At 74.3% G+C, this 53,913-nt stretch carries 51 protein-coding genes and 1 pseudogene; 18 read left to right on the plus strand and 34 right to left on the minus strand.

Annotated features, from left to right (window positions below):
- Window positions 1-95 precede the first annotated feature (95 nt).
- Window positions 96-1,649 (minus strand): methyl-accepting chemotaxis protein, encoded by a 1,554-nt coding sequence (locus ACK586_RS14735; protein WP_409331241.1) that lies wholly within the window; start codon window positions 1,647-1,649, stop codon window positions 96-98.
- 101 nt (window positions 1,650-1,750) lie between these two features.
- Window positions 1,751-2,773 (minus strand): iron-containing redox enzyme family protein, encoded by a 1,023-nt coding sequence (locus tag ACK586_RS14740; protein ID WP_409331242.1) that lies wholly within the window; start codon window positions 2,771-2,773, stop codon window positions 1,751-1,753.
- 84 nt (window positions 2,774-2,857) lie between these two features.
- On the opposite strand from ACK586_RS14740, the pseudogene ACK586_RS14745 reads away from it, so the two are divergent.
- Window positions 2,858-3,727 (plus strand): annotated as a pseudogene (locus ACK586_RS14745) (SDR family NAD(P)-dependent oxidoreductase).
- Between the two features lie 106 nt (window positions 3,728-3,833).
- Window positions 3,834-4,427, plus strand: a complete 594-nt coding sequence (locus ACK586_RS14750) for a hypothetical protein (protein WP_409331243.1) — start codon at window positions 3,834-3,836, stop codon at window positions 4,425-4,427.
- A gap of 77 nt (window positions 4,428-4,504) precedes the next feature.
- Here the strand turns inward: ACK586_RS14750 and ACK586_RS14755 are convergent, their stop codons facing one another.
- A complete protein-coding gene (locus tag ACK586_RS14755) occupies window positions 4,505-4,810 on the minus strand; it encodes a hypothetical protein (protein ID WP_409331244.1) in 306 nt (101 codons plus the stop codon).
- Between the two features lie 268 nt (window positions 4,811-5,078).
- Between ACK586_RS14755 and ACK586_RS14760 the strand changes: the two genes are divergently transcribed.
- On the plus strand, window positions 5,079-5,396 hold the full coding sequence (locus tag ACK586_RS14760) for a hypothetical protein (protein WP_409331245.1): 318 nt from the start codon (window positions 5,079-5,081) through the stop codon (window positions 5,394-5,396).
- Window positions 5,397-5,414: 18 nt separating this feature from the next.
- On the opposite strand, the gene ACK586_RS14765 is transcribed toward ACK586_RS14760, so the two are convergent.
- From ACK586_RS14765 to ACK586_RS14785, 5 genes are all read right to left on the minus strand, one after another.
- Window positions 5,415-7,544 (minus strand): MMPL family transporter, encoded by a 2,130-nt coding sequence (locus ACK586_RS14765; protein WP_409331246.1) that lies wholly within the window; start codon window positions 7,542-7,544, stop codon window positions 5,415-5,417.
- 167 nt (window positions 7,545-7,711) lie between these two features.
- Window positions 7,712-8,353, minus strand: a complete 642-nt coding sequence (locus ACK586_RS14770; protein ID WP_409331247.1) for a hypothetical protein — start codon at window positions 8,351-8,353, stop codon at window positions 7,712-7,714.
- Window positions 8,354-8,457: 104 nt separating this feature from the next.
- Window positions 8,458-9,234, minus strand: a complete 777-nt coding sequence (locus ACK586_RS14775) for a CPBP family intramembrane glutamic endopeptidase (protein ID WP_409331248.1) — start codon at window positions 9,232-9,234, stop codon at window positions 8,458-8,460.
- Between the two features lie 174 nt (window positions 9,235-9,408).
- Window positions 9,409-10,986, minus strand: coding sequence for a LuxR C-terminal-related transcriptional regulator (locus ACK586_RS14780; RefSeq protein ID WP_409331249.1), 1,578 nt, complete (start codon window positions 10,984-10,986; stop codon window positions 9,409-9,411).
- Between the two features lie 172 nt (window positions 10,987-11,158).
- On the minus strand, window positions 11,159-11,500 hold the full coding sequence (locus ACK586_RS14785) for a response regulator transcription factor (RefSeq protein WP_409331250.1): 342 nt from the start codon (window positions 11,498-11,500) through the stop codon (window positions 11,159-11,161).
- A 202-nt stretch (window positions 11,501-11,702) separates the two neighbouring features.
- Here ACK586_RS14785 and ACK586_RS14790 point away from each other — a divergent pair, with 202 nt between their 5' ends.
- The 3 genes from ACK586_RS14790 to ACK586_RS14800 are packed head-to-tail and all read left to right on the plus strand — an operon-like array spanning window position 11,703 to window position 14,040.
- Window positions 11,703-12,752, plus strand: a complete 1,050-nt coding sequence (locus ACK586_RS14790; protein ID WP_409331251.1) for an AraC family transcriptional regulator — start codon at window positions 11,703-11,705, stop codon at window positions 12,750-12,752.
- Window positions 12,745-13,467, plus strand: coding sequence for an MFS transporter (locus tag ACK586_RS14795; RefSeq protein WP_409331252.1), 723 nt, complete (start codon window positions 12,745-12,747; stop codon window positions 13,465-13,467). The genes ACK586_RS14790 and ACK586_RS14795 overlap by 8 nt, the downstream gene beginning before the upstream one ends.
- 21 nt (window positions 13,468-13,488) lie before the next feature.
- Window positions 13,489-14,040: an MFS transporter gene (locus ACK586_RS14800; protein ID WP_409331291.1), complete on the plus strand. Its 552-nt coding sequence runs from the start codon at window positions 13,489-13,491 to the stop codon at window positions 14,038-14,040.
- Window positions 14,041-14,209: 169 nt separating this feature from the next.
- Here the strand turns inward: ACK586_RS14800 and glnA are convergent, their stop codons facing one another.
- A complete protein-coding gene (glnA, locus tag ACK586_RS14805) occupies window positions 14,210-15,643 on the minus strand; it encodes a type I glutamate--ammonia ligase (protein ID WP_409331253.1) in 1,434 nt (477 codons plus the stop codon).
- Between the two features lie 163 nt (window positions 15,644-15,806).
- Here glnA and ACK586_RS14810 point away from each other — a divergent pair, with 163 nt between their 5' ends.
- Window positions 15,807-16,226 carry an RDD family protein gene (locus ACK586_RS14810; RefSeq protein WP_409331254.1) on the plus strand — a complete coding sequence of 140 codons (420 nt, stop codon included), beginning with the start codon at window positions 15,807-15,809 and terminating at the stop codon, window positions 16,224-16,226.
- On the opposite strand, the gene ACK586_RS14815 is transcribed toward ACK586_RS14810, so the two are convergent.
- From ACK586_RS14815 to ACK586_RS14825, 3 genes are all read right to left on the minus strand, one after another.
- A complete protein-coding gene (locus ACK586_RS14815; protein ID WP_409331255.1) occupies window positions 16,227-17,075 on the minus strand; it encodes a DUF4191 domain-containing protein in 849 nt (282 codons plus the stop codon). It abuts the gene before it with no gap.
- Between the two features lie 50 nt (window positions 17,076-17,125).
- Entirely contained in the window at window positions 17,126-18,097 is a 972-nt protein-coding gene (gene lipA / locus ACK586_RS14820) for a lipoyl synthase (RefSeq protein ID WP_409331256.1), read from the minus strand.
- A gap of 110 nt (window positions 18,098-18,207) precedes the next feature.
- Window positions 18,208-19,407, minus strand: coding sequence for a hypothetical protein (locus ACK586_RS14825; protein WP_409331257.1), 1,200 nt, complete (start codon window positions 19,405-19,407; stop codon window positions 18,208-18,210).
- 83 nt (window positions 19,408-19,490) lie between these two features.
- On the opposite strand from ACK586_RS14825, the gene ACK586_RS14830 reads away from it, so the two are divergent.
- Both ACK586_RS14830 and leuS read left to right on the plus strand, forming a co-directional pair.
- The gene (locus ACK586_RS14830) at window positions 19,491-20,420 is read left to right on the plus strand and encodes an LLM class F420-dependent oxidoreductase (RefSeq protein ID WP_409331258.1); all 930 of its coding nucleotides are present in this window, start codon (window positions 19,491-19,493) and stop codon (window positions 20,418-20,420) included.
- A gap of 221 nt (window positions 20,421-20,641) precedes the next feature.
- Window positions 20,642-23,545 (plus strand): leucine--tRNA ligase, encoded by a 2,904-nt coding sequence (gene leuS / locus ACK586_RS14835; protein ID WP_409331259.1) that lies wholly within the window; start codon window positions 20,642-20,644, stop codon window positions 23,543-23,545.
- A gap of 164 nt (window positions 23,546-23,709) precedes the next feature.
- Here leuS and lipB read toward each other — a convergent pair whose 3' ends face one another.
- Genes lipB through ACK586_RS14850 form a run of 3 tightly spaced genes read right to left on the minus strand, consistent with a single transcriptional unit; the run spans window position 23,710 to window position 26,389 of the window.
- Complete coding sequence (lipB, locus tag ACK586_RS14840; protein WP_409331260.1) at window positions 23,710-24,357, minus strand: lipoyl(octanoyl) transferase LipB; 648 nt, start codon at window positions 24,355-24,357, stop codon at window positions 23,710-23,712.
- 56 nt (window positions 24,358-24,413) lie between these two features.
- Window positions 24,414-25,148 (minus strand): Type 1 glutamine amidotransferase-like domain-containing protein, encoded by a 735-nt coding sequence (locus ACK586_RS14845; RefSeq protein WP_409331261.1) that lies wholly within the window; start codon window positions 25,146-25,148, stop codon window positions 24,414-24,416.
- Window positions 25,148-26,389 (minus strand): protoporphyrinogen/coproporphyrinogen oxidase, encoded by a 1,242-nt coding sequence (locus tag ACK586_RS14850; RefSeq protein WP_409331262.1) that lies wholly within the window; start codon window positions 26,387-26,389, stop codon window positions 25,148-25,150. Before ACK586_RS14850 ends, ACK586_RS14845 begins: the two co-directional genes overlap by 1 nt.
- 122 nt (window positions 26,390-26,511) lie before the next feature.
- On the opposite strand from ACK586_RS14850, the gene ACK586_RS14855 reads away from it, so the two are divergent.
- Window positions 26,512-28,116 carry a serine/threonine-protein kinase gene (locus tag ACK586_RS14855; RefSeq protein WP_409331263.1) on the plus strand — a complete coding sequence of 535 codons (1,605 nt, stop codon included), beginning with the start codon at window positions 26,512-26,514 and terminating at the stop codon, window positions 28,114-28,116.
- 4 nt (window positions 28,117-28,120) lie between these two features.
- On the opposite strand, the gene ACK586_RS14860 is transcribed toward ACK586_RS14855, so the two are convergent.
- The 3 genes from ACK586_RS14860 to lpdA form a co-directional block, all read right to left on the minus strand.
- Complete coding sequence (locus ACK586_RS14860) at window positions 28,121-29,014, minus strand: TIGR01777 family oxidoreductase (RefSeq protein WP_409331264.1); 894 nt, start codon at window positions 29,012-29,014, stop codon at window positions 28,121-28,123.
- Window positions 29,015-29,096: 82 nt separating this feature from the next.
- Window positions 29,097-30,980, minus strand: a complete 1,884-nt coding sequence (gene sucB / locus ACK586_RS14865) for a 2-oxoglutarate dehydrogenase, E2 component, dihydrolipoamide succinyltransferase (RefSeq protein WP_409331265.1) — start codon at window positions 30,978-30,980, stop codon at window positions 29,097-29,099.
- Between the two features lie 60 nt (window positions 30,981-31,040).
- A complete protein-coding gene (gene lpdA, locus ACK586_RS14870; RefSeq protein ID WP_409331266.1) occupies window positions 31,041-32,420 on the minus strand; it encodes a dihydrolipoyl dehydrogenase in 1,380 nt (459 codons plus the stop codon).
- Between the two features lie 155 nt (window positions 32,421-32,575).
- Between lpdA and ACK586_RS14875 the strand changes: the two genes are divergently transcribed.
- Entirely contained in the window at window positions 32,576-32,926 is a 351-nt protein-coding gene (locus tag ACK586_RS14875; RefSeq protein ID WP_409331267.1) for an oxidoreductase, read from the plus strand.
- A gap of 52 nt (window positions 32,927-32,978) precedes the next feature.
- Here the strand turns inward: ACK586_RS14875 and ACK586_RS14880 are convergent, their stop codons facing one another.
- A complete protein-coding gene (locus ACK586_RS14880; protein ID WP_409331268.1) occupies window positions 32,979-34,493 on the minus strand; it encodes a leucyl aminopeptidase in 1,515 nt (504 codons plus the stop codon).
- 91 nt (window positions 34,494-34,584) lie between these two features.
- Between ACK586_RS14880 and gcvT the strand changes: the two genes are divergently transcribed.
- Window positions 34,585-35,703, plus strand: coding sequence for a glycine cleavage system aminomethyltransferase GcvT (gene gcvT / locus ACK586_RS14885; protein WP_409331269.1), 1,119 nt, complete (start codon window positions 34,585-34,587; stop codon window positions 35,701-35,703).
- Window positions 35,704-35,733: 30 nt separating this feature from the next.
- On the opposite strand, the gene ACK586_RS14890 is transcribed toward gcvT, so the two are convergent.
- The 4 genes from ACK586_RS14890 to ACK586_RS14905 are packed head-to-tail and all read right to left on the minus strand — an operon-like array spanning window position 35,734 to window position 38,013.
- A complete protein-coding gene (locus tag ACK586_RS14890) occupies window positions 35,734-36,858 on the minus strand; it encodes a YihY/virulence factor BrkB family protein (protein WP_409331270.1) in 1,125 nt (374 codons plus the stop codon).
- Entirely contained in the window at window positions 36,858-37,160 is a 303-nt protein-coding gene (locus ACK586_RS14895) for a DUF4235 domain-containing protein (RefSeq protein WP_409331271.1), read from the minus strand. Before ACK586_RS14895 ends, ACK586_RS14890 begins: the two co-directional genes overlap by 1 nt.
- Complete coding sequence (locus ACK586_RS14900) at window positions 37,157-37,576, minus strand: DUF3618 domain-containing protein (protein ID WP_409331272.1); 420 nt, start codon at window positions 37,574-37,576, stop codon at window positions 37,157-37,159. The genes ACK586_RS14895 and ACK586_RS14900 overlap by 4 nt, the downstream gene beginning before the upstream one ends.
- Complete coding sequence (locus ACK586_RS14905) at window positions 37,573-38,013, minus strand: phage holin family protein (protein ID WP_409331273.1); 441 nt, start codon at window positions 38,011-38,013, stop codon at window positions 37,573-37,575. Before ACK586_RS14905 ends, ACK586_RS14900 begins: the two co-directional genes overlap by 4 nt.
- Before the next feature lie 135 nt (window positions 38,014-38,148).
- On the opposite strand from ACK586_RS14905, the gene ACK586_RS14910 reads away from it, so the two are divergent.
- Window positions 38,149-38,361, plus strand: a complete 213-nt coding sequence (locus ACK586_RS14910; protein ID WP_409331274.1) for a hypothetical protein — start codon at window positions 38,149-38,151, stop codon at window positions 38,359-38,361.
- Here ACK586_RS14910 and ACK586_RS14915 read toward each other — a convergent pair.
- Window positions 38,358-39,341, minus strand: coding sequence for an aldo/keto reductase family protein (locus ACK586_RS14915; RefSeq protein ID WP_409331275.1), 984 nt, complete (start codon window positions 39,339-39,341; stop codon window positions 38,358-38,360). The two genes, ACK586_RS14910 and ACK586_RS14915, sit on opposite strands and share 4 nt — an antisense overlap.
- Before the next feature lie 65 nt (window positions 39,342-39,406).
- Window positions 39,407-40,015, minus strand: a complete 609-nt coding sequence (locus tag ACK586_RS14920; RefSeq protein ID WP_409331276.1) for a DUF3043 domain-containing protein — start codon at window positions 40,013-40,015, stop codon at window positions 39,407-39,409.
- Window positions 40,016-40,158: 143 nt separating this feature from the next.
- Between ACK586_RS14920 and ACK586_RS14925 the strand changes: the two genes are divergently transcribed.
- Entirely contained in the window at window positions 40,159-40,506 is a 348-nt protein-coding gene (locus ACK586_RS14925; protein ID WP_409331277.1) for a HesB/IscA family protein, read from the plus strand.
- 116 nt (window positions 40,507-40,622) lie between these two features.
- Here the strand turns inward: ACK586_RS14925 and asnB are convergent, their stop codons facing one another.
- Genes asnB through ACK586_RS14940 form a run of 3 tightly spaced genes read right to left on the minus strand, consistent with a single transcriptional unit; the run spans window position 40,623 to window position 43,334 of the window.
- Window positions 40,623-42,557: an asparagine synthase (glutamine-hydrolyzing) gene (gene asnB / locus ACK586_RS14930; RefSeq protein ID WP_409331278.1), complete on the minus strand. Its 1,935-nt coding sequence runs from the start codon at window positions 42,555-42,557 to the stop codon at window positions 40,623-40,625.
- A 47-nt stretch (window positions 42,558-42,604) separates the two neighbouring features.
- The gene (locus ACK586_RS14935) at window positions 42,605-42,979 is read right to left on the minus strand and encodes a DUF3817 domain-containing protein (protein ID WP_409331279.1); all 375 of its coding nucleotides are present in this window, start codon (window positions 42,977-42,979) and stop codon (window positions 42,605-42,607) included.
- The gene (locus ACK586_RS14940; protein ID WP_409331280.1) at window positions 42,969-43,334 is read right to left on the minus strand and encodes a metalloprotease; all 366 of its coding nucleotides are present in this window, start codon (window positions 43,332-43,334) and stop codon (window positions 42,969-42,971) included. The genes ACK586_RS14935 and ACK586_RS14940 overlap by 11 nt, the downstream gene beginning before the upstream one ends.
- Window positions 43,335-43,602: 268 nt before the next feature.
- Between ACK586_RS14940 and ctaC the strand changes: the two genes are divergently transcribed.
- Together ctaC and ACK586_RS14950 are read left to right on the plus strand one after the other, a co-directional pair.
- The gene (gene ctaC / locus ACK586_RS14945; RefSeq protein ID WP_409331281.1) at window positions 43,603-44,484 is read left to right on the plus strand and encodes an aa3-type cytochrome oxidase subunit II; all 882 of its coding nucleotides are present in this window, start codon (window positions 43,603-43,605) and stop codon (window positions 44,482-44,484) included.
- A gap of 51 nt (window positions 44,485-44,535) precedes the next feature.
- Complete coding sequence (locus tag ACK586_RS14950) at window positions 44,536-44,937, plus strand: cytochrome c oxidase subunit 4 (RefSeq protein ID WP_409331282.1); 402 nt, start codon at window positions 44,536-44,538, stop codon at window positions 44,935-44,937.
- 737 nt (window positions 44,938-45,674) lie between these two features.
- On the opposite strand, the gene qcrB is transcribed toward ACK586_RS14950, so the two are convergent.
- The 4 genes from qcrB to ctaE are packed head-to-tail and all read right to left on the minus strand — an operon-like array spanning window position 45,675 to window position 49,954.
- Window positions 45,675-47,354 (minus strand): cytochrome bc1 complex cytochrome b subunit, encoded by a 1,680-nt coding sequence (gene qcrB, locus ACK586_RS14955; protein ID WP_409331283.1) that lies wholly within the window; start codon window positions 47,352-47,354, stop codon window positions 45,675-45,677.
- Window positions 47,354-48,466 (minus strand): cytochrome bc1 complex Rieske iron-sulfur subunit, encoded by a 1,113-nt coding sequence (gene qcrA, locus ACK586_RS14960; RefSeq protein WP_409331284.1) that lies wholly within the window; start codon window positions 48,464-48,466, stop codon window positions 47,354-47,356. Before qcrA ends, qcrB begins: the two co-directional genes overlap by 1 nt.
- Entirely contained in the window at window positions 48,463-49,335 is an 873-nt protein-coding gene (gene qcrC / locus ACK586_RS14965; protein ID WP_409331285.1) for a cytochrome bc1 complex diheme cytochrome c subunit, read from the minus strand. Before qcrC ends, qcrA begins: the two co-directional genes overlap by 4 nt.
- A 7-nt stretch (window positions 49,336-49,342) precedes the next feature.
- Entirely contained in the window at window positions 49,343-49,954 is a 612-nt protein-coding gene (ctaE, locus tag ACK586_RS14970) for an aa3-type cytochrome oxidase subunit III (RefSeq protein WP_483409970.1), read from the minus strand.
- Window positions 49,955-50,083: 129 nt separating this feature from the next.
- Here ctaE and ACK586_RS14975 point away from each other — a divergent pair, with 129 nt between their 5' ends.
- Window positions 50,084-50,515 carry a response regulator gene (locus ACK586_RS14975; RefSeq protein ID WP_409331287.1) on the plus strand — a complete coding sequence of 144 codons (432 nt, stop codon included), beginning with the start codon at window positions 50,084-50,086 and terminating at the stop codon, window positions 50,513-50,515.
- A gap of 5 nt (window positions 50,516-50,520) precedes the next feature.
- Window positions 50,521-51,567: an anthranilate phosphoribosyltransferase gene (trpD, locus tag ACK586_RS14980; RefSeq protein WP_409331288.1), complete on the plus strand. Its 1,047-nt coding sequence runs from the start codon at window positions 50,521-50,523 to the stop codon at window positions 51,565-51,567.
- Window positions 51,568-51,628: 61 nt separating this feature from the next.
- On the opposite strand, the gene ACK586_RS14985 is transcribed toward trpD, so the two are convergent.
- Entirely contained in the window at window positions 51,629-51,916 is a 288-nt protein-coding gene (locus tag ACK586_RS14985) for an Lrp/AsnC family transcriptional regulator (protein ID WP_409331289.1), read from the minus strand.
- A complete protein-coding gene (locus ACK586_RS14990) occupies window positions 51,913-53,805 on the minus strand; it encodes a DEDD exonuclease domain-containing protein (protein WP_409331290.1) in 1,893 nt (630 codons plus the stop codon). Before ACK586_RS14990 ends, ACK586_RS14985 begins: the two co-directional genes overlap by 4 nt.
- Window positions 53,806-53,913 lie beyond the last annotated feature (108 nt).

Raw genomic sequence — 53,913 nt, forward strand, 5'->3', positions numbered from 1 at the left:
GTCTTCTTGGTCGTTGATCCCTCTACCGGAGGCCTCGCCTATTTCCCGGCACCAACACGCCGGATGGACCCTTCCGGTGACTTCTCAAACACGGCCTAGCTGCGGCCCTCGAACGCCCGCGCCATCCGGACCTGCTGCTCGAGCGCGTCACCCATCCGGCTCTGGACGGCGTCGAGCTGCCGGATGACCTCGCTCGTGGCGAGGATCCCGGCCGACACCTGCTGGCTGCTGGCCTGGATGCCGGCGACCTGGTCCGACACCCGCTTGGTGGCCGCGGCCGTCTCCCGCGCCAGGTCCTTGACCTCGCTGGCGACGACGGCGAAGCCGCGGCCCAGCTCGCCGGCCCGGGCGGCCTCGATCGTGGCGTTCAGGGCGAGGAGGTTCGTCTGGTCGGCGATGGCGGAGATGATCCGGATGACGTCGCCGACCGCGGCCGAGGCGGTGCCCAGCGCCTCGACCTCGGTGGTCATGGACGACGCCTGGGAGACGGCGCTCTCCGCGACCCGGCCGGCCTCGTCGGCCGCCTCGCGCAGCAACGACACCGTCTCCAGCAGCGCCCGGGAGTTGGCGGCGTCGGCCTCGGCGCGGCGCAGGACGTCGAGCCGCTGCGAGACCAGCTGCTGCACGTTGCGCAGGGCCGCGGTGCGCGACTCGGACAGGTCGATGGTGTCGGTGACGAAGAAGTCCATCGTCCCGATGACCCGGCCGTCGGACAGGATCGGGAAGCACACGCCGGACTTGACCCCGGCCCGCTGCGCGGCCGGGCGGCGCACGCAGTCGGTCACCTCGCCCAGATCGCGGACGAACACCAGGTCCCGCTTGCGCCAGGCGCGACCGGACAACCCGACGCCCTCGGCGAAGCTCGCGGCGAGGGTGACCTGCCGGAACTCCTCGCCCGCCGAGCCGGACTCGACGCTGAAGCGCAGGACGCCCGCCTCCTCGTCCAGCGCCCAGTAGGAGCCGTAGGCCCAGCCGAAGGCGGTGCGGACGGTGTCGAGCGCGATGCGCATGGCCGACTCGGCGTCCCGGGCGTCCCCGACCCGGCCGACGACGGTGGTGACGGCCTCGCGGTCGTGCAGGGTCTCCTGCAGCTGGGTGGCGGTCAGGGCGGCGCGCCGCGCGTGCCCCGCGACCCGGCTGATGGCCTGCCACTTCTCCGCTCGGCCGCCGAAGAACGGCAGCTCGCTGCGGGAGTAGTACTCCTGCAGGGCCACGACCCGGCCGTCCTCGAGGATCGGCAGCACGCAGCCGTGCCGGGCGCCGGCGGCAGCCGCGGTGGCCCAGCGCAGGCAGGTCCGGGTGTCGGTGGTCGGGTCCATGAGGACGGGACGGCGCTCGCGGATGGCCCGACCGCCGAGCCCGTCCTCGGGGGTCATCACGTCCTCCCCGCGCCACCGGGCGCCCATGGCCGGCGCCAGCTCACCCTGCTCGGCGACCAGCCGGAAGCCGCTCGCGGACGGCATCCAGATGCCGCCGTAGGCCAGGCGCAGGGCGCCGACCATCGTCGTCGTCACCCTGCCGTGCGCATCGGCCTCGCTGCTGACGCCCTCGTCCAGGGCGGCCAGCACCTGCTCCAGCGCCTCCACGTCCCGGGGCATCGGCGCCGCCCCCGACGAGGCGGGTGGTGCGGTGTCGGTGCGTCGCCACATGGGGGAGTCCTCCGGAGGGTCGAGAAGCGGCCCCCTCCTTTCGGCAGTGCACGACCCGTCTCCACCCGAGACGATCCCGTCCCGCGGCGGGGCAGCCCCGGTCAGGCAGCCAGCGGACGCTCCCCGCGCAGCGCGGACCGCCCGGCCTCCCAGGCGCCGAGCAGGTACCGCGCGGTCAGCCCGTCGAGCGCCAGCGAGCAGGCGGCGCCGAACAGGACGTCGCCGGTGAGCTCCGGCTCGGCGGCGACGAGCGAGCCGCACATGTCGACCGCGGCGATCTGCTCGTGCACCGCGTCGGCCTCGACGTGCTCGTCGTAGAACACCGTCGTGCGGGGCCCGAAGCCCAGCCGGCGCAGGCCTGCCGAGTAGCGGCGGCTCGGCTCGGACGACGTCATCTCCACGGCGGTCAGGTGGCCGAGCGCCGCGGCCCGCCAGCGCCGGTGCAGGCCGAACAGCGACATGGTGTTGACCGCGGTGAACGCCGGTGCCGGGGCGTCGTCCCACAGGGCGCCGTAGGCGTCGTCGAGCCCGAGGTCGCGCAGCAGCCCGGCGAACAGCTCGCTGTGCATCCGCGCCGGCGACCCGCCGCCGTACTCGTCGGCCTGGATCTCGACCATCGCCGACTTGGTCCGCCCGCTCAGCCGGGGGACGGCGAAGGTGTGCGGGTCGCCCTCCTTGAGGTGGTACACCGACCGCAGGGTCAGGTACTCCCGCCACTGCTCCGGCGAGCCCGAGCGCGCCAGGTACCGCGACAGCGACGGGCCGTCGTCGGCGGCGATCAGCGCGCCGAGCTGCCGGTCGACCGGCTCGTCGGTGACCTGCAGCGGCCCGACCAGCGCCCGCAGGGCCGCGGTGTGCGCCTGCTCGAGGCCGGCCCGCAGGGTGAGCAGGCCCGGGTCCCACTCCCACGTGTCGGCGACGCCGTCGAGGCCGCGGTAGTGCAACTCGTAGCAGGCGGCGAGGGAGATCTGCAGGTCCTCGTCGAGCAGCGGGTCGGTGCCGGCGGCCGCGACCTGCCCCGCCAGGTCCACGGTCGCCGGGGAGAGCTCCCCGGCGAGCAGGTCGGTGCGCAGCGCGTCGCTCAGGGGACCCCTGGGCTCGGGAAACTCCATGCGGTCGGCCATGCCCACTCCGATCGTGCTCGATGCACCCCGTGGGGAAACTCGATGCACCCCGTGAGGAAGGTCGCCCGAGGGTAGGGCCACCCCATGACCTCGACCGACCGCTCCGCTCCCGACGGACGTGCCCGCGTCGTCCTCGTCACCGGCGGCAGCGCCGGCATCGGACGTGCCACCGTGGCCCGGCTCGCGGCCGGCGGCGCCCGCGTCGTGACCTGCGCCCGGGACGCCGACCGGCTGGCCGGGGCGGTCGCCGGGCTGCCGGGGGTCACCTGCCTCCCCGCGGACGTCGCCGACGCGGGGGACCGGGCCCGGCTGGTGGAGGGGGTCCTGGAGCGGTACGGGCGGCTGGACGCGGTCGTCCTGAACGCGGGCCTCGGCTGAGCCGGCCTGGTCGAGGACATGCCGGCCGAGGCGGTGGCGGCCGTGGTGGGGGTGAACCTGACCGGTGCCGTCGACCTGACCCGCCTGGCGCTGCCGCACCTCCTCGCCGCCGCCGCCGCCGGTGGCGGCCGCGCCGACGTCGTCGCCGTCTCCTCGGTGGCGGCGTGGTCGCAGGTGCCGCCGCTCACCGTCTACTCGGCCACCAAGGCCGGGCTGCTGGGGTTCGTGCGCGGGCTGCGCCGCGAGGTCACCTCGCGCGGGGTGCGCGTGCACTCGGTCCACCCGGGGCCCGTCGCGAGCGAGTGGCTCGCCCGCGGGCACGGCTCCCCGCCGCGGTCGGACGCCGACGCCGGCCGCCGGCTGTCCCGCGGGATCCGCACCGAGCGCGTCGCCGCCGCGATCTGCGGCCTGCTGGAGGCGCCCCGGTCCCGCTCGGTGTCGGTGCCGCGCTGGACGGGCCTGGCCCGCCTGGGGGAGCTGCCGCCGGTCGACCGGGTGCTGGACGCCGTCCTGTCCTCGCAGCACGACCGGATCCGCCGGATCAGCGAGCGTGTGGTGGAGCGCCGCACCCGCTGACCGGCCGGGTGCGCACATGACGATCTGATGAGTTCCGGCACCGGCAGGTGCGGCGGCGCGCGCTCCGGGGCACGGCCGGGGACCGGGTCGACGACACGGAGGTCCCATGCGTTCCCCCCTGACCGCACCGGCGGTGCTGCTGTCCGCGCTGGTCGCGGTGCCCCTGGCCGCCTGCTCGGGCCCGGCCGCCCCCGGTGGCACGAGCGCGGGACCGGAGGAGTCCACACGGGCACCCGCGCCGGCGGGCATCGTGCTGGATGCGACGTGCACCGGGCCCGGTGGGATCACCGTCGCCCATCCGGCCGACTGGTCGGTCAACCCCGGCGACGTCGTCCCGGCCTGCACCCGCTTCGCGCCGGAGGAGTTCGAGGTGCGGCCGTACTCCGACGTCCGGGTCGCGGCGGTCGTCCTCGCCGTGGAGGACCTGCCCCTCGCCGTCCTCGCCGTGGCGGGACCGGACGAGGTGGCGCGCACCGACGTCGTGGTCGGCGGCCGTCCGGCGGTCCGCCAGGTCCTCGTGACCGGCCCCGGCCTGCACCCGGAGGGCACGAGCATCACGCGGTACCTGGTGGACCTCGGGCGGGAGCGGACCCTGGTCGCCGACGCCGTCCGGCCTCCCGGCCGGGGGACCGGGGAGACCGAGGCCGTGCTGGACGCGATGATGGCGGAACTGCAGATCGGCGGCTCCGCCTCGCGGTGACCGGCCGCGGAGTGGTCCACGGCGCGGTCGAGCGGATCGCCTCGCGACCGGGCGAGCGCTGATCGGCCGCGGCGAGATCACCGCCGGCGCAGCGCCAGGCCGATCGGGTACAGCAGGGCCAGGTGCCCGTCGCTGTTGTCCAGCAGCTCCTGCAGGGCGCGCACGGCGCGCAGGCCGGGCGGGTCGGCCGACTCGAGGTCGCGCAGGTCCAGCAGCAGCTCCCGGTGACCGTCGTGGTGCAGGGCGAGGACCGTGCCGACCAGCCCGTCGGCGGCCGCCGTCCCCAGGTGGCCCCGCGCCCGGACCCGACCGCGGCGCGCGTCCACCGTCTCGGTGAACGGCTGGTCGCCGGTGCGGCGCCGGCCGGCCTGCGTCGGGTCCATGGTCGGCAGGTACCCGGTCGCGTCGGGTCGACCGCTCCGTCCGGCCGGTCGTCACGCGACCGTCATGCGCCGCCACCGCGGCTGCGGCAGCGTCTCATCCGTCCCGCGCGTGCCCGGCCGGCGCAGGGGCCACACCGGTCGCCGGTGCCGGCCGGTGGACTGCCGACTCCTCTGTCAGCGACCCCGCCGTCGAGGAGCCCGCCATGCGCCTGCCCCGTCCCCGCCCCCGTCCCCGTCCCCGTCCCCGGACAGCGACCGGAGGTGCCCGGTGAGCCGGGACCGCCGGCGGGCCGAGCTGCGCGCCGGGGCCTCGCTGGTCGCCAGCGCGGGGGCCGACCTGGGCTGCGGCGAGGAGCCGGAGGTGCGCGCGCTGCCCGACGGCCGGCTGTGGCTGGCCGACGTGGGGGCCGCGGTGACGGCCGCCGAGCTCTACCGGGCCGCCCGCGGCGTGCTGGCGGCCCAGCTCGACGCCATGGCGCAGGTGAGCGACCAGTCGGTGGAGGAGGTCACCTTCGGCTGGCTGGTCGGGCTGCAGATGGACGACGTCCTGGCCGCCCTGGAGGACGGGTCGGCGGAGGCCGCCTGACTCCCGGCTGCCGGGCGGTCAGGTCCGGACGCTCGCTTCGGGAGCAGTCGCCGGCAGGACCTCCTCGCCCGACGGGAGCCGGGGCTCGTCCTCGCGCCGGGCCAGCCGGCTCGGCCACCACATCCGCCGGCCGACGTCGAGGGTGAGCGCGGTGACCAGCACCGACCGGACGATGATCGTGTCGAGCAGCACGCCGAGGGCCACCGCGATGCCCAGCTGGGTGAGGAACGTCAACGGCAGCGTCCCGAGGACGGCGAAGGTCGCGGCGAGCACGAGCCCGGCCGAGGTGATCACCCCGCCGGTGGCCGACAGGCCGATGAGGGCGGCCCGCCGGGTGCCGTGGTCGACCGCCTCCTCGCGGACCCGGGTCATCAGGAAGATGTTGTAGTCGATCCCCAGCGCCACCAGGAACACGAAGGCGAACAGCGGGAACGAGGCGTCGGTCGTGGTCACGCCGAGCACCCAGTCGAAGATCAGCGCGCTCAGCCCCAGCGCCGCTCCGTAGGACAGCACCACGGTGGCGATCAGGATCAGCGGCGCGACGAGGGCCCGCAGCAGGATGCAGAGCACCACCAGGACGACCAGCATGATCAGCGGGATCACCACGACGTCGTCCCGCTGCGAGGCGTTCTGCACGTCGAGGTTGAGCGCGGTGTTCCCGCCGACCAGCGCGTCGCCGTCCCCTACGCCGTCGAGGGTCTCCCGCAGGTCCTCGATCGTCGCGGCGGCGGCCTCGCTGTCGAACTCGTCGGCCAGCGTGGCCTCGATGAGCGCGGTGTCGCCCTCGACCTGCGGCTCGGCGACCTCGGCGATCCCGTCCTCGGCGCGGACGGCCGCGGCGACCGCCGTGGCGTCCGCGGCGCTGGTGACCACGTAGACGGGGTTGCCGGCGACGGCCGGGAAGTGCTGCGCCGCGACCTCCTGCCCGACGATCGACTCCGGTTCGCCCCGGAAGCTCTCGGCCTGCGTCAGGCCGACGGGCTCGAGCTTGACCACGCCGGCGCAAGCGACGAGCAGCAGCAGGCCGGTGACCACCCAGGTCGCGCGCGGCCGCGGACGGATCGCGTTCCCGACCCGCGCCCACAGCCCGGTGGAGCTCGGTTCGGGGCTGCCCAGCGCCGGGCGGACCGGCCAGAACACCCAGCGACCGAAGATCACCAGCAGCGCCGGCAGGAGCGTGAGCAGGACCAGGAGGGTGACCGCGACGCCGATCGCGGCGACCGGACCGAGGCCGGCCGTGGAGTTCATCTCCGCCGCGACCAGGCAGAGCATGCCGAGGACGACGGTGCCGCCGCTGGCGAGCACCGCGGGCCCGGCCCGGTGCACCGCCTCGGTCATGGCCTCGTGCCGGTCGGCGTGCAGCCGCAGTTCTTCCCGGTAGCGCGCCACGATCAGCAGCGCGTAGTCGGTCCCGGCGCCGACGATGAGGACGGTGAGGATGCTGGCGCTCTGCGCGTTGACCGTGAGGTCGCCGTAGCGGGCGAACAGGTAGACGACCGCCTGGGCGCACGACAGCGAGATGACCGCGCAGAAGATCGGCAGCACCCACAGCACCGGGCTGCGATAGGTGAACAGCAGGATGAGGACGACGACGCCGAGGGCGGCGAACAGCAGCGTCCCGTCGATGCCCTCGAAGGCCTCGGCGGAGTCGGCCGCGTTCCCCGCGGGGCCGGTCACGTAGGCGTCGAGCCCGTCGGGACCGTCGGCGACCTCGGCGCGCATCTCGTCGACGAGCGGGGCGATGGCCTCCCAGCCGTCGGGGCCCACGTTCAGCGGCACGATGACCTGCAGCGCCTGTCCGTCCTCGGACGGGATCGGGCCGGTGATCCCCCCGTCGAGGGCGTCCAGCCGGGCGAAGGACTCGACGTCCGCCGCGACGGCCTGCCGGTCCTCCGCGGTGAGCCCGCCGGCGCGCTCGTAGACGACGACGGCCGGGATGACGTCGGGGTCCGAGCCGAGCTCGGCCTGCGCGTCCAGCACGCGGGTCGACTCGGCTCCGCCGGGCAGCCAGGCCGCGATGTCGTTCTCCTGCTCGTCTGTCAGCTGCGCGGCCAGCGGCCCGGAGACCGCGGCCAGCACCAGCCAGCCGACGAGCACCACCCACTTCAGGCGAGGATGGCTGACGCGCGACGCGAACGACCTGCCCATGGGATGGCCCTCCGACGGCGCCGGCGCACCGGCGCGGGAACGGTGCGCGGGAACGCTAGCGACCGCCGCGGAGGTGTGTCACCGCATTTCGCGGCGGCGCGCGGGCCAGTTCCGGTTCCGGTCCGGGGTCGTCTCGCAGGTGGCTGGTCGCCGCCCGGCGGAGGAGGTCAGCGCGCCGCGGGAGGCGGGGGCGGCGGCAGGGTCGGCAGGCTCGGGGTGGTCAGCTCGCGGTAGGCGTCGGTGTGCGCCCGCAGCGCCGAGACGGCGTCGGCCACGTCGGTCGGCAACCGGCCGACCGCGGGCCGGACGCTCTCGGCCTGACGGACGGCGTCGGCGACGTCGGCCACCATGTCGAGGTGGGCGCGCGCCTCGGACAGGACGTCGGTGCAGCCCGGCGTCGGAGCCAGCGTCTGCTGCCGCAGGCACTGCTCGAGGCGGGCGCCCTCGGCCTCGAGGGCGGGCAGCAGGGCCGGCACCTCGCCCAGGTGCGCGCCGGCCGCGGCGGCCGCCCCCACCCGGCGGCGCAGCTCGGCGCGGCTGCGCTGGAGCTGGAGCTGCAGCTCGGCGGCGGTCCGGCGGTCGCCGGGAGGCAGCCGCCGCGCCGCCACGGCGGTGGCGCCCTGCGCACCGAGCTCACGGGCCTGCGCGGTGAGCTCCCGGCCGCGGGCGACCAGCGGGCTGCGGCGGACCCGGCGGACGACCAGCCAGCCGGCGAGGAGGGCGACCAGCAGCAGCACCAGGAACACGCCGCCGAGCACCGCGATCAGCGTCGGGTCCAGCGTGGCGATCCACGACAGGTCGTCGTCCATCGTGCTCCTCTCGCGCGGCGGGCGTGCTGCCGGGCGCTCGATGGTATTCCGCGCGGCTGGGAGATCGCTGGGAGCCGCCGCCTCGAGGCCGCCGGGGTGTCCGGCTAGGCCTCCCCTCCGAGGACCAGCGCGGTCAGCAGCACGAGGAAGACGGTGTTGATCAAGACGTGCGCCACGACGCCCAGGTAGACGCTGCGGGTGCGCCAGACCGCCCAGGTGATCGGGAGGAACCCGATGATCCGGGCGGGGTTCGTCCACGGTGTCCACAGGTGGTAGACGGAGAAGAGCACGGTGTTCAGCACCGGGGCCCAGCGTCCGAGGCGGGACAGCCGCGGGAGGAGGTGCCCGCGGAAGTACAGCTCCTCCACGATCGGGCCGAGGACGCCGTTGAAGGTGAAGGCCGCGGCGAGCACGAGGAGCAGGGCCGCGGTGGAGAGGGCTGCGTCGTCGTCGACGCGGGAGAACTGCAGCAGCGTCTCGGGCATCCAGCCGAAGAGGTTGTCGGCGATCCACTCGTCCAGCAGCAGCATGGACGCCGTCGAGAAGACGGTGAACCACAGGAACAGCGCGACGCCGCCCAGGACGTAGGTCCGTGGCCGCAATCGGCGCCGGTAGCCGACCGCGCCGAGGGGGGACCACGATCCGGTGGTCCGTCGCGCGGTCACCGCGAGGTAGCCGAGCTCCAGCGGGACGATGACGAGTCCGATGCCGACGAAGAAGGCGAAGAGCGCGGGCAGGCCGAGCTCCTCCACGACGGGGGCTGCGGCGAGCACGAAGGCGGTCAGCGCAGCGCCGGGCAGCAGGTGGAGGACGACCGACCGCAGCAGCCCGTGCGGCGGGACCGCCGGCTCCTCCTCGACCGGGATCTCCGGGGTGCGCACGTCGGCGCGCGCTATCGCGTCCTCCCGCGTGGATCCGGGCCGCCCCGACGACGGCCCGCCGCGCGACCGTCTCGCACCGGCCACCTCGGTGGCAGCCGTGCGGGCACCCCTCTTCGGAGTGGTGCGCGCACGACCCGGGCGAGCCGGCGGGCGGGCCGACCGGGGGGAGGGGACTCAGGTGGTGGCGCCCAGGTAGGACAGAGCGGCCAGCACCCGGCGTTCGTGCTCCGCGGTCGGCTCCAGGCCGAGCTTGCTGAAGATGCGGGAGATGTGCTTCTCCACCGCTCGTTTCGTGACCACGAGGCGGTCGGCGATGGCGTCGTTGCTGAGGCCGTCGGCGAGCAGCTCGAGCACCTCGCGCTCCCGCGGCGTGAGGTCGTCGAGGGGGAGCTCCCGCCAGGCCGGCCGGGCGAGCTCGGCGACGACGCGGGGGTCGACGGCGGTGCCGCCGGTGGCGACCGACCGCACGGCGGCGCAGAACTGGTCGATCTCGGCCAGCCGGTCCTTCAGCAGGTAGCCGACGCCGCTGTTGCCCTGCAGCAGCCTGCGGGCGTGGTCGGCGGCCACCTCCTCGGCCAGGACGAGCACGCCGGTCCCGGGGTGGGTCTCCCGGATCCGGGTGGCGACGTCGAGGGCCCGGGCGGTGTGGGCCTCGCGGAAGTCGAGGACGGCGATGTCGGGGCGGTAGGTGGCGACCCGGTTCAGGACGTCGTCGGGCGAGTCGCACTGGGCGACGACCTCGACGCCGTCCGCGGCCAGCGCCCGGCGCAGCGGCTCGCGGAGGAACACCGCGTCCTCGGCGAGGACGGCGCGCAGGCCGGCCGACCGGGTCGCGGCCGTGCGCTGGTCCCGTGTGCCGGCCCGTGGTCCCAGTTGGACGACGACGCGGCAGCGGGGGTCGCCGACGGCGATGCGTTGCGCCAGCCGGATCGTGGAGTCGCCGGTGTTGCGGGTGGCGATGCCGCCGAGGACGCCCGCGGTCATCCGGCACAGCGAGGGCGCCTGCCGGACCGCGTCGCCGAACGGGCAGCGGCGGTTGGTCAGCACGATCCGATCGCCGACCACCGACTCCACGGAGAAGTCGCCGCCGATGGCGTGCTCGAGGGTCACGAACAGCCCGGCGAGCTGGGGCGCGGTCAACGGGCCGGACAGTGCCCGGGCCCGCCGGTACTCCTCCTCCAGGCGGGTGCCCACGCGCTCGCCGACCGCGCTGACCGTCGCCTGCGCGGCGGCGGGCCCGGCGGTGTCCTCGTTCACCTGCGCCAGGTGGACGGCGACCGCACCGAGGAACGGCTCCCGCCCGAAGGTCCCGTCCGGCGCGGCCTGCTCCGGACTCGGGAGGCCGGCGCCGGAGTCGGGCGCGGGCACCACCGGGTGCTCCCGGGCGCGGTGGAGCGGCAGGACGACCGCCACGTCGGATCCGCCCGCCTCCCGGGCGCGGGCGTGCAGCGGTCCGGCCAGCTCGGCCAGCCTCCTCAGCCCACCGCCGGCACCCTCGGACACGGCGGTGGCCAGGTCGAAGCCGGGCCCCTCGTCCTGGACGCGGAGCACCGGTCGGACGTCGGTCCAGTCCAGGCCGACCCGCACCCGGCCGGGCGCGTGGCGGCAGGCGTTGCCGACGAGCTCGTCGAAGGCGAACTCGGCGGTCCCCCCGGGGGACTCCGGACGTCCGTGCCGTCGCAGGCACTCCAGATACCGGCCCCGGACGTCGCAGAGCACCGCGGCCTGGGACGTGTGGAACGACCACTCCATCGCTGCGCACCTCTCGTGGCCACGCTACCGCCGGCAACGGGGGGGCGAGTGCGACGGTCGTGTGACGACTGCGCCCGGTGCCGCGCGCCGCACAGGACCTCGCGGCGTCCGGAGGTGGAGCAGGCGCGGGTCGAGACGCGGCACGGCCCGTCGCCGGCGAGGCGCTGTGCGGTCAGCTCGAGCCCGACCCGTTCCCGGGTGAGGCAGGTGTGTGGCCCGGGGAGGGTGCTCCGGCTGGCCGCCGCCGGCGGCCGGCCCCGGCTCCGTCCAGACCGAGCAGGCCGAGGTCTCGTGCTCGCGGCACCACCTGCTGCCGGCTGCTCACGTCCAGCTTGGTGCGGAGGTGGTGGATCCGGGCACGGGCGGTGTTCCGGGAGATCGACATCGCCGCGGCCACCTGCGCGGTCGACCGGCCCTCGGCGAGCAGGCGGAGCGCGTCGAGCTCCCGGGCGGACAGGTGCGGCCGCCCGTCGTGGCGGACGCCGTCGGAGTCGGCCGAGTGCGGATCGGGCATGGCTGCGCTCCGTTCTCCACGGTCGCGCGGGACCGGCCGCTCCCGGTCCGGTGCGACGGATCCTCTGCAGCGACCCGGGACCGGCGCCCGACGCGGGCATTGCGGTTCCCGGTACCGCCACGCTAGGAAGCCCGTGGGCAACCCACTTCACCGCTGCGGCCGCTTTCCTTGCGCATCCGGGCCACCGTCGGAAGGAGTCGGCATGGACCGCCTCGTCCGCCTCGCGGCGCTGACGGGCTACCGGGAGGTGGCGCTCTCCCTGGGCCTGGACCCGGCGCGGCTGATGACCGACGAGGGGCTGGACATCGGCGCTCTGGCCGACCCGGACCACTGGGTTCCCGCGATCCCGGTGACCCGGCTGCTGGAGCGCTCGGCGGCCGAGTCCGGCTGCGAGGACTTCGCCCTGCGGATGGTGCGCTACCGCCGGCTGTCGGCGCTCGGGCCGCTGAGCGTGGTGGTGCGCGAGGAGCCCGACCTGCGCAGCGCCCTCGACCTGCTGATCCGCTACGAACGCGCGTACACGGGAGTCGTGGACCTGCGGCTGGTCGAGGCCGACGGGCTGGCGACGGTGCAGGTGTGGCTGGACTTCGGCGCGCCGGTGCCCGTGCGGCAGTTCCTCGACGGCACCGCCGCCGTGGTGGTCAACGTCATCCGCAGCCTGGCGCGTGCCGACTGGCAGCCGCTGTCTGTGTCCTTCGCCCATGGCCCACCGGCCGATGCCACCCTGTACCACCAGGTGTTCGGCCCTGGCCTCCGGTTCGAGCAGCCGTTCACCGGTGTGGTCTTCCCGGCTCACGACCTGGAGCTACCGTCGGCGACCGCCGACCCGAGGATGCGCGAGTACACCACCGGGCTGCTGGCGACCGTCCCCGCCCCCCGGCCGGTGACGCCCTCCGAGCAGGTCCGCTCGATCGTCGAGATCCTGCTGCCCACCGGCCGCTGCTCGCTGCTGCACGTCAGCCGCTCGCTCGACGTCCCGCCGCGGACGCTGCGGCGGCACCTGGCAGAGGACGGCGAGACCTTCTCGACGATCGTGCACGCCACCCGGGTCCGATGGGCCGAGCGGTATCTGGCCAACGACGCGTACTCGCTGACGCAGATCGCCCACCTGCTGGGCTTCGCCGCCTCCAGCGCCTTCTCCGTCTGGTTCCGCGGGCACTTCGGCACGACCGCCACCGAGTGGCGCCACCGCACGCGGTCCGCCCCGATACGGCGCCCGGTCCTGGAGGACGGGCTCGGCGACCGTGGCTGACGCCGTCGCCGGCCGGTCGCCCCCGAGCGGGGCCCCGTCGGCGTTCCCCTGGGTGGCCTTCGCGCTGGCATTCGCTCTGCTGCTCTCGGACTTCATGTGCCGGCAGGTGCTCGCGGCGGTGTTCCCGTACCTGAAGGCCGACTGGGCGCTGACCGACACGCAGCTCGGCGCGCTGGGCAGCGTCGTCGCGCTGACCGTCGCGGTGCTCACGGTGCCCCTGTCGCTGCTCGGCGACCGGTACGGCCGGCGCCGCGCCATCCTGGCGATGGCCGGGCTGTGGAGCCTGGCGACTCTGGGATCGGCGTTCGCCGCCGACTACGGACAGCTGCTCGCCGCCCGGGTGCTCGTCGGCGTCGGCGAGGCCGCCTACGGCAGCGTCGGTCTCGCCCTCGTGCTCGCGCTGTTCCCCACCGACCGCCGCGCGACGCTGTCCGGCGCGTTCACCGCCGGCGCCGCGTTCGGGGCGGTGTTCGGTATCGCCCTCGGGGGCGCCCTGGCCTCCCGGTTCGGCTGGCGGTGGGCCGTCGGGGCGATGGCCGTGCTCGGCCTCGTGCTGCTCGTCCTGTTCTGGATGCTGGTCACGGACGACGAGCTCGCCCGCCACGACGTTCCCGACGCCGGCGCCGCCGCGCCAGGGGCTCGGCTGCGTGCGCCGCTGTCGGCGGCGCTGTCCCCGCCCGCGGTGCTCTGCGCCTACCTCGGCAACGGCCTTTAACTGTTCGTCGCCGGGTCCCTGCTGGCCTGGCTGCCCAGCTACCTCAACCGCAGCTACGGGCTTCCCGCAGGTAGCGCCGCCACGCTCGCGGCCGGCCTGCTCCTGCTCCTGGGCATCGGGATGATCGGCTGCGGAGCTCTCACCGACCGGCTCGCCCGCACCCGGCCGCCACGTCGCTGGACCACCGCGATCGGCTACGCAGCGGCCTCGTCGACGCTGCTCGGCGCCGGCTTCGCCCTGCCCGCCGGGCCGGCGCAGCTGGCCCTCATCGGCGCGGGGGTCTTCTTCGTGGCCGGCACCAGTGGCCCGGCCGGTGCCCTGGTCGTGGAGCTGACGCCCGCGTCGATCCGGGCCAGCGCGCTGGGCGTGCTGGCACTGGCCAACAACCTCGTCGGCCTGGCCGCCGGCCCGGTGGCCACCGGAGCGCTCGCCGACCGGGTCGGGCTGCCGACCGCGCTCGGGCTCGTACCGGTCGTCTCCGTCGCCGCCGTGGCCGTCCTCAGCGTCGGACGGCGGATCACCCCGCACCGGCGCGGGCTCGCCACAGAAGTGGCATCGGCGGTCGACGCGTAGGGCACGAAGAACTCACCCCCCGCTCGACGGCGACACGCGGCCATCTGCGGCCGGACACCGACGGGTCCGCACGCGCAGCCGTGGGTGCGGTGCCGGCTGCTCGTGCGGACCCGTTGCGGACCGCTGCCGCTGACCAGCGGTGGACCCGCTGGTCAGCGGCTTGTGAGACTCAGATGTCGTAGTACATCGCGAACTCGTGCGGGTGCGGGCGGAGCCGGATCGGGTCGATCTCGTTCTCCCGCTTGTACTCGATCCACGTCTCGATCAGATCGGGCGTGAAGACCCCGCCGTCGATCAGGTAGTCGTGGTCGACCTCGAGCCGGTCGAGGACGGCGTCCAGGGAGGCCGGGACCTTGTCGATCCCCAGCGCCTCCTCGGGCGGCAGCTCGTACAGGTCCTTGTCGACCGGCGCCGGCGGCTCGATCTTGTTCTTGATGCCGTCGAGGCCGGCCATCAGCATCGCCGAGAAGGCGAGGTAGGGGTTGGCCGACGGGTCGGGCACGCGGAACTCGATGCGCTTGGCCTTCGGGTTGTCGCCGGAGATCGGGATGCGGCAGCAGGCCGAGCGGTTGCGCGCCGAGTACACGAGGTTGATCGGCGCCTCGTAGCCGGGCACCAGGCGGTGGTAGCTGTTGACCGTCGGGTTGGTGAAGGCCAGCAGCGACGGGGCGTGGGTGAGCAGGCCGCCGATGTAGTGCCGGGCGGTGTCGGACAGGCCCGCGTAGCCGGTCTCGGCGTGGAACAGCGGGTCGCCGTCCTTCCACAGGCTCTGGTGGCAGTGCATGCCCGAGCCGTTGTCGCCGAACAGCGGCTTGGGCATGAAGGTGACGGTCTTGCCGTGCGCCCAGGCGGTGTTCTTGATGACGTACTTGAACAGCATGAGGCTGTCGGCCGCACGCAGCAGGGTGTCGAACTTGTAGTTGATCTCGGCCTGGCCGCCGGTGCCGACCTCGTGGTGCCCCCGCTCGAGCTCGAGGCCCGCGGCGGTGAGGTTGCTCATCATCGTCGCGCGCAGGTCGCTGTAGTGGTCGAAGGGCTCGACCGGGAAGTAGCCCCCCTTGGGCCGGGTCTTGTACCCCAGGTTCGGGCCGCCGTCCACGCCGGTGAGGGCGCCGGAGTTCCAGGAGCCCTCCACCGAGTCGATGTGGTAGTAGCCCTCGTTGATGCCGGTCGAGTGCCGGATCGAGTCGAAGATGTAGAACTCGGCCTCGGGACCGAAGAACGCGGTGTCGGCGATGCCGCTGCTGGCCAGGTAGGCCTCGGCCTTCTTCGCCACGTTGCGCGGATCGCGGCTGTAGGCCTCGCGCGTGATGGGGTCGTGGATGAAGAAGTTGACGTTCAGCGTCTTGTGCTTGCGGAACGGGTCCACGAAGGCGCTGTTGGCGTCGGGCAGCAGGAGCATGTCCGACTCGTTGATGGCCTGGAAGCCGCGGATCGACGAGCCGTCGAAGCCCAGGCCCTCGGAGAAGGTGTCCTCGCCGAACGTCGACGCAGGGATGGTGAAGTGCTGCATGACGCCGGGCAGGTCGCAGAAGCGCACGTCGACGTACTCGACGTCGTTGTCGCGGATGTAGGCGGCGACCTCGTCGGGACTGGTGAACATCGATCCTCCGGGTGTGGGCGAACAGCCGACGACGAACCTACGAGCGAGGAGTTGCTCCGGGGTGTCTCCGGTGTTTCGGGCCGGTAACACCGGCCCCGGCGTGTCGCGCCGCGGCCGGTCGTCCTCGCGGGGGCCCCGCCGACCGGGGTCCTACGCTTGGGTCATGGTCAGGGATGCCCAGCCACCCCCTCAGGAACGCCGTCGCGGCGCCTCGCTGGGGTTGCCCGCCGAGGGGCCCGGTTCGCTGGCGCCGTTCGGGGCCCGCGTGCGGGCCTACCTCGTCGACGCCGTGATCGCGGGCCTGGCCACCATCCTGGTCGCGGGCCCGGGTCAGGGCCTGTGGACGCTGCTGGCCTTCGCCGGGCTGACGGTCGTCTCGCTGGTCCTCCTCGGCCAGACGCCCGGCATGCGCGTGGTCGGCCTGCGGCTGGCGCACCCGCGGCAGGGGGCGCGGCTGGCCTGGTGGCGGGCGCTCGCCCGCACGGCGCTGCTGTGCCTGCTCGTCCCGGCACTGGTGGTGGACGCCGACGGCCGTGGCCTGCACGACCGGCTGACCGACACCGCCGTCGTCCTCGACCGGTGACTACCGGCGGCGGATCTGCCGCTGGCTGACCGACATCTGCCGCCCGCCGGGCATCGGGCCGCCGGGCACCGGCATCTTCGGCCCGCCCAGGGCGCTCATCCGCCGGCCGAGCGCGTTCACCTCGGCGGCGCTGAGGTTGCGCGGCAGCTTCATCACGTGGGTGCTCAGCTTCTTGAGCGGCACCTGGCCCTCGTCGTCGCCGACGGTGATGTCGTAGATCGGGGTGTCACCGACGACGCGGGCCAGCTTCCTCTTCTCCTGCGCCAGCAGCGGCCGCACGCGTGACGGCGACCCCTCGGCGACCAGGATGACTCCGGGCCGGCCCAGCACGCGGTGCACGGCGTCCAGCTGCGTCGTGCCGGCGACGCCGGAGCTGACCCGCCAGTCGCCGCGCATCCCCTCCAGCACCCAGGCCGCCGCCCCGGGCTGCCCCTCGACCTGCCGGTAGGCCGAGCCCTGCGCCCGCCGGCCGAACACGATCAGGGCGGCCAGCAGGCCGAGCATGACCGCGAAGGGCAGCAGGAAGAACGGGATCCCCAGCAGGATGCCGATCAGCTCGACCACCCCGGCCACCACCACGAAGGTGATGAGCATGATCCAGGGGAGCCGGGGGTCGTTCTTGTAGGTCAGGGAGTACGCCTGCTTCATCATGCGGGCGTTGTTGCGGAGCTTGGCCAGCCGCTTCTTCTTCGGCTGTCCGTCCTTGCCGAGCTTGGGGGCCTTGGCCGGCTTCCCGGTCCCGGCCGCCGTGCCCGCGGTGCTCGCGCCCCGACCGCGACTGCTGGAGCCGGGTGCCCGGCCGGCCTTGCCGGTGGGTGCGGGGGAGTCCGTGGGCTTGCTGCGTGCCATGTCCCCAGGATAGGGCCGAGCCGCCCGCCGCCCGGACGACGACGCCCGGATCACCCCTCGCGGGTCAGCCCACGCGCCTCGACGGCCTGCTGGTAGAGCCGGCCGGCGCGGTAGGAGCTGCGCACCAGCGGACCGGCCAGCACGCCGGGGAAGCCGATCCGCTCGGCCTCGGTGGAGAACCCGACGAACTCCTCGGGCTTCACCCACCGGACGACGGGGTGGTGCCGCGGCGACGGCCGCAGGTACTGGGTGATGGTCAGCAGGTCGCAGCCGGCGTCGTGCAGCGCCTGCATCGTCTCGACGACCTCGTGCGGCTCCTCGCCCATGCCGAGGATGAGGTTGGACTTGGTCACCAGGCCGGCCTCGCGGGCGGCGGTGATGACGGCCAGGGAGCGCTCGAACCGGAAGCCGGGACGGATCCGCTTGAAGATCCGCGGCACGGTCTCGACGTTGTGCGCGAGCACCTCGGGCCGGCTGGAGAAGACCTCGGCCAGCTGTGCCGCGTCGGCGTTGAAGTCGGGGATGAGCAGCTCGACCCCGCAGCCGGGGACGGCGGCGTGGATCCGGCGCACGGTCTCGGCGTAGAGCCAGGCGCCGCCGTCGGGGAGGTCGTCGCGGGCGACCCCGGTCACGGTGGCGTAGCGCAGCTGCATGGCGGCGACGCTCTCGGCGACCCGGCGGGGCTCGTCGGCGTCGAACTCCGCGGGCTTGCCGGTGTCGATCTGGCAGAAGTCGCAGCGCCGGGTGCACTGGTCACCGCCGATGAGGAACGTGGCCTCCCGGTCCTCCCAGCACTCGTAGATGTTGGGGCACCCGGCCTCCTCGCACACCGTGTGCAGGCCCTCGCGGCGCACCAGCGACTTCAGCTCGGTGTACTCGGGGCCGGTCCGCAGCCGGGTCTTGATCCACTCGGGCTTGCGCTCGATCGGCACCTGGCTGTTGCGGACCTCGAGGCGCAGCAGCTTGCGGCCGGCAGGCTCGATGGCGGATCCGGAGGACGTGGGGGCCACCGTCTCGCTCATGACCTGCACGGTACGCCCGCACGACGACACCGCCCCCGCTGCCGGGAGCAGCGGGGGCGGGGTGCGAGGTCTCGGTCGACGGTCCGACCGTTCCGATCAGGCCGTGCCGATCACGCCATGCCGGAGCCGGACGGCCCGGCCGTGGGCCCGGGCTCGTCGTTGCCGCCACTGCTGAACGGCTCGGGGTTGTTCTTCGGGTCGACGGGGTCGGTCGGCCCGTCCGAGTCGACCATCTGGGCGTCGCGGATGCCCATGTCGGACTCGGCAGGGGCGGAGTCGCCGGACTCCCACGTGGCGCTGGAGACGGTCTTGCCGGAGTCGTCGGAGCTGGGAGAGCTGGGCACGGGGTCCTCTCGGTAGCTGGGGACCGGCCCGTCACCGGTGGGGGCGGGGGTCCAGGTATCGGGCTCGCTGCGGCGCCGGAGCACCGCGAACGCCACGGCACCGACCGCGGCGAACACCGCCAGCCACGGCCACCGCCGCGGCTGCCGCTCCAGGCCCGTACCCCGCTTGACCCTCGCCGACGCCTTCCCCGTCGCCTTGACGGCCTTCGCCTTCTGCTTGCGGCTCTTCTTCTTCGCCTTCGCGCCCGTCCTGCCGGCCGCCCCGACGAACTCCTCGCGGCGGGCCTCGAGCTCGTGCAGTCCCTTCTCGACGCCCGCGGCCAGCTGGCCGCGGGCGTTCTCCAGCGCCGGGACGACCGCCTCGCGGGCGGCGACCACGCGGGGCACCACCTCGGAGGCCAGCGTCTTCTGCGCCGCCTTCTGCGCCGCCTTCTGCGCCGCCTCGACCCGCGGGGCGAGGTCGGCGGCGGCCTTGCCGGCCGCGGCAGTGGTGGCTGCCACCGCGCCGGTCAGGGCCGGGACGGCGGCCTCGCGGGCCGCGTGCACCCGCGGACCGATCGCCTCGACGGCGGCGGCCAGCCGCTCGTCGACGGCGTCGCGCGCGGCCTCCAGGCGCGGGCCCGCCGCGTCGAGGGCGGCCTCGACGCGGGGACCGATGGCCTTCTGAGCGGTCTCCACCCGCGGGCCGAGGGCCTCGCGGGCCGATGCGACGGCCGGAGCGGCGACGGCGACGGCGGCGGCCACCTTGGGCGCGACGGCGAGCTGCGCCGCACCGAGGGCCGGCCCGGCGGCGTCGCGGGCCGCCGCGATCCGGGGGGCCAGCTCGTCCGCGGCCGCGCGACCGGCCTCGGTCATCGCCGTCCCGATGTGGCTGAAGCCCTCCTGGAGCTCGGCTGCGATGACCTGGCCTCGGGTCTTCTTGCGGAACACGGGATGTACCTCCACGTTGATCGTCTCGCCGGCCATCCTGCCCGGTCCGTCCGCCGAGCACACCCCGGAGCGGCATCCGGCCCGGCGGTGCAGCCGCCGGGCCGCTAGCGTCGTCGGACGTGCAGCTCCGGATCTTCACCGAGCCCCAGCAGGGCGCGACGTACGACGACCTCCTCGCCGTCGCCCGGCGCGCCGAGGAGACCGGCTTCGACGCCTTCTTCCGCTCCGACCACTACCTGGCGATGTCCGGCGACGGTCTGCCCGGCCCCACCGACGCGTGGGTCACGCTGGCCGGCCTCGCCCGCGACACCACCCGGATCCGCCTCGGCACGCTCATGTCGGCGGCGACGTTCCGGCTCCCCGGGCCGCTGGCCGTCTCGGTGGCCCAGGTCGACCAGATGACCGGTGGCCGGGTCGAGTTCGGGATCGGGGCCGGCTGGTTCGAGGCCGAGCACGACGCCTACGGGATCCCCTTCCCCGGCACCGCCGAGCGCTTCGACCGGTACGAGGAGCAGCTCGCCGTCGTCACGGGGCTGTGGTCGACGCCGCCGGGGGAGACCTTCGACTTCGCCGGGCAGCACTACCGGCTGACCGGCTCTCCCGCGCTGCCCAAGCCGGTGCAGCCCGGCGGCATCCCGGTGCTCATCGGCGGCAAGGGCGCCAGGCGGACCCCGCGGCTCGCGGCTCGGTACGCGCACGAGTTCAACGTGCCGTTCATGCCGGCCGAGGAGAACGCCCGGCTGTTCGCCGGGGTCCGCGCCGCCTGCGAGGAGGCCGGGCGCGACCCGTCCTCCCTGGCCCTCAGCTCGGCGCTGGTGCTGTGCGTGGGCCGGGACGAGGCGGAGGTCGCCCGCCGGGCCGAGGCTATCGGCTGGCGCGTCGACGACGTGCGGGCGCACGGCGTCGCCGGCACCCCGTCCGAGGCCGTCGACGTACTGGGCCGCTACGCCGAGGCCGGCGCCGGCCGCGTGTACCTGCAGGTGCTCGACCTCGCCGACCTCGACCACCTGGACCTCGTCGCGGCCGAGGTGGCGCCGCAGCTGGCCTGAGCGACCGCGCGCCGTCCGCCCCTGCGGGGAACTCCCGCGGGGTGGCCCCTGCCCGGCGGTAGACTCGGCCCGTGACCGGGCGGTCCCTCCTTCCCCGGCCGCGCTGACCTCGACCTGCGAGGACGGCGCGGCGACCCCTCCTGTGCGAGGGGTCTTTCCATGTCTCCATCTCCGGAGCCCGCCCCGTCGCGCGCCATCCCACGACATCCGGAGCACCGACGATGAGCCAGACGGCCAGCAGCCAGACCGGCGCTGCCAGCACCGAGCCGACCGGCGACGGCGTCCCGCCGCACCGGTACACCCCGGCACTGGCGCAGCGGATCGAGCTCGCCTGGCAGGACCGGTGGGAGGCCGAGGGCACCTTCCACACGCCCAACCCGACCGGGCGGCTGTCCGAGGGCTTCCAGCGGGTCGCCGACCGGCCGAAGTACTTCGCGATGGACATGTTCCCGTACCCCTCGGGGGCCGGGCTGCACGTGGGCCACCCGCTGGGTTACCTGGGCACCGACGTCACCAGCCGGTTCCGCCGCATGGACGGCGCCAACGTGCTGCACCCGATGGGCTACGACGCCTTCGGCCTGCCCGCCGAGCAGTACGCCGTCCAGACCGGGCAGCACCCGCGGATCACCACCGAGCAGAACATCGCCGCGATCCGGGCGCAGCTGCGTCGGCTGGGCGTGGACCACGACGACCGCCGCAGCTTCGCCACGATCGACCCGGGCTACTACAAGTGGACCCAGTGGATCTTCCTGCAGATCTTCGGGTCCTGGTTCGACGCCGACGCCGGCAGGGCGCGACCGGTCGAGGAGCTGGTCGCCGAGCTGGACGCCGGCACCCGCGAGCCGGCGCCTGGCACCAACCCGACCGGCCGGCCCTGGGCCGAGCTGGCCGATGCCGACAAGCGCCGGGTGGTCGACGCGCACCGCCTGGCCTACCTGCACGAGGCCCCGGTGAACTGGTGCCCCGGCCTGGGCACCGTGCTGTCGAACGAGGAGGTGACGCCCGACGGGCGCTCCGAGCGGGGCAACTTCCCGGTGTTCCGGCGTCCGCTGACCCAGTGGATGATGCGGATCACCGCCTACGCCGAGCGGCTGCTGGCCGACCTGGACCGGCTGGACTGGTCGGACTCGCTCAAGCAGATGCAGCGCAACTGGATCGGCCGCTCCACCGGCGCCCGGATCGGCTTCTCGATCGGGAGCGAGACGATCGAGGTCTTCACCACCCGCCCCGACACGCTCTTCGGCGCCACCTACGTGGTGCTGGCACCCGAGCACCCGCTGGTCGAGGCGCTGACCGCCGACACGTGGCCCGACGGCACCGACCCGCGCTGGACCGGCGGTGCGGCGACCCCGCGGGACGCCGTCCGCGACTACCAGCGGCAGGCCTCCCGGCGCTCGGAGCTCGACCGGCAGAACGAGGCCCGCGAGAAGACCGGCGTCTGGCTGGGCGTCACCGCCGTCAACCCGGTCAACGGCCGCGAGCTGCCGGTCTTCATCGCCGACTACGTGCTGACCGGCTACGGCACCGGCGCGATCATGGCCGTGCCCGCCGAGGACACCCGGGACTGGGACTTCGCCCAGGCCTTCGGCCTGCCGCACGTGCGCACGGTGCAGCCGCCGGCCGGCTGGGACGGCGGGGCGTGGACCGGCGCCGGCGAGATGATCAACTCGTCCACCGACGAGGTGAGCCTGGACGGGCTGAACAAGGCGACCGCCATCGAGCGGATCACGGAGTGGCTGGTCGCCAAGGGCCACGGCGAGGCGACGACCACCTACAAGCTGCGGGACTGGCTGTTCAGCCGGCAGCGCTACTGGGGCGAGCCGTTCCCCGTCGTATACGACGAGGACGGCGCCCCGCGGGCGGTGCCGACCGAGCTGCTGCCGGTGCTGCTGCCGGAGGTCGACGACTACTCGCCGAAGACGTTCGCCGACGACGACGCCGACTCCGCGCCGGAGCCGCCGCTGTCGCGCGCCACCGAGTGGACGACGGTCACCCTCGACCTGGGCGACGGACCCAAGCCCTACCGCCGCGAGACCAACACGATGCCCAACTGGGCCGGCTCCTGCTGGTACTACCTGCGCTACCTGGACCCGGGCGACGACACGCAGATGGTCGACCCGGAGCTGGAGCGCTACTGGCTGGGCCCCCGCGAGCCCGGCGACGTCGGGGGCGTGGACCTGTACGTCGGCGGCGTGGAGCACGCGGTGCTGCACCTGCTGTACGCCCGCTTCTGGCACAAGGTGCTGTTCGACCTGGGTTACGTGTCCAGCGAGGAGCCGTTCCGCCGGCTGGTCAACCAGGGCTACATCTCCGCCTACGCCTACACCGACGAGCGCGGCTTCTACGTGCCCGCCGCCGACGTCGTGGAGGCCGACGGGGCGTTCCTCTACGAGGGCAAGCCGGTCAACCGCGAGTACGGCAAGATCGGCAAGAGCCTGAAGAACATGGTCACCCCCGACGAGATGATCGGCGCCTACGGCGCGGACACCTTCCGGGTGTACGAGATGTCGACCGGCCCCCTGGAGCAGTCCCGGCCGTGGGAGACGAAGGCCGTCGTCGGGTCGCAGCGGCTGCTGCAGCGGATCTGGCGCGTGGTCGTCGACGAGGAGACGGGCGCGGTGCGCGCGGCCGACGACGTCGAGCCGGCCGAGGACACCCTGCGGGCGCTGCACAAGGCGATCGCCGGTGTCCGCGACGGGATGGACACCCTGCGGTTCAACATCGCCATCGCCCGGATCACCGAGCTGACCAACGCCCTGACCCAGGCCTACGGCGCCGACCGGCCGGTGCCGCGGTCGGTGGCCGAGCCGCTGGTGCTGATGGTCGCGCCGCTGGCCCCGCACCTCGCCGAGGAGCTGTGGTCGCGGCTGGGGCACGGGGAGTCGCTGGCCTGGGCGCCGTTCCCCGAGGCCGACGAGCGGTGGCTGGTCGAGGACACCGTCGAGGTCGCCGTCCAGGTCAACGGCAAGGTGCGCGCCCAGGTGACCGTGCCGGCCGACGCGGACGCCGCCGGGCTGGAGGCCGCCGCGCGCGCCGACGAGCGGGTCGCCGCGCAGCTGGCCGGCAGGACGGTGCGCCGCGTGGTCGCCGTCCCCGGCCGGCTGGTCAACTTCGTCGTCGGCTGAGCGGAGTGGGGGGGGGGGGGGGGGGCCGGGCGCCGGCCCCCCCCGGCCGCCCCCCCCCCCGCCCCCCCCCCCGCCCGCCCCCCCCCCCCGCCCCCGCCCCCCCCCCCCCCCCCCCCCCCCCCCCCCCCCCCCCCCCCCCCACTCCGCTCAGACCGGCAGCGCCGTCACGCGGCGGGCGCGGGGTGCAGCGACAGCACCCGTCGCATCGCCGTCTCCACGGGGTCGATCGCCTCGGCCACGGTCACGTCCCGGCCCAGCTCCGTGGTCAGCGACGTCGCCCCCGCGTCGACGATGCCGCACGGGATCATGTTGGCGAAGGCGGCCATGTCGGGGTCGCAGTTGAGCGCGAAGCCGTGCATGGTCACGCCGCGGGAGACCCGGACGCCGATGGCCGCGACCTTGCGGTCGGGGCCGCGCCGGTCGGCCCGCACCCACACCCCGCTGCGGCCCTCGACCCGCTCGGTGGTCAGGCCGAAGCCGGCGCAGACCTCGATGAGCGCGTCCTCCAGCCGGCGGACGTGCGCCACGACGTCCACGGGGTCGGGCAGCGCGACGATCGGGTAGCCGACCAGCTGTCCCGGGCCGTGCCAGGTGATCTTCCCGCCGCGGTCGACGTCGATGACGGGGGTGCCGTCGAAGGGGCGCTCGTGCGGCTGCGTCCGCTTGCCCGCGGTGTAGACCGGCGGGTGCTCGAGCAGCAGCATCGTGTCGGGACCGGTGCCGGCGACGCGGGCCGCGTGCAGCTCGCGCTGGCGCGCCCAGGCCTCCTCGTAGTCGACGAGCCCGGCACGGACCACCCGCAGATCGCTCACGTCGTCAGCCTAGGCCGCGCTCGCAGGCTCGCGCCGGGCGCGCGAGGGCGAGACCCTCAGCGGAGGCGCCGCGGCCGGACGCGGGTCTCCACCGCGGTGCCGTCCGGGCCCCGCTCGACCCGGTGGGCGCTCTTGCCCGGCCGGTCGGCCACCGCCTCGACCAGCTCGGTCCCGCGGTAGACCAGCCCCACGCCGTCCTCGGTGGCGTGCCCCGGCGGGAGGGTGCCGTCGGCGACCAGACGCCGGTACAGCGGGCCCCGCTGCGGCTCGGAGTCGTGGTGCACGCTGGTTGACGCCGGGATGAGGGCGAGGCCGTCCGTCACCGGCCGCAGCTGCGGTCCGTAGGAGTCGGTGGTGCCGCCGACGTGCCAGCACAGCGACCCTGCCGACACCCCGCCGAGGACGACGCCGGCCGCCCACGCCTCGCGGAACACCTCGTCCAGGCCGTGCACCCGCCACACGGCCAGCAGGTTCGCCACGCTGCCGCCGCCGACCCACACGACGTCCTGGGCCAGCAGGTGTGCCCGCAGGTCGGCCACCGTCGGCATGGGGAAGAGGCTCAGGTGGCTGACCCGGACGGCGCTGCCGGCGAAGGCGCCGTACACCCCGGCGACGCGCGCCGGATCGTCGCCGGCGGCGGTGCCCAGGTAGCACAGCCGCGGCTGTGCGGGGGAGCCGGCGAGCTCCACGGCCAGGTCGAACACCGGCCCCGGCGCCCAGTCGTACGGGCCGCGGCCGCGGGAGTCGAAGCCGATGCTCGTGGCGAGGACCGTCGGGGCGGAGGCGGCCATCAGGCTCTGCCCCGCGGGCGCAGCGCGCGCAGGACGGCGCGGGCGGCCCGCGCCCCGCTGGCCATCGCGCCCTGGATGGACGGGGTGTCGCGGTGGTCGCCGCACACGTACAGGCCCTCGCCGAGCTCCACCGGCCGGCGCAGCCGCAGGGGCGGGAGGGCGGCGGGCTGCGCTCCCGGGACGGTCACCGACGTCAGGTGGGCCAGCTCCGCCGTCGCGACGCCGTGCAGTCGCGCGATCTCCTCGCGCACCTGCGCCTCCGTCGTCGGCTGGAGGGTGGAGCTGGCCACCAGCGCGCGGCCGTCGGGGGAGTAGGCCGGCTGCGCGTCGGTGAGGACGACGCTGTTGACCAGCCGCCCGCCCGGGGGCCCCAGGACGACGAGGGGGTCGCGCCAGGGGGAGGAGGGGAGCACGTGCAGGTGCGTGGTGACCTGCCGGGGAGCCGACGCGCCGAGACCGGGCAGCAGGGCCGCGGCGGTGTCCGGATCGGTGGCGACCACCACGGCGTCCGCCCGGACCGTGCCCTCGGCGGTGACCACCTCACCGCCGGTCACGCGGCTCACCCTCAGGTGGAGGTGGAGCCTTTCCGGTGCCAGGCGCGCCGCCAGCTGCTCGCCGACCGACTGCATGCCGCCTGCCGGCAGACCGATGCGGCCGCGGGCGAAGCTGCGCCAGACGAGGTCGAGGTAGCGGCTCGACGTCGCCAGATCGGACTCGAGCAGCACACCGGCGAGGAACGGCCGGAAGAACCGCTCGAGCGCCGGCTCGCCGACCCCGGCCGCACGCAGCCGCGCCTCCGCGGTGGTCTCGGGCCGCCGCAGCAGCCGGGCGACCGGGGTGTACCCGGCACGGGCGGAGTACGCCGCGATGGCGCCCTTGGCCGGCAGCGAGCCGATCGGCGCCCGCACCGTGGCCGCCGCAGTGGTCGGGTGCCGTCGTGGGTCGACGACCCGGTGCGCGCGGCCGTCGACCCTCAGCACCGCTCCCGGCCAGAACCAGCCCATCCCCAGCTCGGGCACGTCGAGGTCGGCGGCCACCCGCGGGTAGCCGGTGTTGAGCACCTGGAACCCGCGGTCGACGACGAAGCTGTCGACCCGCTCGGAGGCCAGCCGCCCTCCGGCGTGCCCGCCGGACTCGGCCACGTGCACGTCACACCCGGCCTCGGCGAGGCGGACGGCGGCGGACAGGCCCGCGAGGCCGGCGCCGACCACGACGACCTCGGCACGTGCGGGGAGCGGCATGCCCCGAACCTAGGCCGCGCCGGCGACGGCCACCCGCCGGACGCTGGTTGCAGCCACTGCACCCACCGGCGCCTGTGGACGGCGGCAGCGCGAGCCGGCCCTCCACGCCTACCGTGCCGCCCGTGCTGGAACAGAACGACGGCCTCGCCGCCGAACCGCCGGTGGTGCCGGGCTACCGCCTCGAGACGCTGCTCGGCCGCGGCGGCTCGGGCGAGGTGTGGCGCGCCGTGCCCCGTGGCGGTGGGGAGGCGGTGGCGGTCAAGGTGCTCGTCGCCGGTGACCCGGAGCGGCAGGCGCGGGAGGCGGCGCTGCTCGGCGAGCTGGACCACCCGCACCTGGTCCGCCTGGTCGAGGTGGTGCACCAGCCGCGCCGCGGCGGCCGGGCGCGGGTCGCCCTGGTGCTCGACCTGCTGGAGGGCGGGAGTCTCGCTGCGCTCCTGGCCCGGAGGGGGCGGCTGCGCCCCGGCGAGGTGGTGACCACGATCGCGCCGGTCGCCGCCGCGCTCGCCTCGGCACACGCCGCGGGGGTCGTCCACGGGGACCTCTCGCCGGGCAATGTCGTCTTCACCGCCGAGGGCCGCCCGGTGCTCACCGATCTCGGGGTGGCGCGGGTGCTGGGGGAGACGGCCGCGGGGGAGGTGACGCCGGCCTACGTGGACCCGACCGTGGCGCGCGGCGGGGCCCCCGGCCCGGCGTCGGACGTGTTCGGCGTCGCCGCGGCCGCCTTCCACGCCCTCACGGGGGTCGCGCCGTGGAACGCGGCGACCCCGGCCGACACCCTCGCCGTCGCCGCGGCCGGTGAGCTGCCGGACCTGGACCTGCTGGCACCGGAGGCGCCGCCCGCGCTGCGCGACGTCATCACCCGTGGCCTGGCGCCCGATCCCGCGGACCGGCCCACGGCGGCCGAGCTCGCTCTCGACCTGCGGCACGCCTGCCGACCCGAGCCGGTGCGGCTGCCCACGGCGGGCGTGCCCGACGCCGAGCTGGGGGCCACCGGGAGGGGCCCGCGCACCGAGCTCACCCACCAGGTGGCCCGGCGGCCACGGCAGGCGAGCGAGGGCGCGCGCCGCCGACGGCGACCGCTCGGGGTCCTGCACGGCCGGTGGTCGCGGGTGGCCGGTGGGCTGCTCGCCGTCGCGACCCTGCTCGCAGCGGCCGGCGCCGTCGGCGGGGTGTGGGCGGGCACGGCCCCCCGGCCGGCGCCCGCCGCGTCAGCAGGCACCGGCGCTGCGTCGACCACCGCACCGCCCCCCGTGACGGCGCAGGCGCCCCCGCCGGTGAGCACGACCGCCGGCCCTCCGGGGCAGCCGGAGGGAGGCGTGGCGCAGGACCCCGGACCCGACTGGGTCGCCGTCCTCACCGAGCTCTACGCCCGCCGCGCCGACGCCTTCACGCGGGCCGATGCCGCCGCGCTGGACGCCGTCTACACCCCCGGCAGCCCGCTGCGCGCGGCCGACGAGCAGGCGGTGGCGAGGCTGGCCGCCGCAGGTCACCGGCTGACCGGCTACGCGCCGCGCGTCGAGGGGCCGGCGCAGGTGACCGGAAGCGGGGACCTGGTGCGGGTGGAGGTGCGCGACGGGTGGGCCGGGTACGCGGTCGTCGCGGCCGGCGACCCCGACGGGCGCCCGCTGCTGCAGGCACCGGGACGGTCGCCGGCGCCGGTGGTGCTCGAGCTGGTCCGCACATCCGAGGGGTGGCGGATCGACAGCGCCGGCCGGACGGGGTGAGCCGTCACTCCTTGCCGAGCGCCGACCGCAGCGCGGAGGTGACGTCGGGATGGGTCCAGGCGAACCCGGCGGCCTCCAGGGCGGCGGGGACGGCGCGCTGGCCGGCCAGGACCCCGACCGGGGCGAACTCGCCGAGCGCCGCGGTCAGCGCGAACGCGGGCACCGGCAGCTTCGCCGGCCGGTGCAGCACCCGGGCGAGGGCGCGGGTGAACTCCGCGTTGGTCACGGGCGCCGGCCCGGTGAGGTTCACCGGGCCCGTCAGCGGCGCGGTGAGCAGGAACCGGATGGCGTCCACCTCGTCGCGCAGGCTGACCCACGGCCAGTACTGCTCGCCCGACCCGATGCGGCCGCCGAGGCCGAGCCTGAACAGCGGAGCCAGCCGGCCGAGCAGCCCGCCGCGACCGAGCACGAGGCCCGTGCGCAGCCGGACGACCCGGACGCCGGCCTGCTCGGCCGGTGCCGTGGCGGTCTCCCACTGCTCGCAGACGTGCGCCAGGAAGTCCTGCCCGGCCGGGGCGTTCTCCCGGACGACGCGGTCGCCGGTGTCGCCGTACCAGCCGACCGCCGAGGCGCTCAGCAGCACCCGTTGCCGGCCGGGGTCGGCGACTGCGGCCTCGGCCAGGGCGGTGCTCACCGTCGTCGTCGCGTCGACGCGGCTGCGCAGGATCTCCTGCTTGCGCTTGTGGGTCCAGCGCCGGTCGCCGACGCCGACACCGGCGAGGTTGACCACCGCGTCGACGTCGGCGAGGAGGGCCGGGTCGATGCGCCGGTGCTGCGGGTCCCACCGGTGCTCGTCGGCGGTCCGCGGGGTGCGGCGGACCAGGCGCAGGACGTCGTGCCCGTCCTCGGTCAACGCCGGCACCAGCGCCGAGCCGATCAGGCCGGACGAGCCGGTCACCGCGATCCTCAAGCGAGCCACCTTCCGGGGGAGCGGACAGGGCAGAGGGGCCCCGGCGGATGCCGGGGCCCCTCCTAGCGGGTCACTGCAGGCCGAGCTCGCCCTCGAACTGGCCGGCCTCCAGGCGCTCGCGCACCGCGGTGAGGAAGCGGGCGGCGTCGGCGCCGTCGACGATGCGGTGGTCGTAGGTCAGCGCCAGGTAGACCATCGACCGCACCGCGATGACCTCGCCGAGGTCGGGATCGGTGACCACGACCGGGCGCTTCACCACTGAGCCGGTGCCCAGGATCGCGACCTGCGGCTGGTTGATGATCGGGGTGTCGAACAGGGCCCCGCGGCTGCCGGTGTTGGTCAGCGTGAAGGTGCCGCCGCCGAGCTCGTCGGGGCTGACCTTGTTGTTGCGGGTCCGGTCGGCGAGGTCGGCGATCTTGCGGGCCAGCCCGCCGATGCTGAGGTCGCCCGCGCCGTGGATGACCGGCACCAGCAGGCCGCGGTCGGTGTCGACCGCGACACCCAGGTTCTCCGCGTCGTGGTAGGTGACCGTGCCGGCCTCCATGTCCACCGACGAGTTGACCGACGGGAAGGCCTTCAGCGCCTCGACGGCCGCCTTCGCGAAGAACGGGAGGAACGACAGCTTCACGCCCTCGCGGGCCTCGAAGTCGCGCTTGGCCCGGTCGCGCAGCTTCGCGATCCGGGTGACGTCGGCCTCGACCACGGTGGTGAGCTGCGCGCTGATGGCCAGGGACTCGACCATCCGCTGCGCGATGACCTTGCGCAGCCGCGGCATCTTCTCCGTCCGGCCGCGCAGCGAGGTGTCGGGCTGGGCGGCCGGCGACGGGGTGGCCGTGCGGGCGGCGGGTGCCTGGGGTGCCGACGGGGACGACGGCGTGGCCTCGGGCGCCGCCTGCTCGGCGGCTGCGACCACGTCCTGCTTGCGGATCCGGCCGCCGACGCCGGTGCCCTTCACGGTGGAGAGGTCGACGCCGTGGTCGGCGGCGAGCCGCCGGACGAGCGGCGTCACGTACTGCCCGCCGCCGTCGCCCGAGGACGGCTCGGCCTGACCACCCGACGCCGCGGGCGCCTGCGGGGCGACGGCCTGGGCCGGAGCCGGAGCGTCCGTCGGCGACTTCGCCGGGAGCGACCCGCTGGAGCCGTAGTCCGCGCCGGGGGCCTCGGTGGCCGGCTTGGCGGTCGGGGTCTCCTCCTGCGGCTCCGGCTCGGCCTGCTGCGGTGCCGCCTGCTGGGGAGCGCTCTCCTGAGGAGCGCTCTCCTGAGGAGCGCCCCCGCCGGCCGACGCGCTGCCGATGACGGCGAGCTCGGCACCGACCTCCACGGTCTCGTCCTCGCCGACCGAGATGGACAGCAGGGTGCCGGAGACCGGCGCGGGGATCTCGGTGTCGACCTTGTCGGTGGAGACCTCGAGCAGCGGCTCGTCGGCGGTGACCTCGTCGCCGACCGCCTTGAGCCACCGGGTGACGGTGCCCTCCGTGACGCTCTCGCCCAGCGCCGGCATGGTCACCGGCGTCCCCTGACCGCCGCCCTGACCGCCGCCCTGGTCGCCGCCCGAGCCGCCGTTCCCGGACGGCGCCGGGGCCGCCGGTTCCTCGGCCGCGGGCCGGCCGGCCTCGGTGGCCGGCCCGGCGTCCTGCACCTGCTGGTCGGGGGTCTGCGGGGTGTCGTCGGCGTCCTCGGCCGACGCGGGCGGCGCGCCGTCGCCGGCGCCGTCGCCGTCCCCGCCGATGACCGCGAGCTCCGCGCCGACGTCGACCGTCTCGTCCTCGGACACGAGGATCTTGGTCAGCACCCCGGCCGCGGGCGAGGGGATCTCGGTGTCGACCTTGTCGGTCGACACCTCGAGGAGGGGCTCGTCGACCTCGACCTGCTCACCCTCCTGCTTGAGCCATCGAGTGACCGTGCCCTCGGTGACGCTCTCGCCCAGGGCGGGCATGGTGACGGACGTCGGCATCGGTGCGGGGCTCCTTCTGTGGGGACGATGCGGTGGCGCGGAGAGGGGAGGGGAGCGGGGTCAGCCGTGCACGTGCAGCGGCTTGCCGGCCAGCGCCAGGTGCGCCTCGCCGAGGGCCTCGCTCTGGGTCGGGTGCGGGTGGATGAGGCTGGCGACGTCGTCGGCCTCGGCCTCCCAGTTGTAGATCAGCTGGCCCTCGGCGATGAGCTCGCCGACCCGGCTGCCCACCATGTGGATACCGACGACCGGGCCGTCGGTGGCCTGGATGAGCTTCACCGCGCCCTGCGTCTTGAGGATCTGGCTGCGGCCGTTTCCGCCGAGGTCGTAGACGAGCGTCTTCACCTCGCCGTAGCGCTCCTTGGCCTGGGCCTCGGTGAGCCCGACGGAGGCGACCTCGGGGTCGGAGTAGGTGATCCGCGGGACCCCGGCGTAGTCGATCGGCGCAGGGTCCAGCCCGGCCACCCGCTCGGCGACGAGGATTCCCTCGGCGAAGCCGACGTGGGCCAGCTGCAGGGTGGGGATCAGGTCGCCGACCGCGGAGATCGTCGGCACGTTGGTGCGGCAGTACTCGTCGACGAGGACGTACCCGCGCTCCATGGCGACGCCGGCCTCCTCGTAGCCCAGGCCCTCGCTGACCGGCCCGCGGCCGACCGCGACGAGCAGGAGCTCGGCCTCGATCTCCTTGCCGTTCTCCAGCGAGACCTTGACGCCGTTGTCGGTCTGCTGGACGCCGGAGAACCGGCTGCCGAGCTCGAACCCGATCTTGCGGCGGCGGAACGCCCGCTCCAGCAGCTTGGAGGACGACTCGTCCTCCAGCGGCACGAGGTGCGGCAGCGCCTCGACGATCGTCACGTCGACGCCGAAGGACTTCCAGGCGCTGGCGAACTCGCAGCCGATGACGCCACCGCCGAGGATGATCGCCGAGGTGGGCACCCGGTCGAGCTTCAGGGCGTGGTCGCTGGTGATCACGCGGCTGCCGTCGACCTCGAGACCGGGCAGCGACCGGGCGTAGGAGCCCGTGGCCAGCAGCACGTGGCGGCCCTCGTAGGTCTGCCCGTCCACCGCGACCGACGTCGGGGAGGCCAGCCGGCCCTCTCCCTCGACGTAGGTGATCCCGCGGCTCTTGATCAGGCCCTGCAGGCCCTTGTAGAGGCGGGAGATGACGCCGTCCTTGTAGGCGTTGACGCCGTCCATGTCGATGCCGGCCAGGGAGGTCTTGACGCCGAACTGCTCGCCCTCGCGGGCCAGGTCGGCGACCTCCCCGGCGTGCAGCAGCGCCTTGGTCGGGATGCAGCCGTTGTGCAGGCAGGTGCCGCCGACCTTGGCCTTCTCGACCAGCACGACCGACAGGCCCAGCTCCGCGGCGCGCAGCGCGGCGGCGTAGCCACCCGAGCCACCGCCGAGGATGACCAGGTCGGCGGGGGAGGTGGGTGCGCTCACGAGTGACTCCTCGAGTTGCTGCGGTCCCCGCGTCGCTCGGGCGGGGAAGGGCAGGGCCCATCCTGCCACCCCGGGAACGGCCGGGCCGGAGGTCGTCGTTGATGTCCTCGGGCGGGGTGCGACGAACCCGCCGACGGCGAACGGAAGGCGACGCGATGGGGCTGTTCGGTCGACTGCGCGGGCGGGGCCGCGGGAGATCCGGCGGCGGTGACCGCCGCGGCACCCTCGACCGGGCGTCGGGGCGCGCGGACCTGACCCACCTCGAGCAGTTCGTCGCCAGCCGGCGGGGCGTCGAGGGGTACGTCGAGCCGCGGACCGCGGTCACGGAGACGACGATCCTGCTCGTCGCCACCGACGGCGAGTGGACCCGCCGGCGGATCGACGGGCCCGACGTCGCCCGCAAGCTGTCCCGCGACCTGGGCATCCCGGTCTACGACGCCCAGGTCACCGGCTACCCCCAGCGCATGCGCGACTGGAGCGCCCGGCAGAAGCAGAACCGGCTCTGAGGCATAGGAAGCTCTACCCACGTCCTGCGGCTCAGGACGCGGGTGGAGCTTCCTATGCCTCGGCGATCGCGTCCTCGATGGTCGCCAGGAGGGTGCGGACCGGCACGCCGGTGCCGCCCTTGGGCGTGTAGCCCCACGGGCCGCCGGTGTTGTAGCTCGGCCCGGCGATGTCGATGTGCGCCCAGGGCAGGCCCTTCGGCACGAACTCGCCGAGGAAGTGCGCCGCGACGAGCATCCCGCCCATCCGGTCGGCATTGGCGTTCACCATGTCGGCGACCGTCGAGTCGATGCCCTTGCGCAGCTCGGGCGGCATCGGCATGGCCCACATCGGCTCGCCGCTGCGCCGGCTGGCGGCGACCACGGCGTCGCGCAGGTCGTCGCTGCCCATGACACCGGCCGTCCGGCTGCCCAGCGCGACCAGCTGCGCACCGGTGAGCGTCGAGGTCTCGACCAGCAGGTCGGGGGAGTCCTCGGCCGCGCGCACGATGGCGTCGGCGAGGATGAGCCGCCCCTCGGCGTCGGTGTTGGTGATCTCCACCTTCCGGCCGTTGCGGAAGGTGAGGACGTCGCCCGGGCGGTAGGCGGTGCCGCTGGGCAGGTTCTCGGCCATCGGCACCGTCGCCGTCACCTCGACCGGCAGGCCCAGCTCGGCGACCAGGCAGACGGTGGCGATCACGGCGGCCGCGCCGGCCATGTCGCTGGTCATGTGGTGCATGTTCGCGGCCGGCTTGATCGACAGGCCGCCGCTGTCGAAGGTGATGCCCTTGCCGACGAGCGCGATCTTCTTCCGCGCCTTCCTGCCCTTGTAGGTCAGGCGCAGCAGCCGCGGACCGCGGGTGGAGCCGCCGCCCACGGCGAGGATGCCGCCGTACCCGCCGGAGGCCAGCGCGGCCTCGTCGAGCACCTCGACGGACAGGCCGGCCTTCTTCCCGGCGGCCGCGCCGCGGGCGGCCAGCTCGGCGGGGTGCAGGTCGTTGGGCGGGGTGTTGACCAGGTCCCGGGTCAGGGCGACGGCGGCGGCCACCGCGCGGACGCGGGCCAGCGGGGAACGGGCCTCGGCGGCGTCGGGGACGACGACGGTGTACTCGTTCGGCGGCACCGGACGGTCGGCGGGCAGGTCCGAGCGGTAGGCGGTGAACTCGTAGGCGCCCAGCAGCGCCCCCTCGCCCACGGCGTGCAGGCGCTCGGCGTCGGGCGCACCGCCCACGGCGGCCAGCAGGCTGACGACCCTGCCGCGGCCGGAGAGCGCCCGGCTGGCCGCGCCCGCGGCGCGGCGCACGGTCTCGGCGCCGTAGCGGCCGTCGGAGCCGGGGGCACCCAGGCCCACGGCGGCGACCACCGGGAACGGGGCCTGGCCGAGGGTGGCCACCCGGGTGACCTCGTCCTCGCCGCCGCGGGCGCCCAGGTCGGCCAGCGCCGGCAGGAGCCGGCCGCCGAGCAGCCGGTCCACCGCCTCGGCGCCGGGCGTGGCGAGCAGGCCGGACGGGCCGCGGCCGACGCCGACGACGACGGCGTCTGCGGGGACCTTCTCGACGGGGCGGTCGGTGGCGGTGATCTGCGGCGGCACGCGCAGCAGCTTAGTGACAGGACCGCGCTGCCCCGCGGGGCCGGCAGCTCGCCCCGGGACCCCGCGCCGGGGCCGCGTTAGCGTGCACGGCATGGAGCCGCGGACCTCGCCCCTGCACGACCGGCACGTGGCAGCCGGCGCGAAGCTGGCCGACTTCGGGGGCTGGTCGATGCCGATCGAGTACGCCGGCGGCGGCGTCCTCGCCGAGCACGCGGCGGTCCGGGAGGGCGTCGGCCTGTTCGACGTCTCCCACCTGGGCACGGCCACGGTGCGCGGGCCGGGGGCCGCGGGGTTCGTCGACGGCTGCCTGACCAACGACCTCGGCCGGATCGGGCCCGGGCAGGCGCAGTACACGCTGTGCTGCGTCCCCGACGGCGAGCCGCAGGCCGGCGGGGTGGTCGACGACCTGATCGTCTACCTGCACGGCGACGACGACGTCCTGCTCGTCCCCAACGCCGCCAACGCCGCCGAGGTCGTCGCCCGGTTGTCCGCCGCCGCCCCGCCCGGGATCACCGTCACCGACCGGCACGCAGAGGTGGCCGTCCTCGCGGTGCAGGGGCCCCGCTCGCCGCAGGTCCTGTCGCTGCTCGGCCTGCCCGGCGAGCTGGACTACATGTCCTTCGTCACCGGCGTGGGCGGTGGGGACGCCGAGGTGACGGTGTGCCGGACCGGCTACACCGGCGAGCACGGCTACGAGCTGCTCGTCGCCACCGAACGGGCCGGGGAGCTGTGGGACGCCCTGGTGGAGGCCGGCGCGGACGAGGGCCTGCGGCTGTGCGGGCTCGGCGCCCGCGACACGCTGCGCACGGAGATGGGGTACCCGCTGCACGGCCACGAGCTCTCCCGCGACATCACCCCGAACCAGGCGCGCAGCGGCTGGGCGGTGGGCTGGCGCAAGCCGGCGTTCTGGGGACGCGAGGCGCTCCTGGCCGAGCGCGCGGCCGGGCCCGCCCGGCTGCTGTGGGGGCTCCGGGCGACCGGTCGGGGCATCCCGCGGCCGGGGATGCCCGTGCTGGACACCTCCGGTGCGCGGATCGGAGAGGTCACCAGCGGGACGTTCTCCCCGTCGCTGCGGACGGGGGTCGCCCTCGCCCTGCTCGACACCGCCGCGGGCGTCGAGCAGGGCGCTGAGGTGGCCGTCGACGTCCGCGGCCGCCCGCAACCGGTCACCGTCGTCCGCCCGCCCTTCGTGGAGTCCCACGTCCGCTGAGCGACCGGCGCCGGCGGCGGAGGCCCGCGGCTACCTCCGTCCCGCCGGCTCCGGCGGGTCGGGGAGCGTGTCGGCCACGACGGCGTCCCGCTCGCCCATGGGTTGCGGCTCGCCCTCGGTCGAGTCCGTCGCCGTCTGGTGCTCGGCCTCGGAGTTGATCTCGGCGCCGAGCAGCACGAGGTAGCAGGTGAGGTACAGCCACAGCATGAGGACGATCACGCCGGCGATGGCGCCGTAGGTCTCGTTGTAGGAACCGAAGTTGTCCACGTAGAAGCTGAACCCCAGGCTGACCCCCGCCCACACGACGGTGACCACGACCGACCCCAGGCTCACCCAGGACAGCCGGGGCGTGTCGCGGTCCGGGGCGACCCGGTAGAGCACCGCCAGGGATCCCGCCGCCACCAGCAGCAGCAGCGCCCAGCGGGCGACCTGGACCAGCACCGTGCCCACGCCCCCGAGCGGCAGTGCGTTGATGACGACGGGCATCACGGCGATCAGGCCGAAGGTCAGCAGGACGAAGACGACCGCGCCGAAGGTCAGCCCGAGGGAGAGCCCGCGCAGCTTGACGAAGTTCCGGGTCTCCACCTCGTCGTAGGCGATGTTGACCGCCTTGACCAGGTTGCTGACCCCGCCCGAAGCGGTCCACAGCGCGGCGCCGATCGAGATCACCAGGCTCAGGGTCAGCGCGCCGCCGGCGTTGGTGGTGATCGCGGTGAGCTGCTCGCCGATGATCTCGGCCGCGCTCTCGGGGAGCTGGGCGGACAGGTCCTCGACCTGCCGGGCCACGGTCTCGGGGGAGGCGACGAGCCCGTAGAGCGAGATCGTCGCGATGAGCGCCGGGAAGATCGAGAGAAAAGCGAAGAAGGCCACGCCGCCGGCGATGATCGGCATGTTGTCGGCGTTGTTCTCCGCCCACGCCCGCTTGAGCACCTGCTTCCAGCCCGCCGCGGGGATCCCGAGGGGGTTGCGGGCGGTGATCCCCGGTTGCTCCTGCGGCCCGGGTGCGTCGGGGGGCAGGCCGGCGGGATCACCGTCCGCCTCCCCGCGCACCCTGCGCTCCTGCGCGGCCTGTGCAGCCGCCCGCCGCGCCGCCTTCTCCTCGACCCGCTCGCGGATGCGGTCGACCGCGCTCTCGCGCCGCCGGGTGCCGGTCATCAGTCGCCGGGCCAGCTGCCGGTCAGCTGGAAGAAGCCCCGGGCGCCCGCCCGGTCGATGGCCGCCTTGGTGGCGGCGAAGATGGCACCCTGCAGCGCCGCGGCCAGCACGACCTCCCGCATCCGGTACTCGCTCTGCAGCGCGCCGGGGGCGTCGTCCTCGTTCGCCACCAGCTTCCAGACCTGCTTGAAGACGATGCCCGAGACGGTGCCCGCGGCGATGCCGCCGATGAGGCCGATCGGGCGGTAGAGCAGCTTGCTGCCCGTGCTCTTCTTCCCCTTGCTGACCTCGCCCTTGCTCATCGGGTCCTCCTCGCGGCCTTCTTCTGGGCCTTGCGCGCCTTCCTGGCGGTCTTCCGGGCCACCTTCTCAGTCGCGGCGCGGCGGGCGGCCGCGACCTTCTCGGCGCGCCGGGCCTGTCGCCGCACCTCGCGGCGGGCCTGCCGCTGCGGCTTCGTGCGGCGCCGCCACACGAGCAGGCCGACCAGGCCGACGACGGCGGCACCGGCGCCGATCACCGCGGGCGGGCTCTCCCGGTAGGTCTCCACCGCGGTGTCCTTCGCGCGGGCGGCGCCCTCCTTGGCCCGGGCGGGGACGTCGACCCGCGCGCTGAGCTCGTCCACCGTCCGGCCCAGCTGGGCACGGGTCTGCTCGATCTCGGCCTTGATGGCCTCCGGGTCGTCCGCCGGCGGGTCCTGCGGCGGCTGGGCGTTGCTCACCGGGAGGCCGCCTTCTTGACCGTGGCGATGTCGGCCTTGGTGCTGGCGATCGCCTGGGTGGGCACCGGCGGGGTGCCCTGCTGCACGTCCTTCTTGCCGAGCAGCGCCAGGACGCCGGCGACCGCGAGGAGCACGACCGCGACGATCAGCGCGGCGAGCCAGGCGGGCAGCGCCTCGGCCAGCCCGAGCACGGCTGCGCTGATCAGCACCGCGACCCCGAAGAAGGCGACCAGGCCCGCCCCTCCGAACAGGCCGGCGCCGATGCCGAGCCGCTTGGCCTTCTGCGTCACCTCGGCCTGGGCGAGGCGGGCCTCGTCACGGACGAGCGTGCTGATCTGCTCGGTCAGCCGGCTGATCAGCTCACCGGTCGAGGCGTCCTGGGGTGCCGGTGGTGGCGGGGTCGCTCGTGAGGCGCCCGTGGGCGAGGGGGCGGTCATCGGTCCTCCGGGATCTCAGGGACTGTCGATGCACCTGCATGCCCCCGGGCACCCCCGCCGTAACCCGGTCGGTGATCACAGACCGGTCGCGGCGTGCCCGGGCGCCGTCCCGCCGCCGGGATCTAGCCTCGCCGCATGAGCTGGACGTGGCGCCTCGAGGGCCCGGCGGGGGAGACGGTGGAGCCGGCGTCGGTGGGGGTGGCCGTGCCGCTCTCGGACAACCAGGGGGACGCCGAGTCCTGGCTGGGCGAGCACTGGCGCGAGCTGCTCGCCCGGGGGGTGCATGCCGTGACCCTGCTGGACGGCGGGACGCGGGTCTACGGCCCGATGGGGCTGGCGCCGAACTAGCCGCGCATGGTCCGGGCCGGGTCGCGCTCCACGACGTCGCCGAGCACCTCGTCGATGCGGGCCAGGACGGCGTCGTCCAGCCGCACACCGGCGGCGGCCACGTTGTGCTGCACCTGGTCCGGCCGGCTGGCACCGATGATCGCCGCGGCGACGTTGCGGTTCTGCAGCACCCAGGCCACCGCGAGCTGGGCCATCGACAGCCCGACGTCGTCGGCGACGGCCCGCAGGCCCTGCACGCGGGTCAGGATGTCCTCGCGCAGGAAGCCGCGCATCGAGCCACCCACCGAGGTGTCGGCGGCGCGGCTGTCCTCCGGCGCCTGCTCGCCCGGCCGGTACTTGCCGGTCAGCACCCCCTGGGCCAGCGGGGACCAGACGATCTGCGCGACGCCCTCCTGCTCGGAGGTGGGGACGACCTCGTCCTCGATGACCCGCCAGAGCATGGAGTACTGCGGCTGGTTGCTGATCAGCTGGACGCCCAGGTCGCGGGCGAGGGCCGCGCCGGCCGCGATCTCCTCGGCGCGCCACTCCGAGACCCCGATGTAGAGGACCTTGCCCTGCCGCACCAGGTCGGCGAACGCCGTCATCGTCTCCTCGAGCGGCACGGTCGTGTCGTAGCGGTGCGCCTGGTACAGGTCGAGGTAGTCGGTCTGCAGCCGCCGCAGCGAGGCGTGGCAGCTCTCGGTGATGTGCTTGCGCGACAGCCCGCGGTCGTTGCGGCCCGGCCCGGTCGGCCAGTACACCTTGGTGAAGATCTCGAGGCCCTCGCGCCGTTGCCCGGCCAGGGCGCGGCCGAGGACCGACTCGGCCCGGGTGCCGGCGTAGACGTCGGCGGTGTCGAAGGTCGTGATGCCGGCATCCAGGGCCGCCGCGACGCAGGCGCGGGCGGCGTCCTCCTCGACCTGGCCCCCGTGGGTGAGCCAGTTGCCGTAGGCGATCTCGCTGATGGTCAGGCCGGAACGGCCGAGGCGTCGGTACTCCACGTCGCGCAACGCTAGGCGGACCCCGGCCGGCCTGCAGCGGACCCCGCGGGCCGGCGAGCGGGGTCCTACACCTGCTGGCCGACGGCGACCTCGGGCTTCGGGAAGCGCCAGCGGCGGATCATCGTCGAGCGACTGATCCCGTACCAGACCAGGCTCTTGGTCTTGTGCTGGCCATCGGGGAAGCGGCTGCGCACGCTGCGCGAGATGCGCCGGCCGAGCACCACCGAGTCGCCGATGAAGACGATGAAGTAGGCCATCCACAGCAGCACGGTGTAGCCCTGCACCGCGGGGCTGGGGACGAAGTAGCCGACGAGGATCAGCGCCGCGATCGGCAGGAAGAACGAGCCGAGGTTGCGGCGGGCGTCGACGATGTCACGGACCAGCTTGCGGACCGGGCCCCGGTCGCGGGCCGGCAGGTAGGAGTCGTCGCCCATCGCCATGCGCTCGCGGGTGCTGGCCCGCCGGGCGGCCTGCTGCTCGCGCATCCGCTTGTAGGCCTCCTTGCGGGTGGCCGGGGGCGGCGGGGGAGGGCCGGGACGGCGGGCCTGGGCCTCGCTGCGCCTGGGCGTGGGCCGCCCCTTGCCGGCCGTCCTGACCAGCTCGGCGGTCAGGTCGGCGGTCGTCTCGGGCGCGGCCTCGGCGCGGTCGCGGCGCCCGGGCAGACGGAGCTTCACGCGATCGAGTCTACGTGGGACCCGGCACGATCCCCTCCGGTTCCGGCATCGCGCCGTACAGTGGGAAGAGGACCCGCTGCGGCGGTGTTGGCCCGTTGCGGGACCTGCCGCAGCAGGCACCCTCGGACGTGGGAGGAACACACATGACGGTGCAGGACACCACGGCGACCGGCGTCGTCCTGAGCGACCCGGCGGCCGCCAAGGTGAAGGCGCTGCTGGACCAGGAGGGTCGCGACGACCTGCGGTTGCGCATCGCGGTGCAGCCGGGCGGGTGCTCCGGTCTGCGCTACCAGCTCTTCTTCGACGAGCGCTTCCTCGACGGCGACCAGACCTACGACTTCGGCGGGGTCGAGGTCATCGTCGACCGGATGAGCGGTCCCTACCTCGGCGGCGCGGTGATCGACTTCGTCGACTCGATCGAGAAGCAGGGCTTCACGATCGACAACCCGAACGCCACCGGGTCGTGCGCCTGCGGCGACAGCTTCAGCTGAACAAGGACCCCTTCGTCCCCCGGCACCTCGTACCTCGGCGCCGGGACCCTGCGAAGGGGCCGTCGACGGAGGCCCGGTTCCCCCCCTCGGGGGACCGGGCCTCCGTCGTTCCCGGGCTACAGCCTGACCGGGTAGACGGTGTCGGGGATCTCGGGCTTGATCCGCTCCTCGACGAAGATGCCGTGCCACACCATGAAGACCAGCACCTCCCAGACCTGGCGGGCGATCCGCTTGCTCGGCACTTCCGCCTGGCGCAGCCGGTCGAGCAGGCCGAGCACGTGCTCGCGGTCGAGCCACTCGTCGGTCCGGCTCTCGGTGACGATGTCCCGGGCCCACTCGTGCAGCGGGCCGGCGAGGAAGTCCGCCGTCGGCACCGGGAAGCCGAGCTTGCGCCGGTTCATGATCCGGGGCGGCACGATCCGGGCCATCGCCTGCCGCAGCGCGTACTTGGTGGCGTCCCCCCGGCGCGGCACCCGCTGCTCCACCGGGATGGTGGCGGCCAGCGCGAAGACCTCCGGGTCCAGGAACGGCACGCGCAGCTCGAGCGAGTTCGCCATGGTCATCTTGTCGGCCTTGACCAGGATGTCGCCGCGCAGCCAGGTGAAGAGGTCGACGTACTGCATCGCCGTCACCTCGTCGTACCCGGCGGCCCGCGTCTGCCGGTAGAGGTCCTCGGTGACGGCCACGTGCGAGAGGTCCGGGTCGTGACCGGGCAGCAGCGCCGCGAGCTCGTCGTCGCGCATGTTGCGGGCGTTGCCGTAGTAGCGCTGCTCCAGCGGCATCGACGCCCGGCGCAGCAGGTCCTGCCCGCGGACGCCCTCGGGCACCAGGCCGGCCAGGCGGGCCATGGCGCGGCGGCCGGCGGCCGGCAGCCGGTTCGCCCACGCGAGGCTGATCGGCTCCCGGTAGATCGTGTACCCGCCGAACAGCTCGTCGGCGCCCTCGCCGGAGAGCACGACCTTGACGTGCTTGCGGGCCTCGCGGGCCACGAAGTACAGCGGTACGAGCGCGGGGTCGGCGACCGGGTCGTCGAGGTACCAGACGACCGTCGGGATCGCCTCGGCGAACTCCTCGGCGGTGATCTCGACCGGCACGTGGCGCACGCCGAGGATCCGCGCCGAGTCCGCGGCGATCTCGATCTCGGACTGCTCCTGCCGCTGGAAGCCGACCGTGAAGGTCATCAGGTCGGGGTTGTGGCGGTGGGCCAGCGCCGCGATCGCCGTGGAGTCGATGCCGCTGGAGAGGAACGAGCCGACGGTGACGTCCGCGCGCATGTGCTTGGCGACCGACTCGTCGAGCGCCTCGGCGATGCGGTCGTACAGCTCCTGCTCGCGCCCGGTCGGCACGGGCTGCGGCTTCCACGCCGGGTGGAAGTAGCGGCTGGTGCGCAGCTCGCCGTCCGCGACGGTGAAGCTGGTGCCGCTCTCGATCCGGCGGATGCCGCGGTGCAGCGTGGCCGGCTCCGGCACGTACTGCAGGGTCAGGTAGTGCTGCAGCGAGGCCGGATCCACCCCGCCCGCGGCGGCGCTGCCGCCGAGCAGCTCGAGCACCGCCTTCTTCTCGGAGCTGAAGACCAGCCCGCCGTCGGCCAGGCGCGCGGTGAAGAGCGGCTTGATGCCGAAGGGGTCGCGCGCGCCGAACGCCGTCCGGGTCTCGGTGTCCCAGATGACGAAGGCGAACATCCCGCGCAGCCGGCGGACGACGTCCTGGCCCCACAGGTGGTACCCGGCGACGATCGTCTCGGTGTCCCCGTGGGTCGACAGCTCGGCGCCGGCGGCCTGCAGCTCCTCGCGCAGCTCCAGGTAGTTGTAGATCTCGCCGTTGAACAGGATGCGGTAGCGGTCCCGCGCGTAGGGGAGCGGCTGGGGGCTGCCCTCGAGGTCGATGATCGACAGCCGGTTGAACCCCAGGACGACGTTCCCGTCCGACCAGACGGCGGTGTCGTCGGGTCCGCGGTGGTGCAGGCAGCGCAGCGCCTCGCGGATGCCGTCGACGACGGGTTCGTCGACCCGGTCGGCGTCGGTGGACAGGTAGGCCAGCAGGCCGCACATGGGCGCAGGTCTCCGGTTCGTGTCCCGGCGTGGCGCCGGGACGGTGGTCAGACGCGCTCGCCGGCGCGGGTCTTGCGGGTGGCGATCCGCTCGGCGACGAACGACAGGATCGGGACGGTGCCGGCGACCAGCACCAGGACCGACCCCTTGAGGGTCCATCGGGCGCGGATCGCCAGGTCGACCGCGGTCAGGAAGAAGATGAAGTAGAGCCACCCGTGCGCCGTGCCGATCACCGCGACCGGCGCGTCCTGGTCGGCGAGGTGCTTCAGCGGGACGGCGACCAGGATCAGCGCGATGAGCAGGACGCCGACGATCCACGCCATGATCCGGTAGCGGCGCAGCGCGGCGGGGATCCCCTGTCCGACGCGACGGGCGAGGACCCGGGGCAGGCCGGCCGGTGCGGCGGCGGGCTCAGCGGCCACCGGGACCCCGCTGGCCGAGCGCCTTCTCGTTGAGCTCCGCCAGGTAGGCGTTGTACGCGGCCAGCTCCGGATCGCCGGTCGTGTCGATCCGCGGGCGCTGGTACAGCACCAGGGAGTTGCCCGGCTCGTCCTCGTCGGGGTCGCGGTGCAGCTCGTCGCGGACCATGCGGACGTAGAACCACAGCCCCATGAGCCCGTAGAGCGGCCACTGCAGCGCGTAGCTCCAGTTCACCGCGCCGCCGCCGCCCTCGGCCTTGCCCAGCTGCCAGTGCCCGAGGAACAACGTGGCCACGAAGAGTGCCGCCACGAGCAGGTGCATGGCCACCCACTTCAGGGTCAGCAGCCGGGAGAACACGCCCCGACTCTAACCGCCGGCCCACCCCACCCGGGGCGGGTCGTGGTGGCCGTCACGGCGTGGGACCCGGCCCCGGTGACCGCGCCGGGTCACGACCCGGCGACGACGCCGCGGGTCGCCTCTCTCCGGTGCTCGGCCGCCGCGCGGGGTCGGCTAGTCTCGCCGCAGACTGTGGTCGGTGTCCGCCCGCCCGCCGGAGCGGTGGGGCGGCGGCGCCGGGGATGACCGTCCAGCACCTGCCGGACGGCGGACGAGGAGGCAACGAGCAGTGGCTCGAGGCAACAGGCTCGCGCGGGTCGCCGCGCTCGGTCTCCTGGGGGTCCCGGCCCTCTCGGGGTGCACCCCCGACAACGAGTTCTGGCGCTGGGGCTGGCCCGAGGGCATCACCGAGCAGTCGCAGGACATGAAGGAGCTGTGGATCTGGTCGGTCATCGCCGCCCTGATCGTCGGCATCCTCGTGTGGGCTCTCATCGGCTGGTCGATCGTCCGCCACCGCAAGAAGAGCGACGAGCTGCCGCGGCAGACCGCCTACAACCTGCCGCTGGAGATCGTCTACTCGATCATCCCGTTCCTCATCATCGCCGGCCTGTTCTTCTTCACGGTCGTGGTGCAGAACCGGGTCCAGGAACGGTCGGACGACCCGGACGTGAACATCACCGTCCAGGCGTTCAAGTGGAACTGGCAGTTCCTCTACGCGGACACCGCCGAGGACGAGGCCGACCAGGTCAGCACCGTCGGCAGCAGCGCGGAGATCCCGGTCCTCGTGCTGCCGTCCGGGCAGTCGGTGCAGTTCTTCCTCCGCTCCGCCGACGTCATCCACTCCTTCTGGGTGCCCGACTTCCTCTTCAAGCTCGACGTCATCCCGGGCAACGAGAACGGCCGGGACAACGTCTTCGAGGTGACCATCGAGGAGGGCCAGGAAGGCGCCTACGTCGGGCGCTGCGCGGAGCTGTGCGGCACCTACCACGCCTACATGAACTTCGAGATCCGCGTGGTCACCGCCGACGCCTACGCCGAGTACCTGGAACTGCGCCAGGACGGCGCCACCGCCTTCGAGGCGCTGGAGCAGGTCGACCCGGAGCTCGGTGGCTCCTCGGTCTCGACCGAGCCGTGGGACCTGCTCCAGGACGCCCAGCAGGTCGACGGCTGACGTGGCCGCGCAGACGACGTTCCTCTGCACGACGCAACAGGGAGGGCGACCGTGAAGGTCGAAGCCGCAATCTTCAACATCGTCTCGGTGGCCCTGGTCGTCTTCGCCCTGGTCTACGGGCTGTGGGCCCGGGAGCCCATCGGCACCACCGCGCTGGCCCTGTCGGCGGGCCTGACCATCATGGTCGGCGCGTTCTTCTGGTTCATCTCGCGACGGATCGACGCCCGTCCGGAGGACCGCAAGGACGCCGAGATGGCCGACGGCGCCGGTGAGCTCGGCTTCTTCAGCCCGGCCAGCTACTGGCCGCTGGGCGTCGGGCTCGCCGTCGGCGTCACCGGGCTCGGGCTGGCGTTGTTCTACCCGTGGCTGATCATCCTCGGCGGGGTCGCCGTCCTCATCACCGTGGGCGGCCTGCTGTTCGAGTACTACGTGGGGCAGAACGCCCACGGGTGACGACCACCTCCTGACCGGCCGGCGAGGGCCCCTCCTGCACCCGCAGGAGGGGCCCTCGACGTCTGCGCGGCCGGGGTGGTCCCAGCGCGCCCGCGGGACGGGGCGGGGCGAGACCGGCGACGGGTCGCTGCCCCGGTACGCCGGTCGCGGCGGGGGAGCACGGACCCCCGACGCGGCCCGGGATCGTCCGGACCGGCGCGGTGGGGTGTGCGGGATGGTGGTCGTGCGGGGTGGAGGGGTGAGCGGCCCTCGGCCGTCGGTCCGTCGCGCTCGGGTGGACCGTCGGCCTCGGGCCGGCCGGTGCCGGGCCCGTGGCGGTTCAGAACGAGCTCTGCGTGCCAGGGCGGGCCGGACGTGCTGGGCGAGGTCGCGCCGCTGCAGCCCCTTCCCACGGGTGCCGGACGGCGGTCCGGCACCCGGCTCCGGAGACGTCGGCCCTCATGCCCGCACGGACGTCGGCCCCCTGCCCGGTCTCGACGTCGGCCGGGCGCATGACGCCGGCCCGGCGACGGATCCGCGAGACGACCGGGGCCGGGCGCGGCGTCCCGCGGTCGTAGGGCCCGGTGTGTGCGCTCCTGCTGGGAGGCGGCCGGTCGGCGTGCGTCCGGCGGTGGGGTACGGGTGGGGACGGGTGGTCCAGCGGCCGTGGGCAGGGCACCGCGGTCGGGCGGCGTCCCGGAACGGCGAGAGGGCCCGGTGGACGGTGTCCACCGGGCCCTCTCGCGGTTGTGACCGCGTCAGTCGCGCGGCTCCTGCGGCTTGCCGCCCTCGGAGGGACGACCGCCCTCGGACGGACGCCCGGAGCTGGTCAGCTCGCGATCCTCCGCCGCGGCCAGTCCACGCTCCTCCTGCTGCTGGGTGAGCTGGACCTGGGCCGGCTCCTCGATGGGGGTGAAGAACCCGCGGATGGCGCGACGGGCTCCACCGATCTGGTTCATCCGCTTGGGCACGGGGGCGCCGCCATAGGCGAGCTGGCCGTGGCCGTGCTCGTCCACCGGGCCGAGCGGCTGGTGGATTTCGATGAACTCACCGTGCGGCAGGCGACGGATGACTCCGGTCTCGATGCCGTGCTCGAGCACCTCGCGGTCGTGCTTCTGCAGGCCGAGGCAGATGCGGTAGGTGATCATGTAGACGATCGGCGGCAGGATCACCAGACCGATCCGGCCGGCCCACGTCATCGCGTTCAGGCTGATCATGAACTTGTCGGCGATGACGTCGTTCCCGCCCGACAGCAGCAGGATCACGTAGAAGGTGATGGCCATGGTGCCCAGCGAGGTGCGCACCGGGACGTCGCGCGGACGCTGCAGCAGGTGGTGCGACGCCGTGTCGCCGGTGAGCTTGCGCTCGATCATCGGGTAGAGAGCCATCAGCGTGAAGATGATGCCGGGCAGGACGACGGTCGGCCAGAACAGCGCCGGGATCGTGTAGTTGCCGGGCAGGTTCAGGTCCCAGGCCGGGAAGAGCCGGGACGAGCCGTCCAGCCACATGATGTACCAGTCGGGCTGCGAGCCGGCCGACACCTGTGCCGGGTTGTACGGGCCCCAGAGCCACATCGGGTTGATCTGGAACAACCCCGCCATGGCCGCGACCACGCCGAAGACCACGAAGAAGAGGCCACCGGCCTTCCCGGCGAAGGTGGGGAACAAGCGGTTGCCCACCACGTTGTGCTCGGTCCGACCCGGACCGGGGAACTGGGTGTGCTTCTGCTTCACCAGGATCAGCAGGTGCAGCGCGATCAGCGCCAGGAGGATGGCAGGGATCAGCAGCACGTGGGCGATGTACAGGCGTCCGATGATCAGCTCGCCGACGTAGTCGCCGCCGAAGACCGCCCAGTGTGCCCAGGTTCCGATGACCGGGATGGCCAGGATGATCGCCGACATGATCCGCAGGCCGGTGCCCGACAGCAGGTCGTCGGGCAGCGAGTAGCCGGAGAAGCCCTCGAGCAGCGCGAGCACCAGCAGGCCCACGCCGATCAGCCAGTTGGTCTCCCGTGGCCGGCGGAACGCGCCGGTGAAGAAGATGCGCAGCAGGTGGACGACGATCGCCGCCACGAACAGCAGCGCGGCCCAGTGGTGCACCTGTCGCATGAACAGGCCGCCACGGACGTCGAAGGAGATGTCCAGGGCCGAGCTGTACGCGGCCGACATCTCGAGGCCACGCAGCGGGGCGTAGCTGCCCTCGTAGGTGATCTCGCGCAGCGTCGGGTCGAAGAAGAACGTCAGGTACGTACCCGACAGCAGCAGGATGATGAAGGCGTAGAGCGCGATCTCGCCGAGGAGGAACGACCAGTGGTCGGGGAAGACCTTGTTGAGCGTCCGGCGGAGGGGACCGGCGACGATCAGCCGGTCGTCGACCTCCAGCGCCATCTTGCCGGCGCGGGTGGTCGGGGCTCCCGGGGCCGTGGCGGTCGTGGCCATCAGATGCGCTCCCGGTTCCAGTATGTGGGACCCACGGCCTCAGGGTAGTCCCCGAGGGCGATGAAGTAGCCCTCGTCGTCCAGGCCGATGGGCAGTTGCGGGAGCGAGCGCGTGGCCGGCCCGAAGACGGGCTTGGCTCCCTGGGTGATGTCGAACATCGACTGGTGGCAGGGGCAGAGGATCCGGCTGGTCTCCTGCTCGTACAGCGAGACGGGGCAGCCGGCGTGCGTGCAGATCTTGCTGTACGCGACGTAGTCGCCGTAGCCGAAGTCCTCCTGCCCCGCGCGGGGCTGGTTGACGGCCATCTGCTCGGGGCGCAGCCGGAAGAGCATGGTGGGCGCGTCCGTCTCGAAGTTCCCGCCCGGAACCGCGGGGAAGACCGTCTCGAGGGAGCCGGGGACGGCGTCGCCGGGGCGGATCGGGGTGCCGTCGTCCCGGAGCAGCCGGACACCGTTCGCCCACGAGGTGCGGCCGAGCGGGTTGCCGGTGTTCGGGTTCTGGATCAGCCCGCCGAGCGGTGCCAGCAGCATCAGCCCGAGGCCGCCGCCCATGAAGGCCAGGGAGCGGGTGAGCAGCTTGCGCCGGGCCAGGCCGCTGTTGTGCAGGCCGCCGACGAGCGTGGCCCCGCTGGTCACCCGGTCGAAGTGCGAGCCGTCGTGCTTGTCCTGCACGGCCGTCTCGTGCGGCAGCAGCTTCTTGGTGTAGAGCACCAGCCCCACGCCGACGAGCGTCAGCGCCAGGCCCATGAGCACACCGAGCATGGGTGTGAACAGGCTGCTCCACGTGCTGCCCTCGATGGTCCACGCCCAGTCGGGGAGGAACCAGCCGGAGCCGACGTACACGACGACGAACCCGAAGGCCGCGAGGCCGGCGAGGCCGAAGATGGTGCCGACCTGGCGGACGTAGCGGCGCTCGAGCGCGGAACCGGGCTCGGGGCCGGGGTCGACGTGCAGGATCTGCACACCGTCGTAGCGTGCGCCCAGGCGGTCCAGCTCCTCGCGGCTCATCGCCGCGAGCTGCTCCGGGGTGTAGTCGTCGTCCGGGCCGCCGTGCAGCGGTCCGGGTGTGTCCGCGCCGCCGGCCGAGCCGGGGCGGGTGTCGTGCGTGGTCACGCCTTGGTCCCCATCCAGAAGATGCCGAACATCAGTGCGCCGACCCCGACCACCCAGATGACCAGACCCTCGCTCACGGGACCGACGCGGCCGATGCCGGCGCCACCCGGGTCGGGCATCGCCTGGATGGTCTGGACGTAGTTGATGATCGCGCGCTTCTCCTCCGGCGTGAGCTGGTTGTCACCGAAGACCGGCATGTTCGACGGCCCGCTCAGCATCGCGGTGTAGATCTCGCGGTCGGTGGAGTCGTGCAGGCTCGGCGCCCACTTTCCGCCGGACAGGGCGCCGCCCTGGCCGACGAAGTTGTGGCACGAGGCGCAGTTGAGCCGGAACAGCTCGCCGCCGAGGGCGAGGTCGCCGTCGCGCAGGTCGCCGGTGGGCACGGTCGGCCCGCCGCCGTTGGCCTGGACGTAGGTGATGAGCTGGTCGATCTGCTCGTCGCTGAAGACGACCGGCTTGTCCGGGGCCTGCTCGGCCTGGCGGACCATGGGCATGCGGCCGGTGTGCACCTGGAAGTACACGGCGGCGCCGCCGACGCCGATGAGCGACGGGCCACGGGTCTCCACGCCCTCGAGGTTGTCGCCGTGGCAGGTGATGCAGCTGTTCTCGTAGATCTCGCGGCCGGCCTGGTAGTCGGCGCTCTCCGCACCCTGCGCCTCCTCGGCGTGGGCGGGGGCGAGGGTCGAGTACAGCGCGCCGGTCAGCACGAGGGCAGCCATGAGGCCGGCGACGTTGGCGACCCGGCGGCGGGCTCTGGACAGGCGCCGGGAGCGCGCCCGGGCCGCCGGCGACCCCGCGGCCGGGCGGAGTCGGGTGCGACGCGGCACGTCGTCGGGCTGGGCGTCGGACTGCGGATTCGTGGTGGACACCGTTTCCCTAGCGGATCAGGTAGATCGTGGCGAAGAGCCCGATCCACACGACGTCGACGAAGTGCCAGTAGTAGGAGACCACGATCGCCGAGGTCGCCTGTGCCGGCGTGAAGCGGCCCATGGTGGACCGGATGAGCACGTAGATGAAGGCGATCAGGCCGCCGATGACGTGCAGCCCGTGGAAGCCGGTCGTGATGAAGAAGACCGAGCCGTAGGTGCTGCTCGCGATCGTCGTCCCGTCGTGGACGAGCTCCACGTACTCGAAGGCCTGCCCGAGGACGAAGACCAGGCCCATCACGAAGGTGATGGAGAACCAGCGTCGCAGTCCGTACACGTTGCCCTGCTCGGCGGCGAAGACGCCGAGCTGGCAGGTGACCGACGAGGCGACCAGGATGGTCGTGAAGACCAGGGCGTACGGCAGGTTCAGCTCGGTCGGCTCGGGCGGCCACCCGTCCTCGGCGCGCGCCCGCGCGGTGAAGTACATGGCGAACAGCCCGGCGAAGAACATCAGCTCGCTGGAGAGCCAGACGATCGTGCCGACGCTGACCATGTTCGGTCGGGTCAGGGAGTGCACCCGCGAGGTGTCGAAGGTGCCGCTCGCGACGGGAGCCGTTGTCACGCCGCCCATCATGGCACCGCGTGCCGACGGCGACGACCGTGGGTGGCTGGGCGTGGCGGGTCCGTGACCGGGTCGATACCGGGCCCGGCGGCATGGGCCCAGCGGGCGGTGACCACTAGGCTCCCCGGCGTGAGCGCCACCTCAGCCAACGCGGCCCTTCCGGCCACCGTCGTGGTCTACAGCTCCCGGCCGGAGGTCCGCGAGGCGGTGCGGACGGCGGTGGGGCGCCGGCCCGCGGTCGACGTCGGACCGATCACGTGGATCGAGTGCGCCACCGGCGAGGAGGTGGTCGGCGCGGTCGACGCCGGGGGCATCGACCTCTGCGTGCTCGACGGCGAGGCCCAGCCCACCGGTGGCATGGCCCTGGCCCGCCAGCTCAAGGTCGAGGTGGCCGACTGCCCGGCGCTGTGCGTGCTCATCGCCCGCCAGCCCGACCGCTGGCTCGCGCACTGGTCGCAGGCCGACCTGACGCTGCCGCTGCCGGTCGACCCGCTGACCGCCCCCCGCGCCGTCGCCGATGCGCTCCGGTCGAGGGTGGGCCTGCCCGCCGCCCGCCGCTGAGCGCCGTGGGCACACCGACCTGGCCGGCGCTGCTGAACCGGCTGCTGGCCCACGAGGACCTGGCGACCGAGGACGCCGCCTGGGCGATGCGCGAGATCATGGCCGGGGAGGCGACCCCGGCCCAGATCGCGGCGTTCGCCGTCGCGCTGCGGGCCAAGGGAGAGTCGCCGGCGGAGGTCACCGGGCTGGCGGCCACGATGCTCGACCGGGCGACGCCGGTGGAGTTGGCCGGAGACTGCGTCGACATCGTCGGTACCGGCGGCGACGGGGCGCACACCGTCAACATCTCCACGATGGCCTCGGTGGTGGCCGCGGCCGCCGGGGTGCCCGTCGCCAAGCACGGCAACCGGGCGGCGTCGTCGTCCTCGGGCGCCGCCGACGTGCTGGAGGCGCTGGGGATCGTCATCGACCTCCCCGCCGACGCCGTCGCCCGGTGCGTCGAGCGGGCGGGGATCGGCTTCTTCTTCGCGCCGGTGTTCCACCCCGGCCTGCGGTTCGCCGGGGCGCCGCGCCGCGAGATGGGCATCGGCACGGTCTTCAACTTCCTCGGCCCGCTGGCGAACCCGGCCCGTCCCGTCGCGGCGGCCATCGGCTGCGCCGATCCGCGGATGGCGCCGGTCCTGGCCGCGGTGCTCGCCGGGCGCGGCTCGCGGGCCCTGGTGTTCCGCGGGGACGACGGTCTCGACGAGCTGACGACCGCGACCACCTCGGCGGTGTGGGTGGTGGCCGACGGGTCGGTGCGGCCCGACCGGGTGGACCCGGCCGCGCTGGGGATCGCGCCGGCCGCGGTCGACGCGCTGCGCGGCGGTGACCCGGCGTTCAACGCCGACGTCTTCCGCCGGGTCGTCGGCGGCGACCCCGGCCCGGTGCGCGATGCCGTGCTGTTGAACGCGGCGGCGGCGCTCAGCGCGTTCGACGGCGTCGGCGAGGACCTGACCGCGGCCCTCGCATCGGGTCTCGCGCGGGCCGCCGCCGCGGTGGACGACGGCCGCGCGGCCGCGCTGCTCGAGCGGTGGGTGCAGGTCAGCCGCGAGGTGGCGCCCCGGCGCTGACCCGGCCCCGTCCCGAGGCTCGCACCGGCGGAGCGAGGGGTCAGGAGGGCGGGGCCCTCCGTCAGTCCGCCGTGTCGAAGCCGATCGCGAAGGCGGCCTCGAGGTCGTGGCGGGAGTACGCGCGGAAGGCGATGTGCGTGTCGGTCTCCAACACGCCGGGCACCTTGCTGATCCGGCCGGCGATCACCTCGGCGATCCGGTCGAACTCGCGCACCCGCACGATGGCGATCAGATCGGCGTCCCCGGCGACCGAGTAGACCTCGCTGACACCTTCCAGGCCGGCCACGGCCTCGGCCACCTCGGGGATGACGTCGGTGGCCGCGTCGATCATGACGATGGCGGTGATCACGCCGGGGATGCTAGCCGGGACGGCACCGTGCCGCCGGGTCCGGAGCGGCCCGGGGTGACGCGTTCGGGACGGGCCCGGGTGCCGAGGGCGCGGCCGTCGGCGAAGGGCGCGCGCTCGCGCCGGCCGGTCTCGACGCGCTCGAGGAAGGCGCTGTAGGAGCCGGTCCCCGGGACCGGGCAGGCCAGGGTGCCGTCGACCTCGACGAGCCGGGTGCCGGGCTTCTCCATCCAGCGCAGGACCAGCTCGGTCTCGTCGACGGTGGCGGCCAGTTCCCCGTCGGGGCCCACCGGCGTCTCGGCGGTGGCCAGCAGGCCGGCCAGGGCGTGCCGCACCGAGCTGCCCCGCACCGCCCCGCCCGCGGCGACCAGGCGCCCGCGGCGGACGACCGACAGGTGCCAGCCCCCGCTGCCGTCGGGCCTGGCGATCACCAGTTGCGGCACCGCGGCGAGCGACTCCAGGCGCTGCCGGCGGCGCACGGCACGGACCAGCACGGCGACCCGGTCGCGCAGGACGGCGGCGTCCTCGAACCGCTCCTCGGCCGCCAGGCGGTCGACGCGGGTCAGCAGGGGGTCGAGCAGGGCCTCGGGGTCGGCGACGACGGCGGCGCGCAGGACCGCGGCGATCGCGCCGTACTCCTCGGGCGTCTGCGCGCCGGTGCACGGCGCTCCGCACCGCCCCATGCCGGCCAGCGCGCAGGCGGCCCCCAGCACCTTCGGCGACAGCCGGCCGGTGCACTGGCGCAGTGGCAGCGACTCGTGGATGGCGGCGGCCGCGGCGTCGGCGGCCCGGCGGTCGGGGAACGGGCCGAGGAACACCCCGGGGCCCGGGCGGACCCGGCGGACCACCGACAGCCGGGGGAAGACCTCCTCGGTCAGCCGGAGCCACAGCGCCCGCTCGGGGAAGCGGGATCGGCGGTTGTACCTGGGCTTGTGCTCGGCGATCAGGCGCAGCTCGCGGACGGCGGCCTCCAGGTCGTGGGCGCAGGGGATCGCCTCGACCCGCCGGGACAGGGCGACCATCTCGGTGATCCGGCTGCGCTGCTCGCTGGAGGAGAAGTAGCTGCGCACCCGGCTGCGCAGGTCGTTCGACGTGCCGACGTAGAGGGGCTCGTCCTCCGGGCCGCGGAAGAGGTAGACGCCCGGGCCGGCCGGCACGCCGTCGGCCAGGTGCCGCTTGCGCCGCCGCTCGGGGTCGATCTGCCGGGTCAGCCCGGTCAGCTCCTCGAGCGAGGTGATGCCCAGCGGGCCGAGCCGCTCGAACAGCCCGTGCAGGACGTCGACGGTGGCCCGCGCGTCGGCCAGCGCACGGTGGCAGGGGTCGGTGGTCGCCGAGAAGTAGGGCGCCAGGGTGGCCAGCTTGCAGTTGGGCACCTCGTCGCGGCTGAGCAGCCGGCGCGCCAGGACGGCGGTGTCGACGGAGGCCGCAGCCGGCCAGCCGATGCCGTTCTCGGCGCAGGCCGCCTTGAGGAAGCCGAGGTCGAAGGGCGCGTTGTGGGCCACGAGGACGGCGCCGCGCGCGAACTCGAGGAAGGCGGGCAGGACGCTGCCGATGCGCGGCGCGGCGGCGACCATGGTCGTGGTGATGCCGGTGAGCACGCTGATGTAGGGCGGGATCTCGCGCCCGGGGTCGACCAGCGTCTGGAACTCCCCGAGGACCTCCCCGCCGCGCACCTTGACCGCGCCGATCTCGGTGATCGCGCTGTCGCGCGGTGAGCCGCCCGTCGTCTCGAGGTCGACCACCACGAAGGTGACCTGGGACAGCGGGGTGCCGAGCTCCTCGATCGTGCCCTGGACGTACCGCGGACCCGGGTCGAACCGCGGTGCCAGGTCACGGCCGCCCGCGCCGGGCGGGGGGACCCACCCGGGCGGGGTGGTGGGAGCGGGTGGCACGCGTTGCTCCTATGTCAAGCCGCGGCTGGAAGGCACGTTCCAGCCGCGGTGTCGGTCGGTCGAAGCAGGTTGAAGACGATGCGAGCCAGGCGGCGCTTGAGGGCGCGG

Origin of the sequence: Trujillonella humicola (genome assembly GCF_046233715.1) — a bacterium.
GTDB lineage: Bacteria > Actinomycetota > Actinomycetes > Mycobacteriales > Geodermatophilaceae > Trujillonella > Trujillonella humicola.

Excerpts from the sequence above, each read along its gene's own strand:
- ACK586_RS14735 (WP_409331241.1), bottom strand. The coding sequence starts at position 1,649 with ATGTGGCGACGCACCGACACCGCACCACCCGCCTCGTCGGGGGCGGCG.
- ACK586_RS14740 (WP_409331242.1), bottom strand. The coding sequence starts at position 2,773 with ATGGCCGACCGCATGGAGTTTCCCGAGCCCAGGGGTCCCCTGAGCGAC.
- ACK586_RS14750 (WP_409331243.1), top strand. The coding sequence starts at position 3,834 with ATGCGTTCCCCCCTGACCGCACCGGCGGTGCTGCTGTCCGCGCTGGTC.
- ACK586_RS14755 (WP_409331244.1), bottom strand. The coding sequence starts at position 4,810 with ATGGACCCGACGCAGGCCGGCCGGCGCCGCACCGGCGACCAGCCGTTC.
- ACK586_RS14765 (WP_409331246.1), bottom strand. The coding sequence starts at position 7,544 with ATGGGCAGGTCGTTCGCGTCGCGCGTCAGCCATCCTCGCCTGAAGTGG.
- ACK586_RS14770 (WP_409331247.1), bottom strand. The coding sequence starts at position 8,353 with ATGGACGACGACCTGTCGTGGATCGCCACGCTGGACCCGACGCTGATC.
- ACK586_RS14780 (WP_409331249.1), bottom strand. The coding sequence starts at position 10,986 with ATGGAGTGGTCGTTCCACACGTCCCAGGCCGCGGTGCTCTGCGACGTC.
- ACK586_RS14785 (WP_409331250.1), bottom strand. The coding sequence starts at position 11,500 with ATGCCCGATCCGCACTCGGCCGACTCCGACGGCGTCCGCCACGACGGG.
- ACK586_RS14790 (WP_409331251.1), top strand. The coding sequence starts at position 11,703 with ATGGACCGCCTCGTCCGCCTCGCGGCGCTGACGGGCTACCGGGAGGTG.
- glnA (WP_409331253.1), bottom strand. The coding sequence starts at position 15,643 with ATGTTCACCAGTCCCGACGAGGTCGCCGCCTACATCCGCGACAACGAC.
- ACK586_RS14810 (WP_409331254.1), top strand. The coding sequence starts at position 15,807 with ATGGTCAGGGATGCCCAGCCACCCCCTCAGGAACGCCGTCGCGGCGCC.
- ACK586_RS14815 (WP_409331255.1), bottom strand. The coding sequence starts at position 17,075 with ATGGCACGCAGCAAGCCCACGGACTCCCCCGCACCCACCGGCAAGGCC.
- lipA (WP_409331256.1), bottom strand. The coding sequence starts at position 18,097 with ATGAGCGAGACGGTGGCCCCCACGTCCTCCGGATCCGCCATCGAGCCT.
- ACK586_RS14825 (WP_409331257.1), bottom strand. The coding sequence starts at position 19,407 with ATGGCCGGCGAGACGATCAACGTGGAGGTACATCCCGTGTTCCGCAAG.
- leuS (WP_409331259.1), top strand. The coding sequence starts at position 20,642 with ATGAGCCAGACGGCCAGCAGCCAGACCGGCGCTGCCAGCACCGAGCCG.
- ACK586_RS14845 (WP_409331261.1), bottom strand. The coding sequence starts at position 25,148 with ATGGCCGCCTCCGCCCCGACGGTCCTCGCCACGAGCATCGGCTTCGAC.
- ACK586_RS14850 (WP_409331262.1), bottom strand. The coding sequence starts at position 26,389 with ATGCCGCTCCCCGCACGTGCCGAGGTCGTCGTGGTCGGCGCCGGCCTC.
- sucB (WP_409331265.1), bottom strand. The coding sequence starts at position 30,980 with ATGCCGACGTCCGTCACCATGCCCGCCCTGGGCGAGAGCGTCACCGAG.
- ACK586_RS14875 (WP_409331267.1), top strand. The coding sequence starts at position 32,576 with ATGGGGCTGTTCGGTCGACTGCGCGGGCGGGGCCGCGGGAGATCCGGC.
- gcvT (WP_409331269.1), top strand. The coding sequence starts at position 34,585 with ATGGAGCCGCGGACCTCGCCCCTGCACGACCGGCACGTGGCAGCCGGC.
- ACK586_RS14890 (WP_409331270.1), bottom strand. The coding sequence starts at position 36,858 with ATGACCGGCACCCGGCGGCGCGAGAGCGCGGTCGACCGCATCCGCGAG.
- ACK586_RS14895 (WP_409331271.1), bottom strand. The coding sequence starts at position 37,160 with ATGAGCAAGGGCGAGGTCAGCAAGGGGAAGAAGAGCACGGGCAGCAAG.
- ACK586_RS14905 (WP_409331273.1), bottom strand. The coding sequence starts at position 38,013 with ATGACCGCCCCCTCGCCCACGGGCGCCTCACGAGCGACCCCGCCACCA.
- ACK586_RS14910 (WP_409331274.1), top strand. The coding sequence starts at position 38,149 with ATGAGCTGGACGTGGCGCCTCGAGGGCCCGGCGGGGGAGACGGTGGAG.
- ACK586_RS14925 (WP_409331277.1), top strand. The coding sequence starts at position 40,159 with ATGACGGTGCAGGACACCACGGCGACCGGCGTCGTCCTGAGCGACCCG.
- asnB (WP_409331278.1), bottom strand. The coding sequence starts at position 42,557 with ATGTGCGGCCTGCTGGCCTACCTGTCCACCGACGCCGACCGGGTCGAC.
- qcrB (WP_409331283.1), bottom strand. The coding sequence starts at position 47,354 with ATGGCCACGACCGCCACGGCCCCGGGAGCCCCGACCACCCGCGCCGGC.